Origin of the sequence: Cellulomonas sp. NPDC057328, from assembly GCF_042667215.1 — a bacterium.
GTDB lineage: Bacteria > Actinomycetota > Actinomycetes > Actinomycetales > Cellulomonadaceae > Cellulomonas.
The window spans coordinates 1-56,476 of the sequence record NZ_JBHUZW010000007.1 but is presented as its reverse complement, the minus strand read 5'-3'; the positions used below and the strand labels follow the sequence as shown (position 1 = coordinate 56,476).

Below are 56,476 nucleotides of genomic sequence, written 5' to 3'. Positions count from 1 at the left end.
GCACGGTGGTGTCGGCGCTGGCTGCCGCGGTGCCCGCGCGCACGGCGGCGCTCGTGCCGCCCGTCGAGGCGATGCGCAGCGACGTCGGCGCGCCCGAGCGCTCGCTGCGGCGGCGCGCGTGGGCGGGCGGGGCGCTCCTGGTGGTCGGGGTGGCAGCGGTGGCGACGGCGGCGGCGCGGCCGGCCCTCGACGCCGCGGAGGTGCTGCTGGGCGGAGGCGCGGCGGCGGTGCTCGCGGGCGTGCTCGTGGCGGCGCCGACGGTCGCGCGCGGCGCGCTGCGGGTGCTCGCGGCGCCCGCCGTGCGGCTCCTGCCGCCGATGGGGCGGCTCGCGCGCGGCAACGTCACGCGCAACCCGCGGCGCACGGCCGCGACCGCGGGGGCGCTGGTCATCGGCATGGCGCTCGTCGGGGCGGTGTCCGTCATCGCGGCGTCGGCGCAGGGCTCGCTCGCGCGCGTCGTCGAGAGCTCGACGTCCGCCGACCTGGTGCTGCGGTCCGCGACGGGCGTGATCCCGGCGGGCGCGATCGACGACGTGCGCGCGCTGCCCGCGGCGGGCGACGTCGCGGAGGTGGCGTTCACGCCGGCGGGCGTGTCCGCGGCGCCGGGGGACGCCGACGCGGCCGGCGACGGGAGCGCGGCGGGCGGTGCCGTGGTCGGGCTCGAGCCGGGCGTGCTCGGCGGTGCGGTGCTCGTCGACGTCGAGGAGGGCGACGTCGACGACCTCGACGACGCGTCCGCGGTCGTCAACACGCGCGTCGCGGACGGCGACTGGCACGTCGGCGACGACGTCACCGTGACGACGCCGACCGGCGCGCGGACGCTCACCGTCGCGGCGGTGATCGACACGCAGGTGCTCGGCACGCCGGTGGTCGTGACGCGGGACGTCCTCGACGCGCTGGCCACCGAGGTGCAGGTCGACACGGTGTTCCTCGAGGCGGCCGCCGGCACGGACGTCGCCGACCTGCGGACGGCCGTGGCGGACGCCGTCGCGCCGTACGTCGTCGTGTCGGTGCAGGACCGCGACGAGTTCGTCGACGCGATGGCGGCGCAGGTCGACCAGCTGCTCGTCATCCTCTACGCGCTGCTGGGGCTGTCGCTGGTCATCGCGGTGCTCGGCATCGTGAACACGCTGGCGCTGTCGGTCATCGAGCGCACGCGCGAGATCGGCCTGCTGCGCGCGGTCGGGCTGGGCCGGCTGCAGCTGGCCGGGACCGTCACGGTCGAGTCGGTGCTCACGGCGGTGTTCGGGACGCTCGTCGGCCTCGCGGTGGGCGTGGGGCTGGCATCGGTCATGCCGCGCGTCTACGCCGACGACGGCCTCGACCGGCTCGTCCTGCCGTGGAGGCAGCTGCTCGCGATGGTCGGCCTCGCGGCGGTCGTCGGCGTGCTGGCCGCGGTGTGGCCGGCGGCGCGCGCGTCACGCCTGCGGGTCCTCGACGCGATCGCGTCGGAGTAGCGCGCCGCCCTCCCCGTGGCGCGCCCGGCGGTCGCGCCCGACACGTCGGGCGCTCAGGGCGTCGGGTGCGCCGGCCACGTCCGGCGCGCTCGTCGCGCGCACCGCGCTGGCCGCGGTGGCCGCGGTGGCCGCCGTGGCCGCGGTGGCCGCCGTGGCCGCGGTGGCCGCGGTGGCCGCGTGCTGACCGTGCGCGCGCCGGAGCGGCGTGTCGGCGCGGGAGGAGACACGTTCCTGCGGGCGTACGCCCGGCGTACGCACGCGGTGCGTACGCCCGCGGGAAGGATCTCTCCTCCGTGCCGACACGCCGTGCTCGCCGGCCCGGGGCGCGCAGCTCGCCACCGCGGGGCGGCGGCCGTCCCCGGGCCGGCCGACTCCGGCACGGCTACCGGTGCGGGGCTCGACCGGTCGGACCGTCGGTCAGGGCTTGTCCGGGGCGACGCCGCGGACGGCGTCCGAGGGGAACCGGCGGTGGGAGGCCGCGAGCTTGGCGCGCGCCGCCGCACCCAGGTCGACGTCCAGGACGTCCGCGAGCCGGACGAGGTAGACGAGGACGTCGGCCATCTCCTCGGCGGCGCGCGTGCGGCGGTCCGCGGCGGAGAACCGGTCGACGGCCTCGGCGGCCGGCACCCACTGGAACAGCTCGGCGAGCTCCCCGACCTCGCCGACGAGCGCGAGCAGCAGCGACTTCGGGTCGTGGAACTGCTCCCAGTCGCGCTCGGCGCTGAACTCCCGCACGGCCCGCGTCAGCGCGGCGATCTCCGGCTCGTCCATCCCGGCATCCTGGCACCCGGCGCCGGCGGCCGCGGCGGCGTCACGCCGAGACGAGATGCTCCGGGCAGGGCTCGTAGTGGTCGGGCGCGACGGTGAGGTCGGCGCGGCCGCCGGTGAGCGAGCGCAGGTCCAGCACGTACCGGGCGAGCTCCGCCTCGGGCACCGTCGCCTCGACGACGACCTCGCCGTCGGCGCCCGTCGCGGTGTCGGTGATGCGGCCGCGGCGCGACGACAGGTCGCTCATCACGTCGCCCTGCACGGCCGACGGCACGGTGACGCGCACGCGGCTGACCGGCTCGAGCACCACCGTCCCCGCGGCGGCGAGCGCCTCCTTCAGCCCGATCGACGCCGCCGTGCGGAACGCCATGTCGGAGGAGTCCACCGAGTGCGCCTTGCCGTCGACGACCTCGACGCGTACGTCCACCACCGGGAACCCGTGCGGACCGCCCGCCGCCGCGGCCTCCCGCACGCCCCGCTCGACCGCCGGCAGGTACCCGCGCGGGACCGCCCCGCCGACGACCTTGTCGACCACCTCGACGCCCGACCCCGCGGGCAGCGACGAGACCCGCAGCCGCACGACCGCGAACTGCCCGTGCCCGCCCGACTGCTTCTTCACCTTGCCCTCGACCTCGACCGTGCGCGCGACCGTCTCCCGGTACCCGACCGGCACGGGCGCCGTCGTCACGTGCACCCCGAACACGCGCGCGAGCCGCTCCAGCGCGACCGTCAGGTGCGTGTCCCCCAGGCCGCGCAGCACCGTCCGGTCGCCGGCCCGGTCGACCGCGAGCGTCGGGTCCTCCGCGACGAGCCGGGCCAGCGCGGCGGAGAGCCGGTCGTCGTCGGACTGCGTCACCGGCTCCAGCACCAGCCCGTACACCGCCGGCCGCGCCGGCAGGGGACGCGCGGCGAGCCGCGCCCCCGGGCTGCCCTTCGCCGCCAGCAGCGAGCCGGTGGGCGTGCCGGTCAGCTTCGCGACCGCGACGACCTCCCCCGCGACCGCCGCCTGAACCGGCAGGTGCTCCTTGCCGCGCAGGCGGAACAGGCCCGGCACGCGCTCCTCCGCCCGCGTCGCCGCGTTGACCAACCGGTCGCCCGGCCGCAGCGTGCCCGACAGCACCCGCAGCAGCGTCACCTGCCCGACGAACGGGTCCGCGACCGTGCGGAACGCGTGCGCGAGCGCCGGCCCGTCCGGGTCCATCGCCACCTCGACCGCGGTGGCGTCGGCGAGCACCGTGACGCGGCGGTCCGCCGGACCCGGGCCCAGCTCGCACAGCAGGTCGGCCAGCCGGTCGACGCCCACGCCGGTCACCCCCGAGACGACGAGCACGGGGAACGCCTCGCCGTCGCGCACCTCGTGCGCGAGCGTCCGCTCGAGCTCGTCCACCGTCGGCTCCTCGCCGCCGAGGTACCGCTCGAGCTGCTCGTCGTCGTGCGCGACGATCTCCTCGGTGACCTCCTCGTGCAGGCGGTGCTCCTCCTCCGCCAGGCCCGACGGCAGCGGCTCGACGTGGTGGTGCCCGTCCGGCTCGTACGCGTACCCGTCCTCGGTCAGCACGTCCGCGACGCCCGCGAACGCCGACTCCTCGCCCAGCGGCAGCTCGAGCGGCACGAACCCGTCGCCGAACGTGGCGCGCAGGTCGTCGAGGACGTGCCGGAAGTCGGCGCGCGCCTTGTCCTCCTTCGTCACGACGACCATCCGCGGCACGCCCGCCGCCGCGGCGGCACGCCACGCGCGGACCGTCCCGGCCTGCACGCCGTCGACCGCGCTCACCACGACGAGTGCGAGGTCCGCCGCTGCCAGCGCCGCGTCGACGCACCCGGCGAAGTCGAGCGACCCCGGCGCGTCGAGGAGCGTCACGTCGTACGTGGCACCGCCGCCGCACGTCCACCGGAACGGCGCGACGCCGAGCGCGAGGGACGCGCCGCGCGCGACCTCCTCGGGCTCGTGGTCGCACACCGTGCTGCCGTCCTCGACGCGTCCCGGGCGCGCGAGCACCCCGGCGCGGTGCAGGAGGGCCTCGGTGAGCGTCGTCTTGCCCGTACCTGCGGCGCCGACCAGCGCCACGGTGCGGATCCTGGGTCTGGTCGCCGCGTCCATGCGGGCCTCCCACGCTGGAGGGACTGGTCCGGTCAGCGTAGGACGACGGGCCCGGACGCGACAGGACCGCCGGTCCCTGGGGTGGGGCCGGCGGTCCTGTGCCGCGCGGTTGCTGCGGGTGCTGGGGTGGCGGTCAGCCGACGCCGACGATGTCGACGACGAAGACGAGCGTCGAGTTCGGCGGGATCGTGTCGCCCGAGCCGGCCTCGCCGTAGCCCTTGTCCGGCGGCACGACCAGCATGACCTGGCTGCCGACGTTCTGGCCGACGAGGCCCTCGTTCCAGCCGGCGATGACCTGGCCCTGGCCGACGTTCGCGACGGGGAAGAGCTGGCCGCGGGTCCACGAGGAGTCGAACGGCGTGCCGTCCCACAGCCAGCCGCTGTAGTGGACGAACACCGTCTGGCCGGCCTCGACGGCCGGGCCGTCGCCCTGGATGAGCGGCTGCACGGTCAGGCCGGCGGGGGCGTCGCCGGACGCCGGCTCGAGCGACGGCTCGCCGTTCTCGGCGAGCGTGACCGTGGGCAGCCCCTCGACGGCGGGCACGTCGGTGCCCTGCGCGCGCGGCGCCACCGCGCCGATGACCTCGGCGACGGCGACGGTCGAGCCACCCTCGGCGGGGCTGGCGAACGCGAACCGGAGGCCCACCTTGCCGCCGACCAGCAGGTCGACGAGCGCCGGCGGCAGCATGTCGGGGCTGACCATGAGCTTCTCGGGCGTGCCGCCGTAGGTGGTCGAGACCTCGGAGCCGTCGCTGCCGTTGACCCACACCGTGTTCATGTCGATGAGGTCGCCCTCGCCGATCTCCGCGCCGGTGCCCTCGTCGACGAGGCGCGCGACGGGCGCGGACACCTCGAACGGCGTGCTCGGCAGGCCGACGGTCGGCTTCGCGCCGAGGTCGCCCTCGACGGTGACGCCCTCGAGCGCAGCGACGTCCTCGGCGCTGGCCGTGGGCTCCGCGGCAGCCGAGGCCGTGTCGGTGGGGGCGGGGGTGGTGGCGTCGTCGCCGGCCTCGCCGGAGCAGGCGGCCAGGCCCACGCCCAGCGTCAGGGCGAGAGCGGCCGCGGCGATCCGGCGCGCGGCAGGTCGAGCGGTGGTCGTGCGGCGCACGGGGTCCTCCGTCACTTCGGGTCCCGCCCGATGAGGCGGCGGACGCGGAGACGCTACGCGACGAACCTGGACGTATGCCGAGAGGTCCGATCCCGAAACGCTTCAGCGCGCGGGCGTCCCCCCGCCGGGGCCGCCCGCGCGCCGGGCGTCAGAGCAGGCGGCGCGAGTCCGGGCGGACCACCCGCAGCCAGCGGTAGCCGTACCCGTCGAGCTCGATCTCGACGCGGCCCTTCTCGTCCAGCGCGTGCTGGTCGTCGACGAGCAGGTCGACGAGCCGGTAGTGCTCGTCGGCGTCGTCGAGCTGCAGGGGGACCGTCACGGCGTGCGGGCCGAGGTTGTGCACCGCGACCATCGACGCCTCCTGCCACGTGCAGCGGTGCGCGAGCACCGACGCGTGCGGCTGCTCGAGGACCTCGCCGCGCTCGGACCAGCCGAGCTCCGGGCACTCGCGGTAGCGCCGCGCGAGCAGCTGCACGAACGACAGGAGCGAGTCCGGGTCGCGGCGCTGCGCGGAGACGTTGACGTGCTCGGGCGCGAACGCGCCCTCGACGACCGGCCCGGAGAGCTTCGACGGCGCGGCGCACGAGAAGCCGCCGTTCTTGCCCGACGTCCACTGCATCGGCGTGCGTACGGCGAGGCGGCCGTCGGCGGCGAGGTTCTCGCCCATGCCGATCTCCTCGCCGTAGAACAGCACGGGCGTGCCGGGCAGCGTGAAGAGCAGGGAGTACACCATCCGGACGCGGCGCGGGTCGCCGTCGAGCATCGAGGGCAGCCGGCGGCGCAGGCCGCGCCCGTACAGCTGCATGTCCTCGTCCGGCCCGAAGGCGTCGAACACCTCCTGGCGCTCGTCGTCGGACAGCTTGTCGAGCGTGAGCTCGTCGTGGTTGCGCACGAACGTCGCCCACTGCGCGTCGTGCGGGATGGTCGGCCGGGCCTCGAGCGCGGCGGCCAGCACGCCGGCGTCCTGCCGCGCGAGCGCCAGGTACATCTGCTGCATGAGGACGAAGTCGAACTGGAGGTTCAGCTCCTCGCCCTCGTGCTCGCCGTCGCCGTCCTGGTCGCCGAAGAACAGCACCTGCTGGTCGTACGGCAGGTTGACCTCCCCCATGAGCACCGCGTCGCCGACCCGGCGCGTGAGGAACGCGCGCAGCTGCTTGAGGAACTGGTGCGGGTGCTCGACCTCGTCCCGGGGGTCGTCGGCGGCGTTCGCGAGGAAGAACGGCACGGCGTCGACCCGGAACCCCGACATGCCCACCTCGGCCCAGTACCCGACGACCTTGGCGATCGCGTCGCGGACCTGCGGGTTGGCCGTGTTGAGGTCCGGCTGGTGCTTGTAGAACCGGTGCCGGTACCAGGCCTGCGCCTGCTCGTCCCACGTCCAGATGCCGTCCTCCTGGTCGGGGAAGACGACCTGATCGGTCGTGTCCGGCGGCGGGTCGGTGCGCCAGACGTAGAAGTCGCGGTACGGGCTGTCCGGCGAGCGGCGCGCCGAGCGGAACCACGGGTGCCGGTCGGACGTGTGGTTGACGACGAGGTCGGCGATGACGCGGATGCCGCGGTCGCGCGCGGTCCGGATGAGCTCGACGACGTCGCCCGCGTCGCCGAGCCGCTCGTCGACGCCGTAGTAGTCGCTGATGTCGTAGCCGTCGTCCTTGTCGGCCGTCGGGTAGAACGGCATGAGCCACAGGCACGTCACGCCGAGCTCGGCGAGGTGGTCGATGCGCTGGACCAGGCCGGGCAGGTCGCCGATGCCGTCGTCGTTCCAGTCCATGTACGTCTCGACGTCGAGGCAGTAGACGACCGCGTTCTTCCACCACAGGTCGCCGGTGTCGCGGATCCTCATGCGCGCACCTGCTTCAGGACGGGCAGCAGGTGCTCGGCCGCGAGGTCGACGAACGCCTCCAGCGACGACGGCGCGGGCGTGACCGTGGCCGTCGCGTGCGGGTGCTTCTCGTCGGAGACGACGACGTCGGTCGCCACCTGGTGCAGGTAGACGGCGTCGAACCCGATCTCCGCGAGCGCGGCGACGCGGTCGGCCATGCGCGCCGGCTCGTGGTCGACGACGACGGCCTCGTGGACCTTCTCGTCGGGCAGGTCCTTCGCCGCGGCGTCGAACTCCTCGGGCGTCGCGATGTCCCACGCGAGCGGCGGCCCGACCGCGTTGCCGGCCCACTGCGAGCGCGCGAGGTGGAACGCCTGGTCGGCCGTCGGCGCGTACGCCACGTGCACCTGCAGCGAGATCTCGCCGCGCCCGCCCGCGGACCGGTACGCGTCGACGATCGCGCGCAGCTTCTCCGGCGGCTGGTTCACGGTCACGAGCCCGTCGGCCCATCGCGCGTGCCGGGCGGCGGTCTCGGGCGAGACGGCCGGGCCGATGAGCAGCGGCTTGACGTCGGGCAGCGTCCAGAGCTTCGCGCGGTCGACCGTGACGAGCCCGTCGTGCGTCACCTCCTCGCCGTCGAGGAGCGCGCGGATGACCTCGACGCACTCCACGAGGCGCGCGTCCCGCACGTCCTTCTCGGGCCACGGGTCGCCGGTGATGTGCTCGTTCATGTTCTGGCCGGAGCCGAGCGCCACCCAGAACCGGCCCGGGTACATCGCCGACAGCGTCGCCGCCGCCTGCGCGATGATCGCCGGGTGGTACCGCTGGCCGGGCGCGTTGACCACGCCGAACGGCAGCCGCGTCGACGCGAGCGCCGACCCCAGCCACGTCCAGGCGAAGCCCGAGTGGCCCTGCGCGGCCGACCACGGTGCCCAGTGGTCGGAGCACATCGCGGCGTCGAAGCCGCGCTGCTCCGCCAGCTGCGTCGCCGCGAGCAGCGCCGAGGGATGGACCTGCTCGTGTGAGTTGTGGAGTCCGACGCGCACCATGGGCCCCTTTCCTACCGGTCGGACGGGTGTCCCGCCTCCGGAGCCGGTGCGGGTGGGGACGCCGTCGCGCACTGGTGGGGCTGTGGTCGGGTGGCGTTCGGCGCCGCGTCACCGGGTGCCCCGCGCCGCCCGCACGCGTCGCCCGCGCGGGGGACCCGGACCCGCGCGGGAAGCAGCGGGCGCCCGCGCCGGTTGGGGCGGTCGTCGGGACGTCCGCCCGGCGCCGCACGCAGGAGGAGCTGTCATGTCGATCGTCGTCACCGGAGCCACCGGTCACCTGGGCCGTCTCGTCGTGGAGGGCCTGCTCGACGCGGGCGTCGCACCCGCCGACGTCGTCGCGGGCGGGCGCGCCACCGAGCGGCTCGACGACCTCGCGGACCGGGGCGTGCGCGTCGTGACGCTCGACTACGACCGGCCGGAGACGCTCGCCGACGCGTTCACCGGCGCCGACCGGGTCCTGCTCGTCTCCGGCAGCGACCCGGGCCGGCGGCTCGCGCAGCACCGCGCCGTCGTCGACGCCGTCGTGGCGGCGGGCGTGGGGCACGTCGTCTACACGTCGGCGCCGCACGCGGACAGGACGTCCCTCGTCCTGGCGCCGGACCACAGGGCGACCGAGGAGATGCTCGCGGCGTCCGGCCTGCCCGTGACCGTGCTGCGCAACAACTGGTACACGGAGAACTACGTCGCGACGCTGCAGCAGGCCGCGCAGACCGGCGAGATCGTGGCGTCGGTCGGCGACGGGCGGGTCGCGTCGGCCACGCGCGCCGACCTGGCCGCGGGCGCCGTCGCCGTCCTGACGGGCAGCGGCCACGAGGGCCGCACCTACGAGCTCACGGGCGACGTCGCGTGGGACTTCGACGAGCTCGCCGCCGTCGCGACCGAGCTGCTCGGCCGGCCCGTGACGTACCGCCGGGTCGACGCCGCCGAGCACACGGCGATCCTCACGGGAGCGGGGCTCGACGAGGGCACCGCCGGGTTCGTCGTCGCGCTCGACGGCAACATCGCGGCGGGCGAGCTCGCCGACGCGACCGACCACCTGCGCACCCTGCTCGGCCGTCCGACGACGTCGCTCGCCGACGGCCTGCGCGCGGCGCTGGCCTGACCCCGGCCGGCGTCACCCGAGCAGGTCGCGCGCCAGCACCCCCGCCTGGAGGCGCGACCGGACGCCCAGCTTCCCGAGCACGTGGCTGACGTGCGACTTCACGGTGGTCGGCGACACGGCGAGCCGCTCGGCGAGCTGGGCGTTCGACAGCCCCTCGCCGAGGCCGGCGAGCACGTCCCGCTCGCGCGCGGTGAGGGCGGCGAGGCGCGGGTCGTCGGCGGTGGCGGGCCCGGCGTCGTCGGCCGGCGGCCCGCCCAGGGGAACCCGCCCGGCCACCGCGTCGAGCAGCCGGCGCGTCACCTCGGGCGCGAGGACGCCCTCGCCGGCGGCCACGCGCCGCACCGCGTCGACGAGCTCGGCCGCGCCCACGGACTTGAGCAGGAACCCGGCGGCACCGGCGCGCACCATGCCGACGACGTACTCGTCGAGGTCGAACGTCGTCAGGGCGACGACCTCGGCGAGGCCGTCGCGCACGATCGCCTCGGTGGCGGTGATGCCGTCCGTGCCGGGCATCCGGACGTCCATGAGCACGACGTCCGGGCGCAGCGCGCGCGCCTGCCGCACCGCCACGTCGCCGTCCCCGGCCTCGCCGACGACCTCCACGTCGCCCGACTGCTCGAGCATGAGGCGCAGGCCCGCGCGGATGGCGCCGTGGTCGTCGGCGAGGAGCACGCGCACGCGGCTCACGCCGGCACCGCCGCCGGGTCGAGGGGCAGCGCGACGCGGACGACCCACGCGTCGGTCTCGGGACCGGCGGTCGCGGTGCCGCCGAGCGTCGCGGCGCGCTCGCGCATCGTCGTCAGGCCGGTCGACGACGACGGCACCGGGTGCGGCGGCGCGGCGGTGGTCATGGCGTTGCGGACCTCCAGGTGCAGCGTGCGGTCGTCGGCGCGGACCGTGAGGGTCGGGCGGCCCGTGCCGTGCTTGTGCGCGTTCGTGACGGCCTCCTGGACGATCCGGTAGGCGGTCTGCCCCACGGCCGCGGACACGGTCGGCAGCGCCGCCGGGTCGACGTCGACGTCGAGCGCGGCGACCCGGTCGAGGCCGGGCGGCGCCGGGACGTCGTCGGCGTCGGCGCCCGCGCGCAGCACGAGGATCATCGCGCGCATCTCCGTGAGCGCGTCGAGGGCCGCCGCCCGGACGGCCCGCAGCGCGGCGCGGTCGCGGGCCTCGTCCGGGGTGCCCGCGAGCGCGGCCTCGGCGTGGATGGCGACGGCGGACAGGTGGCCCGCGACGGCGTCGTGCAGGTCGCGCGCCATGCGCGTGCGCTCGTCCTGCACCGCGGACGCCCGGTCGAGGGCGGCGATGCGGGCGGCGTCGTCCGCGTGCGCCGCGGCCAGGTCGGCCCGCTCGCGCTCCAGGTCGGCGCGCTGGCGCTCGAGGTCCGCCCGCTGCGCCTCCGAGCGCGCGAGCTCCTCGGTGCGCCGCACGTCGCCGCCCCACCAGAACGGCGTGAGGAACAGGGCGACGACCGCCAGCACCACCTGGACGACGTCCCGCGCCGACCAGCCGGCCACGACGGCGGTCACGGCGGCCGCGACGATCCCCCCGACGACGACGCCCTGCGCCGCCCGGCGCGCCCGCGCGCTCGCGTGCACGGCGACCGCGAACAGCGCGTCGAACAGCACGAGGTACATGCCGAGCGCACCGCCGAGCAGCGTGTCGGCCGCCGCGAGCACCACGACCGCCAGCAGCACCGCGACGGGCCGGCGGCGCTTGGCGACGAGCAGCAGCACCGCGACGAGCAGCAGCGCCGCCTGCCACCACCGCGGCGCGGGCACGTCGACGACCGCCGACGTCGGCCCCACGCCGCCGACGTCCAGCGCCAGCAGGACCAGCCCGAGCAGCAGCAGGCCCAGCGCGTCGACGCGGTCGGTCGTCCCCGACGCGCGCGCGACCCGCCACCGGCCGGTGGCGGTGGCCGCGTGGCGGCGCAGGGCGGTGAGCACCCGCCCATCCCAGCAGACGTCCACGGGCGGCCCCTCGTCCGAAGGGAGGACGCCAGGCTCCTGCGGACGGCCGGTGCTGCGCCGCCGGGACGGTCCGTCCGCCCGACGCGTCCGCTCCTGCCGGCGCGCGACGGTGGGGCCATGACGGCGATCGACTGGGTCCTCGACCACCCCGTGGCCGCGCTCGTGCTGGCGTGCGAGGTGGCGTTCTGGGTGTTCCTCGCGGCGGCGGTGGCCGCCCGGTACGTGCTGCGCCGCCGGCGCCTGTCCACGGTGCTGCTGCTGTGCGAGCCGGCGATCGAGGTCGTGCTGCTCGTCGCGACCGTCGGCGACCTGCTCGCCGGAGCGGAGCCCTCCTGGTCGCACGGGCTCGCGGCGGTGTACCTCGGGTACACGGTGGCGTTCGGGCGGTGGACGGTCGAGAAGGTCGACGGCTGGGTGGCGTGGCGATTCTTCGACGGGCCGCGTCCGCCGGTGCCGCCGAAGCGCGGGCGCGCCGCGCTGCGCCACGAGTGGGACCTGTGGCTGCGGGTGGTGCTCGCGTGGGCCGTCGCGTGCGCCGTCCTCGGCGTGCTCGCGCTCATCGCGTCGGCGCCGGAGCAGCGCGCGGTGCTCGCCGGGTGGGCCGGGCGCGCGACGCTCGTCATGGTGCTGTGGTGCGTGTTCGGCCCGGTCTGGCAGCTGTTCTCCGACGGCGGTGCGTCGGACGGGGACGAGCCGGTGCGGGACGAGCCGGTGCGGGACGACGCCCGGCCGGACGCCGCGCGCGACGACGTCCGGCCGGGTCCCGTCACCTGACGTACGGCCAGCCGGCGGCGTCCCAGCCGAGCAGGTTGATGCCGAGGCGGGCGTCCCCCGCGTCGGTGTACCAGTGGTAGAAGAGGACGTCCCCGTCGGTGTCCCGCAGGGTCGCGCTGTGCCCGGGGCCGTTGACCGACCCGCGGCCGGCGAGGATCTCGGTCCCGCCGCCGCTCGTCATGCGCGTGCCGGCGCGGTCGACGTACGGCCCGGTGATGCTCGACGAGCGGCCCACCGCGATCCGGTAGGTGCTGTCGGCGCCCTGGCAGCAGCGGTCGAACGACACGAACAGGTAGTACCAGCCGTCCCGGTACAGGATGTCCGGCGCCTCGATGCCGGCGCTGCGGGTGGCGAGGGAGTGGAGCGCGGTGCCCCGACGCAGGCCGGTCGCCGGGTCGATCTCGATCATCTTGATGCCGGTCCAGAACGAGCCGTAGCTCATCCACAGCCGGCCCTGCGCGTCGGTGACGAGGTCGGAGTCGATCGCGTTGTGGTCGCTGGCCTCCGTGGTGCTGACGACGAGCCCGCGGTGCGTCCACGTGCCGGCGTTGCCGGAGGGGCTGGTCGCCAGGTAGATGCCCGAGTTGCGGCTGCCGAACGACGACGCCGAGTAGTACAGCCAGTACTGCCCGTCGCGGTACGAGAGGTCGGGCGCCCACAGGTCGCCGGTGGTGTGCGCGGACGTCCACGGCGTGCCGCTCGGGAACGCGGCGCCCGCGTCGGTCCACGCCGTGCGGTCGCGGGACGTCTTGAGCGGGATGCCGCGGCCCGTCGTCGCGACGAGGTACGAGCCGTCCGGGCGCTTGACGACCGTGGGGTCGTGCGCCCACGTCGCGCCCGTGACGACGCCGGGGCCGGGGTAGGCCGCGGGCGGCGTGCCGCCGTCGCCCCCGCCGGCGGTGCCGCCGGTCCAGCGCTGGTTGTCGCGGCCGTTGCAGGTCCACAGCGCGACGGCCGTGCCGTTGGCGGTGCGCCCGTTGCTGACGTCGACGCACAGGCCGGACTGCTGGTGCACGAGGCTGCCGTTCGCCCCGCGCGCGAAGCGCTGGTTGGCGCCGCCGGTGCAGGTCCACGAGATGAGTGCCGTGCCGGGGGCGGTGCCCCAGTTGAGCGCGTCGAGGCAGCGGCTGCCGGTGAACGTGCGCAGCTCGCCGGCGGCCGTCAGCTCCCAGCCCTGCCCGGCGACGCCGTTGCAGTCCCAGATCTGGATCGCGGCGCCGGGGTTCGCGTCGTTGCCCGCCACGTCGAGGCAGCGCCCCGACTGCGCGGACACGAGCGGCGCGGGTGCGGCCTGCGCGGGCGGTGCCGACGCCGTGCCGACGAGGCCCGCGACGAGGGCGGCCGCCGCGGCCAGGACGAGGGCGCGCGGCCGCGTGCGTGGGGCGCGCGCGGACGTGCGGTGGGTGGGAGGTCGACGCATCACGGGTACCGCCTTCGCTACCGGGGACGGGATGTGAGCGCCAACATGGCCGCCGCGACGCGCTTCTACAACGTTGTGAAGCGATTCGCCGCCGCTGCGACACGACCACCCGCCCGCCGACCCGGCCGTTGCGCAGCACCCTCGGCCACGACCGCTGCACGACGACCGGGTCGGCACCGGCCACCGTCCCGACACCGCCAGCGGTGGCGCCCGCACGACGACCCTCCGCCGAACCGGCGGTCGCGCAGCACCACCGGCCCCGATCCCTGCGCAACGACCGGGTCGGCACCCGGTCGCGGCATCGCCACCGACCACGACCTCGCCGAACCGGCGGTTGCGCAGCACCGGCAGCCCCGTGTCCTGCAGGACGACCGGGTCGTTGCGCAGCACCACCGGCCACGACCTCTGCACACCCGCCGGGTCGGCACCGAGGACGCGGTGGGACACCGGACACGGGACGTCGGACGACGTCGCGTCGAAGCGGTCGTCGTGCAGCACCAGGCGACGTGGTTGATGCACGGCGGCCGGGTCGGCGGTCGACGGGGTGCAGCGACGGCCGCGATGCGGCTCGCCGGCCGGCGGGTGGGCGCGGTGGCGCCGTCGGCGTGGCGTCAGGTCCGTGGTGCGCCCGGGAGCGGCGTGCGCGGTGCGGACGTCAGCTCGACGTCGCGGTCCGCGCCGACGAGGTCGGCGACCGTCGCACCCTCCGCCTCGAGGGCGTCCTGCTCGCCGGGCGTGAGGGGGCGCAGGGGACGCACCAGCAACCGGCCCTCGACGATCTCCCACGTCGCGGCGACGACGCCGTCGACCAGCACCGTCGCCCGGACCATCGACCACCCCGGCATGACGTCGCGGCGGACCGCCTCGGGGAGGATGCGGGTCCGGTCGCGGTGGCCGAGGACGGCGTCGTCGAACATCGGCAGGAACCGCACGGGGGCCGGGGCGTCCTCGTCGGCGAGCGGTGCGTCGGGCAGGTCGAGCAGCTCGCGGCCGTCGGGGCCGCGGTAGGTGCGCAGCCCGGCGCGCATGCCGTCCACGGCCGGGCGCAGCCGGGTCAGGCCGCACCACGTCTGCAGGTCCATGACGTCCGCCGGCCCGAACGCCGCGAGGTAGCGGCGCACGAGCGCGGGCACGTCCGGCGCGCCGACCGGCTCCCCGAGCCACACGTCGGCGGCGGTGACGGCGATGGACCGTCGGCTCCACCACGAGCCGAACGCCGACGTCGCAGGGTCGTGCGCGACGGGCGTCAGCGCCTCGACGGCCGCCGCCATCACCGCCCCCTTGCGGCCCGGGAACCGCTCGACGAGCGCCGCACCGAGGTCCCGCCGCCGCACCGTCCGGTCGCCGAGCACCTCGCGCGCGGCCGCGACGAGGACCGCCGGGTCGAGGTCGCCGACGTGCTCGGCGTAGTACACGGACCGCACGAGCCGGTCGAGCACCGGCTGCACTGTCGGCCGCAGCCAGCCGTGGTCGGCCGCGGACACCAGGTGCTGCGTGCCCCGCAGCAGCGGTCCGCGCACCAGCGCCCGCGACGCGACGGCCGCGTCGAGGTCCGCGGTCCGGAAGCCGGACACCCGCGCCGCCATGCCCACGTGCACCCAGTTGGGCTCCTGCGCCTGCACCGCGACGCGCCGCTCGACGGCCGCGACCACGCCGGCGTCGGACCGCACGTCGAGCTGCTGGCGGTGCAGCAGCGTGCGGTTGAGCCGGCGCAGCGACAAGGTCGACATGCTGCGACGCTAGACCGGGATGCGGTCAGGACCCGTCCGCTTCTCGGCTCGGTGGCGTCGGCCCGGTCGGGGTCGCGGTGGACGACGGCGCACGGGATGACGAAGCAGTGGACGACGAAGCAGTGGACGACGGAGCAGTCGACGACGAAGCGGCGGACGCCGGCGCACGCCCCGCCGTGCCGAGCAGCGCCGCCCGCGGCAGACGCCGGTCGACGAGCACGAGCAGCAGTTCCAGCACCGCGAACGCCGCGCCGTACAGCAGGACGTTGAGCGCCAGCCCGCCCCACCCGAGCGCCGCGAGGTCGACGAACCCGTACGGGTAGCCGAGGTCGGGCCGCACGAGCCCACGCACGGTCGAGAAGGCGCAGTAGACGAGCAGCGCCACGACCCAGTACGCGGCGGCGCGCCACCGCAGCCGCCGGTGCGCGTCGAGCACCACGAAGTCGACGAGCGCGAGGACCGGCGTCACCTCGTGCTCGATCTGCCCGCCGGTGAGCCCGAACGCGACCACCGGGGCGTCGGGCGCCTCGGGCGCGAGGACGAGCCACGACACCAGCCCGGTGATGAGCAGGAACAGCGTCACGCCACCCTTGAGCACCGCCGGCGGCTGCCCGCGCATGCGCGCGGACGCGACGGCCGCCCAGATCATCACCACCGCGAACGACAGGTTCGAGATGTTGGTGAAGTAGACGAGCGCGCCGAGGTCGCCGTCGCGCCAGATCGACCGCGTGCCGGCCAGCGCGAGGGTCGCCGCGGCGAGGCGGAGCAGGACGACGAGTGCGTCGGTCGCGCGCACGGACGCCACCTCCGGGGATCAGGGCCGGGCGAGGTCCCGGCTGGGTACCGGCGCGCACACCGTGCCACGCGTCGGCGGCGGCGCGCACCGTCGGGCCGGCTCCTGTGGGCGCCGAGCCGACCACCGCCACCCACCACCGCCCGCCCGACCACAGCCCCCGACCACCACCCCACGCGACCACAGCCCGGCCCCGCACCGCCGGTTCCCCAGGGCACCCCGTCCCGACGGGCGCCGGCCGCCGCCGCGGCTACTGTCGACGGCACGCGAACGCTCGACGACGAGGACGTCCCCATGACGCAGTCCACCCCCGCACCCGTCCGGTTCGGCGTGATCGGCTCCGGCTGGCGCGCCGAGTTCTTCGTGCGCATGGCCCGGCTGATGCCGGAGCGCTTCACGTGCACGGGCGTCGTGACGCGGACGGCCGAGCGCGGCGCGGAGGTCGAGGCGCGGTGGGGCGTGCCGACGGTGCGGACCGTCGAGGAGCTCGTCACCGGCGCCGTCCCCGGGGCCGGTCCGGCGCCGGACCGGCCCGAGCTCGTCGTGACCGCGACGCCGTGGCCCGTGACTCCGGAGGTCGTGCGGGAGCTCGTCGAGGCGTCGGTGCCCGTGCTCGCGGAGACGCCCCCGGCACCGGACGTCGACGGCCTGCGCAGCCTCTGGTCGGACGTCGGTGCGAGCGGCCTCGTCCAGGTCGCGGAGCACAGCCCGTTCATGCCCGCGCACCAGGCCCGGCAGCGGCTCGTCGACGACGGGCTCATCGGCACGCCGACGAGCGTGCAGGTCTCCTCGACGCACCTGTACCACGCCGTCGGGCTGGCGCGGAGGCTGCTGGGCGCGGGCCGCGGCGCCACCACCGTGCACGCGCGCGCGTTCACCGCGCCGCTCGTCGACCCGATCAGCCGGCACGGGTGGACGGACGCCACCGAGCCGGCCCCGGCCCGCACCCTCCTCGCGACGATCGACCTCGGCGACGGCCGGCACGTCCTCTACGACTTCACCGACAACCAGTGGCACAACCCGCTGCGGTCCAACCGCATCGTGGTCCGCGGGTCGCTCGGCGAGGTGGTCGGCGACGACGTGACGCGCTGGCTCGACCCCCGCACCGTGCTGACGTCGCGGATCGCGCGTCGCCAGTCCGGCATCGAGCAGGACCTCGACGGCTTCGACCTCGAGCACCTGTCCCTCGAGGGGCGCGTGCTCTACCGCAACCCGTTCACGGGCGCCCGGCTCGCGGACGACGACGTCGCCGTGGCGCACCTCCTGGACCTCACCGGCGCGTGGGTGCGCGGCGACGCGCCCCCTCCGTACCCGCTCGCCGACGGCATCCAGGACCACCTGCTGGGCCTCGCGATGGAGGAGTCCGCGCGCACGGGCGAGCCGGTGACGACGGACGCGGAGGCCTGGGCGGACGCCTGAGCCCGGCCGCCCCGCCTCCGGATGCCGGATCGCGACGCTCGCGTCACGCTCGTGCCATGACGCGATTCGGGTACACCCTCATGACCGAGCAGTCCGGGCCGCGCGAGCTGGTCCGGTACGCGCAGGCGGCCGACCGGCTCGGGTTCGACTTCGCCGTGTCGTCCGACCACTACTTCCCGTGGCTGGAGGAGCAGGGGCACGCGTCGTACGCGTGGACCATGCTCGGCGCGGTCGCGCAGGCGACGCAGCGCATCGACCTCATGACGTACGTGACCTGCCCGACCATCCGGTACCACCCGGCGGTCGTGGCGCAGAAGGCGGCGACGCTCGCGATCCTGTCCGAGAACCGTTTCACGCTCGGCGTCGGCGCGGGCGAGAACCTCAACGAGCACGTCGTCGGCGAGCGATGGCCGGCCGTCGGCGAGCGGCACGACCTGCTCGAGGAGGCGCTGGAGATCATCCACGAGCTGCTGACCGGCGAGCGCGTCACGTACGAGGGCGTCCACTTCCGCGTCGACTCCGCGAAGCTGTGGGACCTGCCCGACGAGCCGCTCGAGATCGGCGCCGCGGTCTCCGGTACCCAGTCCGTCTCGCGGTTCAGCGGCCTGGCCGACCACCTCATCGCGGTCGAGCCGGACGCCGACCTCGTCGAGCGGTGGGACGCCGCCCGTGCCGAGGACGGCCTCGCGGACACGCCGTCGCGCAAGATCGGCCAGATCCCGATCTCGTGGGACCCCGACCCGGAGCGCGCCAAGCAGCGCGCGCACGAGCAGTTCCGCTGGTTCGGCGGCGGCTGGAAGGTCAACGCCGACCTGCCGACCACCGAGTCGTTCGACGCGGCCAGCCAGTTCATCCGCCCCGACGACGTCGCCGAGCAGATCCCGTGCGGGCCGGACCTGGACGCGATCGTCGAGGCCGTGTCGGCGTACTGGGAGGCCGGGTTCACCGACATCGCGGTGGTCCAGGTCGGCGACGAGGGCCAGGAGCGGTTCCTCGACGAGGCGGCCGAGCCGCTGCTGGCGAAGCTCCGCGACGCGGCGCCGTCCGCCTGACGCACCCGACGTCCCACGGCACGTGCCGGCGGTCGCCCGGGCCCGGTCAGACCGCCGGCACGTCCATGTGGTGGCGTCCCACCGGCAGCATGAGCGGCCGGCCCGAGAGCGGGTCGGTGATGATCCGGCTGTCGAGGCCGAACGTCGCGCGCACGACGTCCTCGCTGAGCACCTCGACCGGGGTGCCGGCGGCGTGCACGCGCCCGCCGGCGATGGCCACGAGGTGGTCGGCGTAGCGCGCGGCGAGGTTGAGGTCGTGCAGCACCATGACCACCGTCGTGCCGCGCGCGCGGTTGAGGTCCGTGAGCAGGTCGAGCACCTCGACCTGGTGGCTGACGTCGAGGAAGGTCGTGGGCTCGTCGAGCAGCAGGAGGTCTGTCTGCTGCGCCAGGACCATCGCGATCCACACACGCTGGCGCTGGCCGCCGGAGAGCTCGTCGACGGGCCGGTCGGCGAGGTCCGCCGTGCCGGTCGCCTCGAGCGCGGCCGCGACGGCGCGGTCGTCCTCGCGGCTCCACCGCGAGAGCACCCGCTGGTGCGGGTGGCGTCCCCGCCCGACGAGGTCGGCGACCGTGATGCCCTCCGGCGCGATCGGCGACTGCGGCAGCAGGCCGAGCGTGCGGGCGAGCTCCTTGGCGGGCGTGCGGTGCACCTCCTTGCCGTCGAGCAGCACCTGCCCGCCGCGCGGGGCGAGCAGGCGCGACATCGACCGCAGCAGCGTCGACTTGCCGCAGGCGTTCGCGCCGACGATGGCGGTGACGCGGCCGGGCGGGACGGTGAGGTCGAGGTCGTCGATGACGGTGCGGTCGCGGTAGCCGAGGGTGAGCGCCGCGGCCTGCAGCGTGTGGGACGTGGTCACAGGGAGCCTCCCGCGCGGTTGGTGCGCGCGATCAGGTAGACGAGGTAGGGGGCGCCGAGCACGCCGGTGACGACGCCGACGGGGTAGCGGGTGCCGAACGCGAACTGCCCGACGAGGTCCGCGACGAGCACGAGCAGCGCGCCGACGGGCGCCGCGGGGACGAGCAGCGACCCGCGCGGGCCAAGGATGCGTGACGCGATGGGCCCGGACAGGAAGGCGACGAAGGCGACGGGCCCGGCGGCGGCCGTGGCGAACGCGATGAGCGCGACCGCGGAGCCGATGAGCAGCACGCGCGTCCGCTCGACCCGCACGCCGAGCGCCGACGCGGTGTCGTCGCCGAGCTGGAGCTGACCGAGGTTGCGCGACTGCCCCAGCAGCACGGGGCCGAGCACGAGCAGCGCGACGAGCACGGGGACGACCTCGCGCCAGCCGGCGCCGTTGAGGCTGCCGCTGAGCCAGCGCAGCGCCTCCTGCAGCTCCCACCGCGGCGCCTTGCTCAGCACGTAGCTCGTGACGCTCTCGAGCATCGCGGCGACGCCGATGCCGATGAGCACGAGCCGCGTGCCGAGCACGCCCTGCCGGAACGACAGCACGTAGATGAGCAGCGCGACCCCGAGGCCCGCCGTGATGGCGAACACCGACACCTGCGCGCCGCTGAGCTGGAGGAACACGATGCCGAAGGCGGCGGCCGCGCTCGCCCCCGTGCTGATGCCGATGAGGTCGGGGCTCGCGAGCGGGTTGCGCAGCATCGTCTGGAACGTGACGCCGCCCAGGCCGAAGCACGCGCCCGCGGCGACCGCGAGCACGGCGCGCGGCAGGCGCAGGCGCCCGACGGTGAACGACGCGCCGGGCACGTCCTCACCGAGCAGCACGCGCAGCACGTCGGCCGGCGGGTGGAACGTCCGCCCGACCACGAGCGACGTCGCGAGCAGCACGACGACGAGCACCGCCAGCACGGCGATGGTGCGCCGGCGCGCCGCCGTGCGCCGGCGGCGGGACGCCACGACGGCGGCCTCGACGTCGGAGGCGGCGTCGCGGGCGGTACCGGTCGTCAGGGCCGCGGTCACAGCTCGCGCACCTTCGACCGGCGGACGACGAGGATGAAGAACGGCGCGCCGACCAGCGCGGTGATGATGCCGACGTCGAGCTCCTCGGGCCGCGCGACGACGCGCCCCACGACGTCGGACACGGTGACGAGCGCGGCCCCCGTCAGCGCCGAGAACGGCAGCAGCCAGCGGTGGTCGACGCCGACGAGGAGCCGGCACAGGTGCGGCACGACGAGACCGACGAAGCCGATGGGCCCCGCCACCGCCGTCGCCGCCCCGGCGAGCACCACCGCGCCGGTCGACGCGACGAGCCGGGCGACGACCACGCGCTCGCCGAGCCCCGCGGCGAGCTCGTCGCCGAGGGCGAGGGAGTTCAGCGACCGGGCCGCGAGCAGGCACACGGCCGCGCCGACACCGAGGAACGGCAGCACGACCCCGATCCGCCCGAGGTCGGCGCCGCCCACGCCGCCGATCTGCCACGACCGCACGCTGTCGGCGATGTCGCCGCGCGGCAGCACGACGGCGCTGATGAAGGAGACGAGCGCGGCGGACGTCGCGGCGCCCGCGAGCGCGAGCTTGAGCGGCGTCGCGCCGCCGCGGCCGAGCGACCCGACGACGTAGACGAACACCGCGGAGACGGCGGCGCCGGCGATCGCGACCCAGATCTGCGACGTCGCCGTCCACAGCCCGAACCACGCGATGCCCACGACGACGGCCAGCGACGCGCCCATCGTCACGCCGAGGATGCCCGGGTCGGCGAGCGGGTTGCGCGTGACGCCCTGCATGACCGCGCCGGACAGGCCGAGCGCGGCGCCGACCAGCACCGCGAGCAGCGTGCGCGGGATGCGCTTCGCGACGGCGGCCTGGCTCACGTTCTCGACGGACCCGCCGAGCGCCGCGGTGATGTCGGCCCACGCGACCTCGCGCGAGCCGGTCGTCACGGACGCCGCCACCAGCAGCGCGAGCACGGCGAGGACCGCGACCAGCCAGAGCAGGCGCACCCGCGCCGGCCGTCGCAGCGTGGCGACGACCGGCGCGGTGGGTGCGGCCGCGGTCACTCGGCCGGGACGGCGTCCGCGAGCATCGTCACGTAGTCGTCCAGGACCCACGAGATGGCCAGCGGCGTCGGGTTCGCGGCGGTGCCCAGCGGGCCGCTGCCGTCCAGGGAGACGATCGCGTCGTTCGCGACGGCGGGCATCTGCGACAGCAGCGGGTCCGCCTTGAGCACGTCGACGAGCTCCGCGTCACCGTACGTGACGATGAGCCGGACGTCGTCGAACATGTCGAGCTGCTCGGCGCTGACGCTGCCCGAGAACTCGCCCGAGGCGGAGGCCTCCTCGACCGCGGCCGGCGTGGCCAGGCCGAGGTCCTCGAAGAACGCGGCGCGCGAGTCGTTCGCCGTGTAGAAGTTCACGGTGCTCAGGTCGCTCGTGTCGACGTGGGTGAGGAACATCGTCGGCACGCCCTCGAGGCCCGGGTGCGCCGCGACCGTCTCGGCGATCTCGCCCTCGAGCTCCTCGACGAGCGCCTCGCCCTCGGCCGCCATGCCCATGCCGGCCGCGTTGACGAGGATCAGGTCGCGCCACGACGTCGCCCACGCGGACTCCGGGTAGGCGACGACCGGCGCGATCTCGCTGAGGATGTCGTAGTCCTCCTGCGTCAGGCCGGAGTACGCGGCCAGGATGACGTCCGGCTGCGTGTCCGCGACGGCCTCGAAGTCGATGCCGTCGGTCTCGTCGAAGAGCACCGGCGCCTCGCCGCCGAGCTCCTCGAGCTTCTCCTCGACCCACGGCAGCAGGCCGTCGCCGTCGTCGTCGCCGAAGTTCGCGGCCGCCATGCCGACGGGCACGACGCCGAGCGCGAGCGGGACCTCGTGGTTCGCCCAGTTGACGGTGGCGACGCGCTCGGGCTTCTCCTCGATCGTCGTCTCGCCGAACGCGTGCTCGATGACGACGGGGAAGTCCGCCGTCGCCCCGGCGGTGGCCGCGGGGCTGGTGCCGGCGGTCGAGTCGGCCGCGCTGCTGCACGCGGAGAGGGCCAGGACGACCGATCCGACCGCGGCGAGCGCGGACAGGCGACGGGTGCTCATGCGACAGGGCTCGCTTTCGGGGGATGACGGAGGGGGCCCGACCGTCGCGGTTGCTTAGGTGAGGCTTACCTGTGGAACCGTAGCAGCCGTCCCGAGGTGGTCGGTCCCGCGTCCCGACGGGCGTGGGGCCCCGCAGGGACGGACCGCGCGCGAGTTCGGCCGTCCGCAACGCGGCGTGCGGGCCGCCCGGCCGCCGCCGCTGCGGGCCCCGGCAGACCGTCGCCGCCCGTTATCGCAACCCTCCGCGGACGCCTACGGTGCCGGTGCACCGGCGCGGCCCGGGACCACCGCGGTCCCGGGCCCGTCCGCGTGCCCACCCGTCGTCGTCCCCGGAGCACCATGAGCACGCCCGCGTCCCCCGACCGTCCCGCAGCGCCGAGCGGCGCCCGCCCGACGCCCGCGCAGCTGCACCGCTGGCGCCGCAACCTCGCCAACGAGCGCGCCGAGGCGGCCGTCTACCGCGACCTCGCCGTGCGTCGCACCGGCGAGGAGCGCGACATCCTGCTGGCCCTCGGCGAGGCGGAGCGGCGGCACGAGTCGCACTGGCTCGAGCTGCTCGGCGACGACGTCGGACGTCCGCTGCGCGGCGACTGGCGCAGCCGCGTGCTCGGGTGGCTGGCCCGGCGGTTCGGGTCGGTGTTCGTGCTCGCGCTCGCGCAGCGCGCCGAGGCCCGGTCGACGTACGAGCGCGACGCCGAGGCGACGCCCCGCATGGCCGCCGACGAGCAGATCCACGAGGAGGTCGTCCGCGGCCTCGCCATGCGGGGCCGCCAGCAGATCAGCGGCACGTTCCGCGCCGCGGTGTTCGGCGCCAACGACGGCCTCGTGTCGAACCTCGCGCTGGTCCTGGGCATCGGCGCGTCCGGCGTCGCGGCCGGCACCGTGCTGCTCACCGGGCTCGCGGGCCTCCTGGCGGGCGCGCTGTCGATGGGCGCCGGCGAGTACGTGTCGGTGCGCTCGCAGCGCGAGCTGCTGGAGGCGTCCCGGCCCGACGCCGACGCCGCCGCCGCGCTCCTGCACCTCGACGTCGACGCGAACGAGCTCGCGCTCGTCTACCGGGCGCGGGGCATGTCCGCCGCCGAGGCGCAGGCGCGCGCGGACGTCGTGCTGGCGTCGCTCGCGCAGTGGGAGGCGCGGCAGCAGGTGACGAACTCGCTGCTGCGCACGACGACGACGCTGCCGGGCGGCACGCCGGCGCCGGTGGACGACGACGCGGCCGGGGACGGGGCGGGTGGCGCGACGACGGACGGGGCGGGTGGCGCGGCCGCGGGCGCCGAGCCGGTGCGCGAGCGGGACGAGCACGAGTCGGTCGGCACCGCGTGGGGCGCGGCGGTCGCGAGCTTCTGCTTCTTCGCGTCCGGCGCCGCCGTGCCCGTGCTGCCGTACCTGCTGGGCGCGGAGGGCTGGACGGCCGTCGCGTGGTCCGCGGGCCTCGTCGGGCTGGCGCTGCTCGGGACGGGGTCCGTCGTGGGCCTGCTCTCGGGCGCGTCGCCGCTGCGGCGGGCGCTGCGGCAGCTCGCGATCGGGTTCGGCGCGGCGGCGGCGACGTACGTGCTGGGCCTGGCGTTCGGCACGGGCGCGGTCGGCTGACGCCGGCCGGGAGCGGGTGCGCGGCGGGCGCGTGCCGGCACGCGCGTGTGTGCAGCGTTCGTCGCGCCAGGAGGCACGAACGCTGCACACGCGACCTCGGGAGGGGTGACGCGTGTCGGTGGTCGGCGGGAGCATGGCCGTACCGCCGCCGACGTCGGGTCGGCGACCCCAGGGTGGGAGCGCGCGATGGAGTTCAGGCTCGAGCTCGTCATGGTGCCGGTCAGCGACGTGGACCGCGCGAAGGCCTTCTACGCCGACCACGTCGGCTTCGTGGTGGACCACGACGTCCGCGTCAGCGACGACCTGCGGTTCGTCCAGCTGACGCCCCCGGGCTCGGCGTGCTCGATCGCGATCGGCGAGGGCATCACGGACGCGCCGCCCGGGTCGGTGACGGGGCTCCAGGTCGTCGTCGACGACGCGGACGCCGCCCGGGAGCACCTCGTCGCGCACGGCGTCGACGCGCCGGAGGTGCAGGACCTCGCGTGGGGACGCTTCACCGGCTTCCGCGACCCCGACGGCAACGAGTGGGCGGTCCAGCAGCTCCCGGCCCGGCAGGGTCAGCAGTAAGGCGTGCTACCGCGTGCCACACCTTGCTACCGTGGAGACATGACGGCACAGCCGGAGATCAGCCAGCGCGACCTGCGTCTGCGCTCGAAGGAAATCATGGACGCTGTCGAAGGCGGCCAGGCCTTCGTCGTCACGCGCGACGGGCACCGCATCGGCGAGCTCGTCCCGCTGCGCCGGAGGCGGCAGTTCGTCCCACGGTCGGAGTTCGCCGCCCTGTCGCGCACGGCGCCGGAGGTCGACCTCGAGCGCTTCCGCGCCGACCAGGACGCGACGCTGACCGACGACGGCGTCGACCCCTATGCCCGGTGAGGTCAGCCGCGGGCTGCTCGACACGAACGTCCTGATCCTGCGCCGGTGGATCGACGTCACGCTGCTGCCCCAGGAGGTCGCGGTTTCCGCCGTCACGCTGGCCGAGCTGTCGGCGGGCGTGCACCTCGTCACCGGCGACGACGAGGAGGCCCGAGCCGAGCGCGCGCGACGCACGGACGTGCTGCAGCGCGCCGAGAGCGAGTTCGACCCACTGCCCTTCGACGCCGAGGCCGCCCGCCTCTACGGCCGGCTGGCGGCAGCCGTCCACGGCGTCGGGCGGACGCCGCGTCGTCGTGTCGCGGACCTCATGATCGCCGCGACCGCGGCGGCCCACGGCCTCTCGGTGTGGACGACGAACCCCGACGACTTCGCCGGTCTGGGCGATGTCGTGGGGGTCGTCGCGATCGACCGGCCACGCGCCGCACCCTGACCGTCCGTGTGGCGTGACGCACTCGCGCCTTGCCAACTCAGGTAAGCCTGACCTTATGCTGCAGCCGTGACCGCGACGAGCACCGCCACGGCGAGCGACCTGACGACGACCGAGACCGTCGAGGCGACGCCGTCGGCGGCGACCCTCGAGGCCGTCGAGGTCTCCCCGTTCCGCATGTTCCACGTGCGGGTCGCGCGGCTGCAGCGCATGTGCCCGAGCCTGCTGCGCGTGACGTTCACGGGCGACACGCTGGACAAGTTCGCCGACAACGGCTTCGACCAGCGCATCAAGTTCTTCCTGCCCATCGAGACGGCCGGCTACGAGGGCCTGCTCGACCTCGGCGAGTCCGCCGACTGGTACGGCCGCTGGCGTGGGCTGCCTGAGGACGAGCGCCACCCGATCCGCACCTACACGGCGCGCGGCGTCCGGCAGCCGGCGCGCGAGCTCGACGTCGACGTCGTGCTGCACGGCGACACCGGCCCGGCGTCGCGCTGGGCGTCGACCGCGGAGGTGGGCGACGAGCTCGTCGTCCTCGGCCCGAACGCCGACTGGGCCGGCCCGCACGGCGGCGTCGACTTCGTGCCCCCGGCCCGCACGGACCGCCTGCTCATCGCGGGCGACGAGACGGCCCTGCCGGCCATCGCGGGCATCGTCGAGCGGCTGCCCCGCGACGCGCGCGGCGAGGTGCTCATCGAGATGCCGTGGTCCGACGACCGCCTCGACCTGCACGGCCCCGAGGGCGTGACGGTCCGCTGGTACGGCCGCGACGGCCGCCACCACGGCGAGCTGCTCGTCCCCGCCGTCCAGGCCGCGTGCGCCCGCCTCCTGCCCGGCCAGGCGCCCGTGCCGGACGTCGAGCTCGAGGACGTCGACGTCGACCACGGCATGCTGTGGGAGGTCCCGGTCGACTACACGACCGGCGCCCCGCTCGCCGCCGAGGCGCACCTGTACGCGTGGCTCGCCGGCGAGGCGGGCATGATCAAGACGCTGCGCCGTCACCTCGTGCGCGAGTGCGGCGTCGACCGCAAGGCCGTCGCGTTCATGGGCTACTGGCGCGAGGGGCGCTGCGAGGGCGCCTGAGCCGTCCGGGTGCGCGGTCGCGCAGCCGGGATGCCGACCCTTCCCGTCCCTGCCAGCATCCGGGCATGGACAGACGAGGTGGTGCGGCGGCCGTCGCACTGGCGCTGACGTCGGCGTTCGCGACCGCCTGCAGCGGCCCGCCGGCGTCGTCAGCCCCCGTGGCCGCGGCCGAGGCGTTCTACGCGGCCGTCGCGGCGGGTGACGGCGAGGCGGCGTGCGCGCTCCTGCTGCCGGACGCGGCCGAGGCGGCCGCCGACGACGCGGACGCACCCTGCGCGGAGGCGCTGACGTCCGGGCGGGCCGGCGACGAGCTCGCGTCCCGCGCCGGCGGCCGCGGCGACCCGACGGTGCACGTCGCCGGGCGGCAGGCGCAGGTGCTCCTCGCGTCGGACACGGTGTTCCTCGCGCGGTCGGGCGACGGGTGGGTCGTCACCGCCGCCGGGTGCGACGCCGTGCCCGACCGCCCGTACGACTGCGAGGTGGCGGCATGAGGTCGCAACGCATCCTGTTCACGCTGACGCTCGTCGCCGTCTACGGGACGCTCGTCGTGGCGGCCGTGCTCGCGGCGGTGCGCCGGTGAGCGCGCGGCGCGTGCTGAAGGAGAACGGGCTCGCGCTGTTCTTCGCGGCGATCCTCCTCCTGTCGCTGGTCGGGCAGGCGTTCACCGGCGTCGCGTTCTTCAACGAGGAGCAGCGCGCCGCGGGCCTGGACCCCGTGCCGCTCGGGGACTACCTGTTCTCGTCGGCGTTCGCTGTGGACGTCACGGAGAACTGGCAGTCGGAGTTCCTGCAGTTCCTGCTGTTCATCGCCGCGACGGTGTGGCTCGTGCAGAAGGGCTCGCCCGAGTCGAAGCCGCTCGACGACGCCGGCCGGGAGACCGACGAGGAGCAGAACGTCGCCGAGCACGCGACGCCGGACTCGCCGGCGTGGGCGCGCGTGCGTGGCTGGCGGCTCGGCGTCTACTCGCACTCCCTCACGCTGGTGATGGGGTCGATCTTCCTGCTGTCGTGGCTCGTCCAGTCCATGACGGGGGCCGTCGCCTACTCCGAGGAGCAGATGCGCGACCTGCAGGACCCTGTGCCGTGGACCGAGTACCTCGGCGAGCCCGACTTCTGGAACCGCACGCTGCAGAACTGGCAGTCCGAGTTCCTGGCGGTGCTGTGCATGGTGCTGCTCGCGGTGTTCCTGCGCGAGCGCGGGTCGCCGGAGTCGAAGCCGGTGGGGGCGTCGCACGCGGCGACGGGCGTCGAGGGCTGACGGGCTCGGGTGCCATCGGGGCGGACGCACCCGCGGGCCGCCTCAGCGGTAGAAGCCCTCCCGCAGGTTCACCCCGTGCTCAAGCCACACCTTGAGCGCGGCGAGCATGCCCGTCCAGCCCTCGCAGTTGCCGAACGCCGCGCGCGCGCCGTCGGGCGTGGGGCGCCACGACGACTCCGTGATTGTGACGAGCGTGCGGGCGCCGTCGTCGACCGGCTCGAACGTGAGCTCCGTCCGCGTCGTGCCGCGGTCGCCCGCGGTGGCCTGGCCGTCCCACTCGATCACGAGCCGCCGCGGCGGGTCCGCCTCGACGACGGTGACGGGGAACGCGCCGGGGAAGTCGGCGAAGTCCCAGGTGACGTCGGCGCCGGGCTCCAGCCGGCCGCGCGCGCCGCCGGTGGTGAAGTAGCGCGAGAGCTGCGCGGGGTCGACGACGGCCTCGTACACCTCGGCGCAGGGGCGCGCGATGCGTCCCGACACGGTGAAGGACAGCGCGGTGAGCGTCTCGTCGTTAGACATGTTGTATTCTTACAACATGTCGACGCCGCCCGACAAGGGGTCCGCCGAGGACGACGACCGCGTCTTCAAGGCCCTCGCCGCACCGGTCCGCCGGCGCATGCTGGACGCCCTCAAGGAGTCACCCCGCACCACCGGCGAGCTGTGCGGCCTGTTCCCCGAGCTCGACCGCACGACCGCGCTGCAGCACCTGCGCGTGCTCGAGCAGGCGGAGCTCGTCACCGGGCGCAAGGTCGGACGGGAGCGGCACCTGGCGCTCGCGCCGCTGCCCATCAAGCGCATCCACGACCGCTGGATCAGCGACTACGCACGCGCCGCGGTCGACCTGCTGGACCGGCTCGACCGCGGCTGACGTCGGCGGGTCACCGCCGGTCCGACCGGGGCGGTTAGAAGACCGTGCGCCGCACGCGCTCCGGGTGCAGGACCAGCCGGACGTAGTCCTCGGCGAGCAGGCCCTCGAGGTCACGTGCCCGCACCGGGTCGTCCAGGTCCCAGTACCGGGCGGCGAGGCGCGCGGCGAGCTCGTGCGCGCCGTCGGTCTCGATCGTCACGGGCCCGGACACGGCCACCCAGTGCTCGCGCTCCCCCACCGGCGCCGCGACGACCATCGACGCGCGCGGGTCGGCGCGCAGGTGCCGCACCTTGAGGGCGTCCGGACCGGTGAAGAGCTGCACGGTGTGGTCGTCCGCGAACTCGAACCACACGGGCCGCGGCTGCGGCGGGACCGGGCCGGACGCGACGGTGAAGAACCCGTGCAGCGGCCGGCGCAGCAGCGCGCGGTCCTCGTCGGTCAGGGTGCTCTCGGTGCTCATCGCGCCTCCTCGCTCGGACCGGCCGGACGTCCGCTGCAACGACGCAGACCCGCCCCGTCATCCCACGCCGCCGTCCCGCGAGACCGTCGTCCCGGGGACGTGAGGTCCCGCGCACGACGGTCTCAGCGGACGGCTACCGCGTGCAGGAAGTCCGTCACCGCCGTCAGGTACGTCGCGCGGGGGGTGTCGGCCGACAGGGCCAGGTCGTGGACGCCGTCCTCGACGACCACCTCGCGCACGTCCCGGCCGAGCCCCGGTGCCAGCGCCGCGATCGTCGCGACATCCAGCACCGTGTCCACCGTGTCGAGGTCGTCGCCCTCCGCCAGGTCCGCGCCGGACCGCGCCGAGCGCGCCACCAGCACCGGCACGGCGATGTCGAGCCCGCGCGCCACGCGCCGCTGCCCCGAGCGCACCGCCGCGAGCCACCCCGCGCGCACGGGCACGCCGTCGGGACGCTTGAGCTCGGTGTCGAACTCCCACCGCTCGCGCATCCGCCCGGCGTACCGCGACGGCCCCGACGAGACGACGCGCAGCGGCGCCGACCGTGCCAGCGGCCGCAGCGCCTGGTCCTGCAGCGGCGTCACCCACGACCGCTCCACCGACAGGAACGGGCTGTTCAGCACGACCGCGTCGGCACCGCCGCGCACCCGGTGCGCGTGCGCCCACAGCGCGGCGACGAGCCCGCCGGTCGAGTGGCCGTGCACCACCACGGGCACCCCCGGCCACGCGGTGCGCGCCGCGGCGACGGTGCGCCCCAGGTCCGACGCCTGCTCGCGCAGGTCGCCCTGGTAGTGCGGCACGTCGCCGGGGCGCAGGGACCGGCCGGCGCGGCGGGCGTCGACGGCGAGGAACGCCCACCCCGCGTCGCACAGCGCGGCGGCCAGGTGCGTCTCGAAGTAGTAGTCGTTGTAGCCGTGCAGGTGCACGACGACGCCGCGGGGCGCGGGGGGCTGGTCGGCCGGGCGCACGAGGGTGAGCACGGGTGCGGCACCGCCGGCGCGGACGGCCGGCCACGACGGCCCGGAGTCTGGCCACCAACCCGGCAGCGTGCGGACCTCGTGACCGGCGAGCAGCGGGTCGGGGACCCACCCGGCCGCGTCGTCCGCCGTCCTCGACCGGCCCGCGCCGCCGTCCGTCGCCTCCGTCACGCGTCCATCGTCGCCGGGGCCACGTCGCGCCGCCCGTCGACGCCGAGCCCGCGCGGGAAGCGCACCGGCACGAACAGCAGGAGCCCGAGCAGGAGCACCGCGACGATGCCGAGGATGCCCCAGTACTGCTCGCCGCCGCCGATCAGGATCGCGGTCGAGAACGCCGCCGGCGCGAGGAACGTCGCGACGCGCCCGGTCGTCGCGTACAGGCCGAACACCTCCGTCTCGCGGCCCGGCTCGGCGAGCCGGGCGAGCAGCGCGCGCGACGCCGACTGCGCCGGCCCGACGCACGCGGACAGCACGAGCCCGCCCGCCCAGAACGCCGACGCGCCCACGTCGTGCAGCAGGAAGACGACGGTCCCGGCGACGACGAGCACCACGAGCGACCACGTCACGACGCGCCGCGGGCCGTACCGGTCGTCCAGCCAGCCGGCGGCGACGGTCGCGGCGCCGGCGACGACGTTCGCGGCGATGGCGAACACGATGACGTCGGCGGCCGAGAAGCCGAACGTGCCCGCCGCCAGCACGCCGCCGAACGTGAACACGCCCGCGAGCCCGTCCCGGAACACCGCGCTCGCGACGAGGAACCGCAGCGTCGAGCGCCGGTCCCGCCGCAGCGCGGCGACGTGCCGGCCGACGGTCGCGTAGGCCCCGACGACGCTCACCCGCGCCGGCGCGCCCGGCCGCCGGTGGTCCGGCACCGCGACGAGCACCGGCACGGCGAACACGAGGAACCAGGCACCCGCGACGAGCATCGACACCCGCACGTCGAGGCCGCCCTCCGACGTCACGCCGAACAGGCCGACGTCGGGCTGGATGAAGCCGAAGTAGAGCACGAGCAGCAGCACGATGCCGCCGACGTACCCCGCGCCCCACCCGATGCCGCTGATGCGGCCGATCGTCCGCGGGCCGCTGATCTGCAGCAGCAGCGCGTTGTACGCGACGGACGCGATCTCGGCGGCGATGGTCCCGACGGCCAGCAGCGTCACACCGAGGCGCACCGCGTCGTCCATGCCGCCCTCGGCGGGCTGCACGAACCACAGCGCGAGGATGCTGAGACCGACGACCGCCGACATGGCGCCGAGCAGCGGCCGCCGCCGCCCGCCCGCGTCGGCGAGCGTCCCGAGCGCGGGCGCGGTCAGCGCGACGAGCACGCCGGCGGCGGCGAGGCCCCAGCCGAGCCACTGGCTGTGCAGCGCCGTCGCGGCCGTCTCGTCCGCACCGGGTTCCACGAACGTCGTCCCGGTCAGGTAGACGGTGAAGACGAACGTCGTCACCACCGCGTTGAAGGCGGCCGACCCCCAGTCCCACGCGGCCCACGCGGCCACCTGCCGGCGGACGACGGGTGGCTCGGCGACGGGTGCGCCGGCGGGGACCTCAGCGGTGGGGTGCGCCATGGCGGGAGCGTAGGCCCCGGCGCCCACGGCGGCGTGGCGGCCGGGTGAACGCGGCACGGACGCCTGTCCAGCACCCGACGGCGGCGCGCGCCGCCGGGTGAAGTTCTGCCCGGTTCGTGGCGTTCCGCCCGGTCGCGCGGCCACGATGGCGCCACGACGTCGACGCGGGGGGCGCCATGCGACGGAGCAGGACGACGAGGGCCGCGGTGGTGGCGGCGGTGGCCGCAGCGGCCGCCGTGGGGACGGTCGCACCAGGCGCGGTCGCACCGGCCGCAGCCGCGGCGCCGCCCGCGGCGTGGACGTGCGGGCCGGACGACTGGCTCGACGGGGTCACCGTGCCCGGTGACGTGGTGGTCGAGGGCGACGGCTGCTGGCTCCTCGAGGCGCACGTGCTCGGCGACGTGCGCGTCGCCGACGGCGCGGTCGCCCGCGTGACGGCGACACGGGTCGACGGGGACGTCGTCGTGGGCGCCGGGGCGGAGGCGGACCTCGACGACGTGGTCGTCGCCGGAGGTGTGCAGCTCGACCGTGCCGCCGACGTGCGCATCGTCGGCGAGGTCGGCCGCAGCGTCCGCGGCAAGACGGACCGGGCTCTGCTCAGCGGCACGGTGCGCGGCGCGATCAACATCGCGGTGCCGCAGGCGGTGCGCACGCGCGGGCTCACCCTGTGGCGGGCGGACGTCGGCGGCTGGGTCAACGTGCACGGCGGCGCCACGCACGTCGCCGACGTGACGCTGCGGCGCGGGCTCACGCTGTCGTGGGTGTGGTCGTCGGTCGTGTCCGAGGCGGACGTCGCGGCGGACCTCACGGTGCGGCGCGCGCACCAGCGCGTCGACGTCGGGCACCTGCGCTGGACCGGCGGCGGCTGGGTCGACGGGCCGCCGGCGCGACGGACGACGGTCGGCGGCGACCTGCTCGTGCAGGACAACGCCTCGCGCGTGGTCGTCGGCGCGACGGACGTGGCCGGCGACGTCGACTGCACGGGCGGCGCCGTGACGCCGCGACTGACCGACGTGACCATCGGCGGCGCCCGCACCGGCCGGTGCGCGGGCTGACACGACGACACGGGCCGGCGGAGGACGCCGGCGGACATGACGACGAGCGGGGGCGACGTGGACATGCGTGGACGACGTGCGGTCGGGGTGCTGGGCACCGCGGCGGCGATCCTGGGAGCGGCGGCCGTGCCCGCCGGCGCGTCCGACCCGGGCGTGTTCGTCTGCAACGCCGAGACGTGGCAGGAGTTCCGCACCCGCACGACCTACCCGGGCGACGTCCTCCTCGACGGGTGCGGGCTGTCGGGCGTCCACGTGCAGGGCGACGTGCACGTGACGGCGCCGCCGCCGGAGTTCGGCGGTGACTGGCCCGAGCTGTCGGACGTGCGCGTCGACGGCGACGTGGTCGTCCGCGACGCGATCGTGGAGCTCACCGACGTCACGGTCGGCGGCGACGTGCTGCTGGTGAGCGCCAACGAGGTCGTCCTCACCGGCCGGGTGGACGGGCGCGTGCGCGGGACGACCGGGACGCTCTGGTCGGCGGCGGACGTCGGCGGCATCGACGTGCGGTTCGGGCTGCACGACCGGGGCCGGGACTTCCTGCCGGGCGCGGCGCTGGACGACGAGGACGGCGGGCTGCAGCTGCGGGAGGCGCACGTGCGCGGGGCGGTCACGACCCGCGGCGGCGCGGTGACCCTCGCGGAGACGGTCGTCGACGGGCCGCTCACGTCGTCGTCGCCGACGGGCATGGTGCTGGCCGAGACCGCCGTGGGCGGCGCCGTCACCGTGCGCGACGCGTACGGACGGGTGGTGCTGGGCGGCCTGCGCCGGTCCGACGGCCCCTGGCACTGGATCGACGACGGGCAGCAGCGGCAGAGCAGCTACGGCTCGCTCACGCTCGAGCGCAACCTGGGCCGCGTCGAGGTCGAGCACGCGGACGTCGCGGGCGACCTGGCCTGCGTCGGCAACGCCCTCCCCGTGCTGGTCGACCCGGCGACGACGACGGTGGGCGGTGCGCGCACGGGCCAGTGCACGTGACGCCCGGCCGATGACGACCCGCCGGTGACCCCGTCCGGCGCCGACCCGGCAGGGTCCGGCCGGTCAGGTCACCCGTCGGTGCCGCCCGCGACCAGCTCCACCTCCCCCGCCGGGATCGTGCCGGCCGGGAACCAGACGGTGACGCGCGCGCGTCCCGGCGCGGCGACGGGGGCGACGGTGGCGGTGACGGAGGTGCCGTCGGCGGCGACGCGCACGTCCGCGGCCTCGACACCGCCCACGGTGACGCCCGTCGCGCCGTGCAGCCTGCTGCCCGTGACGGTGATCGTGCCGCCGGACGTCGGCAGCGTGGCGGGCGCGAGGCCCGTGACCGCCGTCCCGGTGCCGTCCGGGACGTACGTGTAGGCACCCGGCAGCACGACGTCCTGGCCGGGCAGGACGACGACGAGGTCGACCGTGGCACCGGGCGGGCCGAGCGGCGCCTCGACGCGCACCGACGAGCCGTCGACGGCCACGTCGAGCACCACCGCGGACGTGCCGCCGAAGGTCACGTCGGTGACGCCGGCCAGGCCCGTGCCCGTCAGGGTCACGTAGGTGCCACCGGCCGCCGGACCCGTGGTGGGCGTGACGCCGCGGACCGCCCCCTCGCCCCCACTCCCGCCGCCGCCGTCGTCGTACGTGTACGCGTCGGCGAGGGTCGCGTCGGAGCCGTCGAGCAGGACGGTGACGTCGACGACGCCCGGCGCGTGCGCGGGCGTGCGCAGCTCCACCGTCGTGCCGTCCGGGTCGGCGCGGTCGACCGCGACGACCGTCCCGCCGACGTCGACGCCCGTCGCCGTCGCGAGGCCCGAGCCGGTGATCGTGACGACGTCGCCGCCGGCCGTGCCGCCGGTCGCGGGGGTGAGCGCGTCGACGCGGGGCGGGACGTACGCGAGGACGCCCGCGTCGAGCTCGCCGTCGGGCAGGACGAGGACGACGGGCGCGCCGCCCTCGCCCTCGACGGCCGGGGCCACGAAGGACACGCGCGTGTCGGTGACGGCGAGGTCGGACACCGGCAGCCCGCCGACCGTCACGTCGAGCACGCCGCCGAGGCCCGCGCCGTCCACGGCGACGGGACCGCCGGACGTCGGGAGGGTGTCGGGCGCGATGCCGTGGACGACGACCCCCGGACCGTCGCCGACGTAGGTGAACGTGGCCGGCGCCGGGTCCCGGCCGGGGAGCGCCACCGTCACGTCGACGGTCCCGGGTTCGCGCGCCGGCGGGACGACCGACAGCGCCGCCGGACCCATCCGGCGCAGGCCCGTGGCGCGGACGCCGTCGAAGCGCACGGCGGAGGCGGTGCCCACCCGCGGACCCGTGAGCAGCACGCGGACGCCGCCGGCAGCCGGCCCCTCGGCGGGGTGCAGCGCCACCGTCGAGGCACCCCCGCGGTCCACGACCGCCGCGCGCGCGACGGCCGCCGGCCCGGCCGGGAGCGCCGCGTCGGCCCTCTCGCCGTACCCCACCACGGCGCCGAGCGCCAGCAGCGCCACGACCACGTGCACCGCGACCGCCCGCCCCGGTCCGCGCCGCGCACGTCCCCCCACCTGCGACATGGAGCCCCCCGCCCCGGGACGCGCCCGGCCGACCGACCGGTGACCCGTCCCTCCCGCATCACACCTCGCGCCACCGCCCCCGCGCGACCCCCCGGGGCGTCCGGATCGTCCCGTTCGGGCGATGTTCACCCGCCCCACCGGTCGACGGTGCGGCGGTCAGCGGCGCCGGCTGTCAGCGGCGCCGGCGGAACAGCAGCCCCGCGACGACGCGCGCGACGACGAGCAGCGCCACCCACCAGGCGACGGCGACGGCCGCCGACGAGCCGACGGGCGCCCCGAGCAGCAGCGCCCGCAGCGCGTCCGCGGTGGGCGTCACGGGGTTGAGCCCCGCGACGGTCGCGAGCACGCCCGGCATGGTGCCGACCGGGACGAACGCGCTCGACAGGTACGGCAGGAAGAGGATGACGAACGTGAAACCGCTGGCCGCCTCGGGCCCGGACGCGACGAGCCCGATCGCCACCGCCACCCAGGTGAGCGCGAGCACGTAGACCACGAGGACGCCCAGCGCGGCGGCCCAGTCCCCGGCGGACGCGGCCGGGTCGAACCCGACGAGCAGCGCGACGGCGACCACGAGCGCGGTGGACACCGCGTTGCGCGCGAGGCTCGCCACGACATGCCCGGTGAGGACCGCCCCGGCCGGCACCGGCATGCTGCGGAAGCGGTCGACGATGCCGTTCGTCATGTCGCTCGCGACGTCCACGGCGGTCGTCGCGGCGCCGTACCCGGCGGTGAGCAGCACGATCGCCGGCACGACGAAGTCGACGTACGCCATGCCGGTGCTGATCGCGCCGCCGAAGACGTAGACGAACATCAGCAGCAGCACGACCGGCAGCAGCACCGCGAGCAGCAGCGTGTCGAGCTGGCGCGTGGAGCGGCGCAGGCTCCGGCCGACCAGCGCGAGCGTGTCGCGCACGGCGTCGCGCACGCCCGGCGGCGGCGGGACGGGGCGCGGGGTGAGGTCGAGGACGGTCATCGGGACTCCTGGTGGGACGGGCGGGACGCGGCGGGCGTGGCCGAGGCCGCGTGCGGGGTGGACGGCGCCGCGCCGGACGCGGCGAGCGCGGGTGAGCGGTCGCCGGCCGGCCGCAGGAGGCCGGCGTCGTGCCCGGTCAGGGCGAGGAAGGCGTCGTCGAGCGTGGGCGTGCGCACCTGCCAGTGCTCGACCGCGAGGCCGCGGTGCTCCACGTCACCGAGGACCCGTCGCACGTCGGCGACCGTGCCGTCGGTGGCCAGCCGCTCGGTGGTGCCGTCCGCGAGCGCGAGCTCGACGTGCGCCGGTCCGACGGCGGCCTTGAGCTGCGCGGCGGTGCCCTCCGCGACGACGACGCCGCGGTCGACGACCGCCACCCGGTGCGCCAGCGCATCGGCCTCCTCCAGGTACTGCGTCGTGAGCAGGACCGTCCCGCCCGCCGTGACGACGGATCGGACCACGTCCCAGAGCGCCGCGCGGCTGCGGGGGTCCAGTCCTGTGGTGGGCTCGTCCAGGACGAGGACCTGGGGTCGGCTCAGCAGGCTGACGGCCAGGTCGAGCCGACGCCGCATGCCACCGGAGTAGGTCCGCACCGTGCGCCGCGCCGCGTCGGTGAGGTCGAAGAGCGCGAGCATCTCGTCGACGCGCGGGCGTGCCTGCTGCCGCGGGAGGTGCGCCAGGCGGGCCGCGAGCCGCAGGTTCTCCTCACCCGTGAGCAGCTCGTCGACGGCGGCGTACTGGCCGGTGAGGCTCAGGGCGGCGCGGACGCGGGCCGGCTCGCGGCGCACGTCGAACCCGGCGACGCGCGCCGTGCCGCCGTCCGGCGCGACGAGCGTCGACAGGATCCGCACCGCCGTCGTCTTCCCCGCGCCGTTGGGCCCCAGCAGGGCGAGGACCTGGCCCCGCCGGGCGGTCAGGTCGACGCCGTCGAGCACGGTCCGGCCGCCGTAGGCCTTGCGCAGGCCGCGGACCTCGATGACGGGCTCGTCCATCGGGCACCTCCTTCTGTGTACGTCGCAAACTGTGTGTGTATGTCATACACACTTGTAGGATCGGGCGTCAATGGACGACCACCTCCCGTCCCCGTCGACGACGGCGGACGAGCAGCGCCGCGACGACGCGCCCGCGGCCGCCGACGCCGCGCGCGAGGCGGCCCGCGCGCGGCGCGACGCCGAGCAGGCGGCGCGGGCGGAGGCCCTCGCGGCACGTCGTGCGGCGCACTCCCCGGACCGCGCCACCGCGCCCGACCTCAGCGACGTCCCGCCGGACGTCGCAGTGCTCTGGCGCACCCCCGCCCCCGCGCGCCGTGGCCCGCGCCCGGGCCTGTCGCTCGCGCAGATCGCCGACGCCGGCATCGCGCTCGCCGACGCGGAGGGCCTCGACGCGGTCTCCATGGCGCGCGTGGCGGAGTCGCTGGGCTTCACGACGATGTCGCTCTACCGGTACGTGACGAGCAAGGACCAGGTCCTCATGCTCATGGCCGACCGCGCCGCCGGGCAGCCGCCGCACGTCGGCCCGGAGGTCGGCGGCTGGCGCGCGCGCACCGAGCTGCTGCTCGAGCTCCAGCGCCCCGTCCTCGCCGCGCACCCGTGGCTCGCACGGACGACGAGCACGCTGTTCGCGGTCGGGCCGAACCGGCTCGCGTGGATGGACGCGATGCTGGCGTGCCTGGAGGACACGCGGCTCTCCGAGGCGGAGAAGCTCCACGTGGTGGGCGTGCTGTCGGCCCACCAGCTCGACTGGGCACGCCTGATCGAGGCCTACGCGGCACGCGAGCGGACGGCCGGCGAGGGCGACGGCGCCGACCCCGACGCGGTCATCGCGCGTTTCGTCGACCCGGTCGCGCACCCCGCGCTCGCGCGCGCGGTGGCGGGCGGCGCGCTCGACCCGGCCGCCGCGCCACCCGGGGCCGAGGGGACGGGGCTCGACTTCGGCACGCGCGTGATCCTCGACGGGATCGCGGAGCTGGTCCGGCAGCGCGCGGAGCAGTGACCCGGACCGTCGTCGACCCGACCCCAGCCCGGGCGCAAGGACGGCAGGCCCACACCGCCCGGCCGGCAGGCGCCGCGATGTCGCCGGTGGCGAGCACACTCGCCGCATGACCGAGACGCCCGCGCCCCCCGACCCCGTCCTGCCGCCGGCAGGCGACGCCCTCCCCCTCGTCGCCGGCCGCTGCTTCGGCGACGGCGACCCGCTCTACGCCGCGTACCACGACGACGAGTGGGGCGTGCCGGTGCACGACGAGCACGCGCTCTTCGAGCGCCTCGCGCTCGAGGCGTTCCAGTCCGGCCTCGCGTGGATCACGATCCTGCGCAAGCGGCCCGCGTTCCGGACCGCGTTCGCGGGGTTCGACCCGGAGGTGGTCGCGCGGTTCGGCGAGGACGACGTCGCGCGCCTGCTCGCGGACGCCGCGATCGTGCGCAACCGCGCCAAGATCGAGGCGACGGTCGCGAACGCCCGCGCGCTGCTCGCGCTGCACGAGGCCGGCCGCACCGTCGACGAGGTCCTCTGGTCGCACGCCCCGGAAGCGCCGCGCGAACGCCCGGCGACGTGGGTCGACGTGCCGGGCCGCACCGCGGAGTCGGCGGCCCTGGCGCGGGAGCTGCGGGGTCTCGGCTTCCGGTTCGTCGGCCCCACCACGGCGTACGCGGCGATGCAGGCGTGCGGCGTCGTCGACGACCACCTCGCCACGTGCCCGGTCGTGTCACGACGCTGACGCACGACCGTGCGGGCGAACCGGTCAGCGCCGGACGGAACGGACGGCGTCCGGGGTCCCGGATGCTCCGCTGGGGTGACACGCGGTCCGGACACCTGTCCAGGACCCGGGAGCGCACTAAGGTGCCGCGCATGGTGGAGCAGCGCGACGGCGACGGACGGCACGACGCCGTGCGTGCCGCCCAGGACGCCTGGGAGTCCTCCGCCGCCCCCGACCCGAGCGTCCTCGCCGCGGTCCAGGACGGCCTGCTGTCCGTGCCGGCGGGGTCTCCGAGCGCGTGGTTCGGCGTGCCGCGCCAGCGCCGGTCCCGCGAGCAGCAGCCGTCGCAGTCGCTGCACCGCCGCGAGCGCTGAGGCGCCGTACCGTCCCGGCGGCACGCCCGGTCGTGACCGCTGCACGGCCCGGATCGCCGCCCGGCCCTCGCCGGTGCGCGTCCTGATCGCTGCACGGGACCGCTCGTCTCACTGACCGGGCGCCTCTGTCCGCCATCCGGGCACGCTCGCTACGCTCACCTCGACCATCCAGAGCGGCCGAGAGACCTGGCTCAGCGACGCCGCAGCAACCCCCCTCCTCGTCGAGGGTGTGGGTGCTTCCGCCAGGAACGATGGAGTGACGATGAGCGTGCTCACCCACGTCGCCGACCCCTCGGACGGCGTCGCGCCGCCCGCGGGCGGCGGCCTGCCCCGTCCCGGACGCCGCGCCGGGACCGGGCGATGACCGCCGTGACCGACACCCGTGCGCCCGCCGCGACGGTCGAGGTGCCGACGCGCCCCGCGCGCCGGCACAGCGCACCGGCCGCCGCGCTGGACCGCCCGACGGTGTCGTTCGAGCTGTTCCCGCCGCGCGACCTCGACGCCGCGCCGCGCCTGTGGGGCACGGTGCGCGAGCTCGAGTCGGCGGAGCCGGACTTCGTGTCGGTCACCTACGGCGCGTCGGGACGCACCCGGCAGACCACGCGTGCGCTCGTCACGCGGCTGCTGCGCGAGACGAGCCTCAACCCGATCGCGCACCTGACCTGCGTCGGGACCTCGCGCGCGGAGGTCGAGGCGATCGTCGAGGAGTTCCTCGACGAGGGCGTGCGCTCGTTCCTGGCGCTGCGCGGCGACCCGCCGGCCGGGCAGGCGGACTGGCAGCCGCACCCGGACGGCGTCGACACGGCCGCCGGGCTGGTCGAGCTGCTGCGCGAGATCGAGCGCCGGCGCTGCGCCGGCAGCCCGGCCCAGGCGGTCCGCGCCCGGGTGCGTCCGCTGTCCGTCGCGGTCGCGGCGTTCCCGCGCGGCAACCACGCGACCGGCGGCACGCGCGAGCAGGACGTGCAGGCGCTGCTCGCCAAGCAGCAGGCGGGCGCGGACTTCGCGATCACGCAGGTCTTCTTCGACGCGGAGGCGTACCTCGGCCTGGTCGCCGAGGCGCGCCGCGCCGGCGTCAGCATCCCGATCGTGCCCGGCATCATCCCGACGACCGACCCGGCGCGACTGCTGCGGGTGCAGGAGCTCACGGGCGTGCCCGTGCCGCCGTCGCTGCTCGACCTGCTCGGCTCCGTCGACGACCCCGTCGAGCGCCACCGGCGCGGCATCCGCGCGAGCGTCGACCTCGTCAACGGCGTGCTCGACGGCGGCGCGCCCGGCGTGCACGTCTACACGTTCAACCGGCACGAGGCGGCGCTCGACCTGCTCGAGGGCGCCGACCTGCGCGGGGGCCGCACCGCACCCGCCACCGCGGCGACCGCCGCACCCACGACGTCCACCGAGCCCGTCGGCGACCCCGCCGCCGTGCCCACCACGACACCCCGAGGTATCCCGTCATGAGCGACACCGTCCCCACGACCGCCGCCCCGGCGTTCCCCGCCGGCTCCGTCCTCGGCTACCCCCGCATCGGACCGCGCCGCGAGCTCAAGAAGGCGCTCGAGGCGTTCTGGGCCGGGCGCACGTCCGCCGACGAGGTCGAGGCCGTCGCCGCCGACCTGCGCCGCCGCACCCGCACGCGCCTCGCCGAGCTCGGCCTCGCGACCGACGCCCCGGCGATCCCGAGCGCGTTCTCGTTCTACGACCACGTGCTCGACGCCGCCGCGCTCGTCGGCGCCGTGCCGGAGCGCTTCGCCGACCTGCAGGACGCGGACGGCCGTCTCGACCTGGCCGGCTACTCCACGGTCGCGCGCGGCCGCGGCGACGACCTGCCGCTCGAGATGACGAAGTGGTTCGACACGAACTACCACTACCTCGTCCCGGAGATCGGCCCGGGCACCACGTTCCGCTACGCGAGCGACCGCCCGGTGACCGAGTTCGCCGAGGGCCTCGCGGACGGCGTGCTCACGCGCCCGGTCGTCGTCGGCCCGGTCACGTTCCTCGCGCTGGCCAAGCCGACCGAGGACGCGCCCGCCGGCTTCCACCCGCTGGACCGCCTCGACGACCTGCTGCCCGTGTACGCGCGCCTGCTCACCGAGCTCGCGGCCGCCGGCGCGACGTGGGTCCAGCTCGACGAGCCCGCGCTCGTGTCGGACTCGATCGGCGTGCCCGCCGAGACGCTGTACGAGGCGACCACCCGTGCCTACCGCGCCCTCGCGACCGAGCTCGCGCGCCCCGAGCGCCCCGCGATCCTGGTGGCCGCGCCCTACGGCGACCTCGGCCCGGCGCTGCCGGTGCTCGCGGCGACCGACGTGGACGGCGTCGTGCTCGACCTCGTGCGCGGCGAGGCGCCGACCGTCGTCGCCCCCGGCCTGTCGACGAAGGTCGTCGTCGGCGGCGTCGTCGACGGCCACAACATCTGGCGCGCCGACCTCGACGCGAAGCTCGCCGTGCTCGAGCAGCTGGAGACGCTCGCCGCGCGCGCCGTCACGGTGGGCACGTCGACGTCCCTCTTCCACGTCCCGCACACCGTCGAGGACGAGCCGGCGCTCGACCGCACGCTCGCGTCGTGGCTCGCGTTCGCCGACGAGAAGGTGCGCGAGGTCGCCGTGCTCGCGGAGGGCCTCACGGAGGGCCGCGAGGCCGTGCACGAGCAGCTGCTCGCGGCGTCCGACGCCGTGCGCAGCCGCGCCGCGGCCCCCGGCGTCGTCCGGCCCGAGGTGCGCGAGCGCGCGGCCGGGCTCACCGACGAGCAGTTCCGCCGCGGCCCGTTCGCCGAGCGCAAGACCGCGCAGGCGGAGCGCCTGCAGCTCCCCGCGCTGCCGACCACGACGATCGGCTCGTTCCCGCAGACGCCGGAGATCCGCAAGGCCCGGGCCGCGTTCGGGAAGGGCGAGCTCACCGCGGAGCAGTACGAGGACGAGATGAAGGCGGAGATCCGCCGCGTCGTCGAGCTGCAGGAGCAGATCGGCCTCGACGTGCTCGTGCACGGCGAGCCGGAGCGCAACGACATGGTCCAGTACTTCGCGGAGAACCTCGACGGGTTCGCCGTCACCCAGAACGGCTGGGTCCAGTCGTACGGCTCCCGCTGCACGCGCCCGTCCATCCTCTGGGGCGACGTGTCGCGCCCCGCACCCATCACGGTCGGCTGGTCCACGTACACGCAGTCGCTGACCGAGAAGCCGGTCAAGGGCATGCTCACGGGCCCGGTGACGATCCTCGCGTGGTCGTTCGTCCGCGACGACCAGCCGCTGGGCGACACCGCGAACCAGGTCGCCCTCGCCCTGCGCGACGAGATCGCCGACCTCGAGGCCGCGGGCATCGGCATCGTCCAGGTCGACGAGCCCGCGCTGCGCGAGCTGCTCCCGCTGCGCGAGAAGGACCACGCCGCGTACCTCGACTGGTCGGTGCGCTCGTTCCGCCTGGCGACGGCCGGCGTGCGCCCCGAGACCCAGATCCACACGCACCTGTGCTACTCGGAGTTCGGCGAGATCATGGACGCCATCGACGGCCTCGACGCCGACGTGACGAGCATCGAGGCGGCCCGCTCGAAGATGGAGATCCTCGGCGACATCGCCGCCGCGGGCTACCCGCGCGCCGTCGGCCCGGGTGTCTACGACATCCACTCGCCGCGCGTGCCGGGCGAGGCCGAGGTGACGGAGCTGCTCACGGCGGCGGTCCGGACCATCGACGTCGACCAGCTCTGGGTGAACCCCGACTGCGGCCTCAAGACCCGCCGCTACGAGGAGGTCACCCCCTCGCTCGAGCACCTCGTCGCCGCGACCCGCACGGTCCGCGCGACGCTCTGACGGACCGGGCCGGCGTCCGCTCGCGCCGGCCCGCACCGCCCGCGGCGCGCCCACCGCCGCGGACCACGACGGCGCCCGTCCCTCGCACGAGGGGCGAGCGCCGTCGTCCCGGGGCGCGGTGGACGCCGTCACGCCGGCACGACCACCTCGCTGCCGTCCACCACGGCCGTCGCGGCTACCTCGTACGCCCGCGGTGTGAGCGCCAGGTACGTCAGCCCGCGCTCGCTCGCGCGGTGCTCGACGACGTCGTACCCGCGCGGCACGGCGTCGGTGCCGAACAGGCGCCGCCCGTGCCCCACGGTCACGGGCGCGATCAGCAGCCGGTACTCGTCCACGAGCCCCGCCTCGTGCAGGGACGCCGCCAGCCGGGCGCACCCGTGCACCTGCAGCTCGCCGCCCTCACGCGCCTTCAGCGCGGTCACGGCCTCGACCAGGTCGCCCTCGACCCGCCGGGAGCCGGTCCACTCCTCGCCGCCCAGCTCGGTGGACGTGACGACGTGCTTCGGCAGCGTGTTGAGCGCCACCGACGCCGGGTCGCCGTCGGTCACCTGCGGCCAGTACGCGCGCATCAGCTCGAAGGTCGTGCGCCCGAACAGCAGCTCGGTCGTCCGCGCGAACCACCCGCCGACCACCTCGCCGAACACCGGGTCGTCGGCGAACGGGATGACCCAGCCCCCGGCGGTGAACCCGTCGCTCGTGTCCTCGTCGGGTGCTCCCGGCCCCTGCACCACGCCGTCGAGCGTCATGAACTCGTGCACCGTCAGCCGCATCGCGCGCCTCCCGTCGTCGTCCTCGTGCCCCTACCGACCCCCGGCACGGGTCGTACTCATCGGGGCCGGCGTCCCCGGGGCCGCAGGGCCCGAGCACCGTCGGTACGGGACGTGCGGCCGACCTCGTCGTCGGTGCACGGCCTTTCGGGGCCCGCGCCGGGCCGGGCGGCTACCGTCTCGGACATGGCCGCCCCGTTCGACGTCCCCCTCGACGAGCTGCGCACGCGCCGGTCCTCCAAGTGGGCCACCTACCCGCCGGACGTGCTGCCGGCGTTCGTGGCCGAGATGGACGTCCGGCTGCCCGAGGCGGTGGTCCGTGCCGTCACGGACGCGCTGAGCAGCGGCGACACGGGGTACGAGGTCGGCAACGGCTACGCCGAGGCGTTCGCGGGCTTCGCCTCGGAGCGGTACGGGTGGGACGTGCCGGTGGCGGCGTGCCGACCGGTGCCCGACGTCATGCTCGGCATCGTCGAGGTGGTCCGCGTGCTCACCGCGCCGGGCGACGGCGTCGTCATCAACCCGCCCGTGTACCCCCCGTTCCGCGAGTTCCTCGCCCACGCCGGCCGGCGCGTCGTCGACGCGCCGCTGGGCGCGGACGGCCGCCTCGACCTCGAGACCCTCGACCGGGCCTTCGCCGGGGCGACGGCGTACCTGTTGTGCCACCCGCACAACCCCACCGGCACCCTGCACACGCGGGACGAGCTGGCGGCCGTCGGCGAGCTCGCCGCGCGGCACGGGGTGCGCGTCGTCGCGGACGAGATCCACGCACCGCTCGTCGTCGGGGACGCCCCCTTCGTGCCGACGACCACGGTGATCCCCGACGCGGTGGCGCTGCACTCGGCGTCCAAGGGCTTCCACCTGGCCGGCCTGAAAGCCGCGGTCGCGGTGCCCGGGCCCGGCGCGACGGCCGACCTCGCCCGCGTGCCCGAGATCGTCGGCCACGCCGTGAGCCACGTCGGCTCCGTCGCGCACCAGGCGGCGTTCCGCGCGGGCGGGCCCTGGCTGGACGAGGTGCTGCCCGTGCTGCGGGAGAACCTCGCGACGGTGGAGCGGACGCTCGCCGACCGTCTGCCGTCGGCGCGCTGGCGCGTGCCCGAGGCGACGTACTTCGCCTGGCTCGACCTGCGCGACACCGCGGCGGTCCGCGCGAGCGGCACGGAACCGGTCCGCCTCCTGCGGGAGGAGGGCCGCCTGGCGACGCAGCCCGGCCCGACGTTCGGCTCGGGCGGCGAGGGACGCGTCCGCCTCAACCTCGCCTGCTCACCGACCACCCTGACCGAGGTCCTCGACCGCCTCACGAGCACCCTCGGCTGACCCGGAGCCGCGCACGCGACGCGCGCGGTGGCCGCGCGGCCCGCACGGCCGCACCCGGCGGGCACGGCGTCCGGCGCGACGCGACGGGACGGGACGGCGGCCTCCCGTCAGGTTCGCGTCGCGGTGGTGCCCCGCCCGCGCCGGCGCAGGCCCCGGTGCAGCAGGACCCCGGCACCGGCCGCCGCGACCGCCGCACCGACGGGCAGGAGCCAGGCCGGTGCGGCGTCGGCGCGGGCGCCGGGGGGAACGGTCGCACCTCCGCCCGCCATCGCGCTCCGCGGGTCGGTCGGCGGCGCCTGCACGGCGGGGGCCCGGGCGGCATCGCCGTGGCGCGCCTCGAGCTGCTCCTGGAACTGCTCGACCGGCACCCGGGACGCGATCTCGGCCCGGCTGCTCTCCGACAGCGGCGCGATCCCCTGCGGCACGTGGAGGAAGTACGCGTCGAGAGGTGCGTCGAACACCACGGTGGCGTCGTCGGGCAGGGCCTGCAGCGCGGCGGCCAGCGACGCGTCGTCGTCGAAGAACGCGAGGCCGACCCGCCCGCGGTCGCGGAAGGCGCTGACGACGCCGACCGGTTCCCCGCCCCGCGTCAGCGGTGCGACCCACTGCTCGAGCGCGGCCGTGGGCGCGGCGCCCGTCGTTCCGGCGATGAACTCCCGCGTCCAGGCGGTCAGCGCGACGGGCGTCCCGACCTGCACGCCGACGTACCCGATCACCGCCTCACGGTCGGTGGTGACCGCCCCTTCCTGGCTCTCCGCGATCAGGGCCGCAGCCTCGTCGGCGAACCACGTGACGGCGTCGGCAGGGACGACCGGCGGCTCGGCGGCCGACGGCGGGGCGACGAGCAGGGCCGTGGTGCCGGCGACGGCACCGGTCAGCACGGTACGGACGACGGCTCGTGCGGTGGTCGTCGTCCTCACCCCCGTGCCCTCGGTCCACCACGGCGGTCACGCCGGTGGGAGGAGTGTTCACCCGGGGGCGACGGCTCCACAAGGACGGTGGCCGCCGGCGCAGCGACGGCCCCGCTCCGGGCGGGAGCGGGGCCGTCGTGGGGGACCGTCGGGGACCGTCGGGTGCGGCCGTCGTGTCAGGCGGTCGCGTCCGCCGGCTGGGCCTCGACGTGGCCGGCCTCGATGGACGTCGGCCGGGCGCCGTGCTGCACCTCGATGCGGCGCGGCTTCGCCTCCTCCGCGACCGGGATCGTCAGGGTCAGCACGCCGTCGGCGTACGTCGCCGAGATGCGGTCGAGCGCGAGGCCGCGGCCCACGGTGAGCTGCCGGGCGTACGTGCCGGACGGGCGCTCCTTCGCGAGCCACTGCACGTCGTGCTCGGTGCGGCCGGACCGCTGCGCACGGACCGTCAGCGTGCGGTCCTCGACGTTGACGTCGATCGTGCCCGGGTCGGCGCCCGGCAGGTCGACGTGCAGCACGTAGTGGTCGCCGTCGCGGTACAGGTCCATCGGCATCGACGCCGACGCGCGGTCGGCCGCGAAGACCTGCGCGAGCACGCGGTCCATCTCCTGGAACGGGTCGAAACGAGTAGCCACGCCCCTCACCTCCTCGACGTGGGGCCTCGGACCTCCCGGGCCCCGGTGCGTCCCGGTGCCCTCCGGCACCGGTGGCTACAGGCAGATATCTAGCACTCTCGGGTCGAGAGTGCCAGCCCTCGCGACACGCTGTTCGCGCACGGAGAACGCCTCGCGCGGACGTCGGGGGACGCCCGCGCGCGGCCTGCGGGAGCGGGGTGGGGAGGTCGGACGGGACGGGTCAGGCGCTGCGGCCCATGCCGGGTCGCGCGTCCGTGCCGGCGCCCGGCCCCGAGCCCGGGAACGTCGCGACGAAGGCGCTCAGCCCCTCGACGATCCGCACGTCGGCGTCCAGCCACGGCACGTCGTGCCACTGGCCCTGCGGGAGCCAGCGGAGCTCGTCGTGCTCCACGAGCGGCTCGGGCTCGCCCTCGACGATCTCCGCGAACCACAGCCGCATGACGTACCGGTCGGACAGGCGCCAGGCGCCGTCGTCGGGCCCGAGGAGCTCGACGCCGAGGCCGACGCGGACGCCGAGCTCCTCGCGGAGCTCGCGGTGCAGCGCCTCCTCGGGCGACTCCCCGGGGTCGACCTTGCCCCCGGGGAACTCCCACCTGCCGGCGAGGCTGGCCGGCGTGGCACGGCGCGCCGCGAGGAGGAGGCGCGGGTCATCGAGGTCGTCGACGACGGCGGCGGCCACGACGAGGACGGGCGGCGTCATGCGGGCAGTCTGCCAGGCACGCGTCACGGCCGGGTCACGAACCGGGCCGGACGGGCCGCAGCCGCACGCGCCCCCGTCCGACGTCCGCTCACCCCCGGCGGACGTCGAGCGGGTCGTGGGACCGCACCCGGAGGGTGGTGCGTCAGCGGATGCCGTGCGCGACCGCCCAGGCGACGGCCTCGGCGCGCGTGGAGGCACCGATCTTGCGGTAGACGCTACGGACCTGCGACTTGACCGTGTTGCGCGTGACGAAGAGGCGGGTGGCGATCTCCTCGAGCGTCACGTCCTCGGCGAGCTCGGCCAGCACGACGCGCTCGCGCCGCGTGAGCGAGTGGCCGGTGAAGGTCGCCGCGGTCTCGCGGGTCTCCAGCATGCTCATGATGTCCTCCGGTGGGCGGCGGGGTCGGACCGTCCGACCCCGCGAGGGCTGCGTACCGGATGAGAGGGACGTGCGACGGTCCTATGACGGGACTTTCGCCACCAGTTCTCTCCGACCACCGACGGTTCCCCCCGCGGTGCCGATCGCTGCACCGAACAAGACGGTCCGGGACCCGCTCTGATACACGCAGGTCACGGTCCGTCGCCAGCACTGTGCGCCCGATCACCCGTTCGGGGCAAGCACCCGTCAGGTGGAGACCACCGATCGATCACCCGTCCGGAGCAGTCGGGTCCGATTCGTCTGGGAGGTCTCACCCACGGCCGCCCGCAGGTGGCGTCAGGGGTTGAGCGCGCCGTACTCCTCCGCGGACAGCAGCGGGCCGGTCTCCGCGACGTCGACCCGCAGCAGCCAGCCGGCGCCGTACGGGTCGGCGTTGACCACGGACGGGTCGTCGACGACGCCCTGGTTGACCTCGACGACGGTGCCCGTGACGGGCGAGTACAGCTCCGAGACGGACTTGGTCGACTCGATCTCGCCGATCACCGAGCCGGCGGTCACGGTGTCGCCGACGCCCGGCAGCTCCACGAACACGATGTCGCCGAGCGCCTCGGCGGCGACGGACGTGATGCCGACGGTCGCGGGCGACCGGTCGTCGATCCACTCGTGCTCGGCGGTGTACTGCAGCGTGACGGGCAGCTCGGCGGCCATGGGTGCTCCTGTCGGGGCGAGGTCGGGTGCGGGCGGTGCGGGTGGTGCGGGTGCGGCGGTGGTGCGGCGGTCGCGCGGGCGCGCGACGTCGTCACCGGGGACGACGGTAGAAGGGCAGCGGCACGACGCGCACGGGTTCGCGCCGACCGCGCACGTCGACGGCCAGCTCGGTGCCCTCGGCGGAGACCTCGGGCGTCACGTACGCCATCGCGACGGGGTGGCCGAGCGTCGGCGAGGGGGCGCCGGACGTGACGGTGCCGACGGCGGGTGCGTCGGTGGCCGTCGAGGCGTGCACCGCGTACCCGTGCCGCGCGGCACGGCGGCCGAGCCCCTGCAGCCCGACGAGCACCCGCGCCGGCGCGGAGGCGGCCCGGGCGGCCAGGGCGTCGCGGCCGACGAACGGCAGCGGCGTGCCGTCGGCGTCCACCTTGTCGAGCTTCACGACCCGCCCGAGGCCCGCGTCGTGCGGGGTGGTCGTGCGGTCGAGCTCGTTCCCGTACAGCGGCATGCCGGCCTCGAGCCGCAGCGAGTCGCGGGCGGACAGCCCCGCGGGGACGGTGCCGTACGGCTCGCCCGCGGTGAGCAGCGCGCGCCAGAGCGCCGGCGCCGCGTCGGCGGGCAGGAAGAACTCGAACCCGTCCTCGCCCGTGTAGCCGGTCCGCGCGACGAGCACGGGCACGTCGTCGAACCGCATCGGCAGGCACGCGTAGTACCTCAGCGTCTCCGGCGTGACGCCGGCCGGGGCGTCGGGGTCCGCGGCCAGGCCGGGCGTCGCGAGGACGACCTCGAGGGCGCGCGGCCCCTGGACGGCGACGAGCCCGGTGGCGGCCGACCGGTCGGCGACCTCGACGTCCAGCCCGGCCGCCCGCGCGCGCAGCTCGCCCAGCACGGTGACGTGGTTGGACGCGTTCGCGACGACGAGGTACTCCTGCTCGCCCGTCCGGTACACGACCAGGTCGTCGATCACGCCGCCGTCGGGCTGGACGACCATCGTGTACCGCGCGCCGAGCACGCGCAGCGACGACAGCGTCCCGACGAGCGCCAGGTCGAGGAACCGTCCGGCGTCCGGCCCGGTCACCGCGATCTCGCCCATGTGCGACAGGTCGAACAGGCCCGCGGCGGTGCGCACCGCCGTGTGCTCGGCCAGGTCGGACGTGTAGCGCAGCGGCATCTGCCACCCGGCGAACGACGTGAGCGCGGCGCCGAGGGCCACGTGCTCGTCGTGCAGCGGCGAGCGCAGCCCGCCGGTCTGCTCGCCCGTCGGCCCGCCCGTCTGCTCCGTCACGGCTGCCTCCGTCGTCCCGTCCGCCCCGCTCACGCCAGGTCCCCGTCCGCGAACGCCTCGACCGGCGGGCACGAGCACACGAGGTTGCGGTCGCCGCGCGCGCCGTCGATGCGCCGCACCGGCACCCAGTACTTGTCCGTCCGCAGGCTCGCGAGCGGGTAGGCGGCGGTCTCGCGGCCGTAGGTGTGGTCCCACGCGTCGGCCGTCACCGATGCGGCGGTGTGCGGTGCGTTCCGCAGCGGGCTGTCCGCGAGGGGCCAGCGGCCGTCCTCGACGGCGTCGATCTCGGCGCGGATCGCGACCATCGCGTCGACGAACCGGTCGAGCTCGGCGAGGTCCTCGCTCTCGGTCGGCTCGACCATGAGCGTGCCGGCCACGGGGAAGGACAGCGTCGGCGCGTGGAAGCCGTAGTCCATGAGCCGCTTGGCGACGTCCTCGGCGGTGACGCCGGTGGCCTTGGTGATCGGCCGCAGGTCGAGGATGCACTCGTGCGCGACGAGGCCGCCCGGGCCCGTGTAGAGCACCGGGTAGTGCGGGGCCAGGCGCGCGGCGACGTAGTTGGCCGTGAGGACGGCCGTCTCGGTGGCCGTCCGCAGGCCCTCGGCCCCCATGAGCGCGACGTACGCCCATGAGATCGGCAGGATCCCCGCCGAGCCCCACGGCGCCGCCGACACCGGCGCGACCGGCGCCGCGGCGCCCTCCCCGCCGGGCCGCGGGTCACCGGGCAGGAACGGCACGAGGTGCTGCGCGACCGCGACCGGCCCGACGCCGGGGCCACCGCCGCCGTGCGGGATGCAGAACGTCTTGTGCAGGTTGAGGTGCGACACGTCGCCGCCCAGCTCGCCGGGCCGCGCGAGGCCGACGAGTGCGTTGAGGTTCGCGCCGTCGATGTAGACCTGCCCGCCGGCGGCGTGCACGAGGTCGCACACCTCGCGGACGTGCTCCTCGTAGACGCCGTGCGTCGAGGGGTAGGTGATCATGATCGCCGCGACGCGCGGGCCGTGCTGCTCGAGCTTGGCGCGCAGGTCGGCGAGGTCGACCTCGCCGTCCTCGGCCGTCGCGACGACGACGACCTTGAGGCCCGCGAGCGCGGCCGACGCGGCGTTGGTGCCGTGCGCGGAGGCGGGGATGAGGCAGATGTCGCGGTGCTCGGCGCCGGGCGTGCGCCGGGCCTCGTGATACGCGTGGATCGCGAGCAGGCCGGCGAGCTCGCCCTGCGAGCCGGCGTTGGGCTGCACCGACACCGCGGCGTAGCCGGTGATCTCCGCCAGCCAGCGCTGCAGCTCGTCGACGAGGGCCGCGTAGCCGTCCGTCTGGTCGTGCGGCGCGAACGGGTGGATCGACGCGAACTCCGGCCAGGAGATCGGCTCCATCTCGACGGTCGCGTTGAGCTTCATCGTGCACGAGCCCAGCGGGATCATCGTGCGGTCGAGCGCGAGGTCCTTGTCGGACAGGCGACGCAGGTAGCGCAGCATCGCGGTCTCGGAGCGGTACCGGTGGAACACCGGGTGCGTCAGGTAGCCCGTCGTGCGCGTCAGGTGCGCGGGCAGGTCGGCGGGGCGCGCGCCGACGAACCCGAGGGAGTACCGGCCGGCGGCGTCCGGCTCGAGGGTCGTCGCGCCGCCCTCGGCGAAGGCGAGCGCGACGCGCAGCAGGTCCTGGTCGGTCGTCGTCTCGTCGCACGCGACCTGGACGTGGTCGGCGTCGGGCGCGTAGAGGTTGACGCCGCGGGCGGCGGCCGCGCGCACGACGTCGGCGGCGCGGCCCGGCACGACGGTGCGGACGGTGTCGAAGAACTCCGCGTGCGCGACGGTCACGCCGGCGGACGCGAGCACCTCGGCGAGCGTGACCGCGTGCCCGTGCACTCGGCGCGCGATCTCCCGCAGCCCGTCGGGACCGTGGAAGACGGCGTACATCGACGCGACGATGGCGAGCAGCGCCTGCGCGGTGCAGATGTTGCTCGTCGCCTTCTCGCGACGGATGTGCTGCTCGCGCGTCTGCAGCGCGAGGCGGTACGCGGGGGCGCCGTCGGCATCGACCGAGACGCCGACGAGCCGGCCGGGCAGCGTCCGCTCGAGGCCCTGGCGGACCGCCATGAACGCCGCGTGCGGGCCGCCGCCGAACAGGGGCACGCCGAACCGCTGCGCCGAGCCGACCGCGACGTCCGCGCCCAGCTCGCCCGGCGACGTCGCGAGCGTCAGCGCCAGCAGGTCGGCCGCGACCGTGACCAGCGCACCCCGCTCCTTCGCGGCCGCGACGACCGGGCGCACGTCGCGCAGCGCGCCCGACGCACCGACCTGCTGCACGACGACGCCCACGAGCGGGCCCTCGACCTCGGGCAGGCCGTCGGTGAGGTCCGCGACGACGACGGGCAGGCCGACCGCCGTCGCCCGGCCCCGCGTGACGGCGAGCGTCTGCGGGAAGAGGTCCGCGTCGAGCACGACCGTGCCGGTCGACGCCTTCGACGCGCGCCACATGAGCGCGACGGCCTCCGCGACGGCGGTGGCCTCGTCGAGCAGCGAGGCGTTCGCGACGTCGAGGCCGGTGAGGTCGGAGACGACGGTCTGGAAGTTCAGCAGCGCCTCGAGGCGGCCCTGCGCGATCTCCGGCTGGTACGGCGTGTACGCGGTGTACCAGGCGGGCGACTCGAGCACGTTGCGGCGGATCACCGGCGGCGTCACGGTGTCCGAGTAGCCCTGCCCGATCATCTGCGTCATCACGCGGTTGCGGCCCGCGAGCGCGCGCAGGTCCGCGAGCACCTGCTCCTCGGAGCGGGCCGGCGGCAGGTCGAGCGGGCGCTGCGTGCGGATCGTCGCCGGGACGGCCGCGTCGACGAGCGCGTCGAGGCTGTCGAAGCCCAGCGTGGCGAGCATGCGCGCCGTCTCGTCGCCCCGGGGGCCGATGTGGCGGTCCGCGAAGTCGCGGGCGGCGGGCGCGTGCGGCGGCGCGGGTTCGCCGGCGGGCGGGGTGGTGGCCAGGTGCTGCACGTCGAGGTCGGTCACTGCGGCTCCACGGGGGTGGGCCGGCGCGGACGCCGGCACGGGCAGGGGCCTCCCCGCTCTGTCATCCGCACACCCGTGGGGGCACGACCTGAGAGTTTTGCCGGTCCGCCATGAGCCCTCAGTCGCGGTGCTGAGGGGCTCCGGGGCGCGCCGGCTTGCACCGTCGGTGGGCGCCGGGGGTGCCGGCACCGCTTTCCAGAGTTGCCTGGCCACGGCGGTACGGGGGCCTGAGAGATTCCCGGGGAGGGCTTGCTCCTTCGGCGTCCCGCCTCGGCGCCCTGACGGGCGCCGGCGGGAGCTCTCCCGCCGCGGTTCGAGCAGCGTGTTCAGTTGTGGCTCGCTTCACGTCCAGCGTACGGCACGGTGCGCCCCCGGCCCCGACGCGAGCTCGCAGGGTTCATGCGAGGTCGCGGGAGCACGCGAGGTGGCGGGGAGCACGCGAGGTCGCGGGGATCATGCGAGGTCGCTGGTTCCAGCCCACGACCTGGTCGGCAACCCGCTACCTCGCCGGTGGCCCGTCGGTGGGGCGGGCGTGGTCAGGGTTGGTGGGGTCGCGGTCGGTGGGGCGGTGGCGCGGCCGGCATGCCGTGTGCGCCCAGGTCATCCCTTGACGCGAACCGCCCAGGACGACACGATTCGGTCGACCCACCTTCTACGTCGGTGTAGAAGGGCCGGACCTGCATCGACGCGGTGCGGGCACTCCCCGTCCCTCCGCTGCCGACATCCGAAGGGGCCGCTTCTACACCGGTGTAGGGCGGTGGGTGCACACGTGGACGCCGCCGGCGCCCACGTCCTTCCGGGGGAAGGGGCAGCGGTGCGACACCTCGACGTCGAGGCCGGCCGCCTGCGTCGCCGCTCCGGTCGGCGACACAGGAGGAATCGATGGGGATGACTCGCCAGGGGCCAGCGCGCCCACGTGCAGGACAGCCCGGTGCAGGACGGCGCGGTGCAGGGCAAGGCCGTGCAGGGCATCGCCGCGCGGCGGCGGTGACGACCGGGGCCGCACTCGTGCTGGGTGCGGTGGTGGTGGTGCCGCCCGCGACGGCGGCCGACGAGCGGCCGGCGGCGGACCCGTGGGTCTCGACGATCCCGGAGGGGTACCACCGCTTCACGGCGCCGCAGGCGGCGGTAGAGGAGATCCTCGGCTCGCGCCCGCAGGGGCTCGAGCTGCGGGGCAACATCGGCCCGAGCGGCACGTGGTCCGACCTCGCGATGGACCCGAGCGGCTCCGACTACCAGACGACGGTCGGCCCGCTCGAGCCCGGCCTGTACTACTACACGTACACGGCGACGTGGCCGGACCGGACCAAGAAGTCGTTCCGGCAGCCGGACACCCCTGTCGCGGTCACGTCGCACCCGGAGTGGAGCACGCTGTTCGTGCCCGGGCCGTCGGTGCAGTGGATGGCCGACCTGCCCGCCGGCGGCGACGTGCGCGAGCTCACCTACGACAGCCCGGTGACCGACGACGCGCGCACCTCGCTGGTGTGGACGCCCCCGGGCTACGACGCGGACCGCGCCGAGCCGTACCCGGTGCTGTACCTGCTCGCCGACGGCGACCAGTCGGCGCGCGAGTGGTCCGAGCTGGGCCGCGTGCCGCAGGTGCTCGACAACCTCGCCGCGGAGGGCCGGCTCGAGCCGATGGTCGTCGTCATGGCGGAGGTGGGCGGGTCCGACGCGCGCGCCGAGCTGCTCGACGGCGTCGTCGCGGCGACGCAGGACGCGTACCGCGTGTCCGACCAGGCGGACGGCCAGGCCGTGGCCGGCATCGGGGACGGCGGCTACCAGGCGCTCAACGTGCTGCGCACCGACCCCGGCGTGTTCGGGTCCGTCGGGTCGTTCTCGGGCCGCCTGCGCGGGTCGATCAGCGGCTCGGTCGCGCGCGCGATCAACGACGGCACGGACCTGCTGCGCGTCTACGTCGGCAACGTCCTCGACCCGGCGTACGACCAGAACGAGGCGCTGCTGCGCACGCTCGAGGCGGCCGGCGTCGAGCACCAGTTCGACGGCGTCGACCCCGACTCGGGCGGCACGTGGGACACGTGGCGCGAGGGGCTGCGGGACTTCGCGTCCCGCGTGTTCCGCGACGGCGTCGACGGCGGCCCGCGCGCGGGGCACCTGCCGCTCGACCGCCCGTCCACGCCGCCGCCCGCGGGGTCGATCACGACGCCGCACGTCGACGAGAACGGCATCGTGACGTTCGAGACGGGGACGCAGTGGGCCGACGCGAAGGACGTCACCGTGTGGGGCAACTGGGCGCCCAACGGCGCGTGGTTCCGCGTGCCGATGACGAAGGTCGGCGACCGCTGGCGCCTGTCGATGGGCCCGCTCGACGGCTTCTACTACTACCGGTACGTCGTCGACGGCGTGGACCAGAAGGACCCCGCGGACACGGTGAACACGCTGACCGGCGTGAGCCCGCTGTTCGTGCCGGGCGAGACGGACCGGATGCTCGGTGACGTGCCCGCCGGCCGGGGCGGCGACCTGTCGGTGCTGACGTACGCCAGCGCCGTCGCCGGTGAGGAGCGCTCGGCCTACGTCTGGACGCCGCCGGGCTACGACGCGGAGCGCGCCGAGCCCTACCCCGTGCTGTACCTCAACCACGGCGGCGGGCAGAGCTGGGGCGACTGGGTCGAGGTCGGCCGCGCCAAGCAGATCCTCGACAACTACTCCGTGGACGGCACGATCGTCCCGATGGTCGTCGTCATGGGCAACGGCAACGTGCCCGACTTCCCGGCGGAGCTGCTCGAGAACATGGCGCCGGCGGCGCGCGCCGAGTACAACATCGCGTCCGACGCTGCCGGCCAGGGCATCGCCGGCCTGTCGATGGGTGCGATGAACACGCTGAACACGTGGCTGACCCGCCCGGGGCAGTTCGGGTGGATGGCCGCGTTCTCCGGCGGGCTGTTCTTCAACACCCCGGAGTTCGACCCCGCCGCGGTCAACGCCGAGACGCGCCTGGCGCGCGTCTACACCGGTGACGTCACCGACTTCACCTACCAGCACACGATGAACCTGCTCGACCTGCTGGAGGCGAACGGGATCGAGCACGAGTTCGCGGGGGTCACGCTCGGCCCGCACGGGTTCGACACGTGGCAGCGCAACCTCATCGACCTGCTGCCGCGCCTGTTCCGGCCCGAGACCGGGGCGGGCATCCCGCTGCGGGCCGTCGTGCCCGAGGGCGAGCAGGGCGTGCTCGCGCTGTCCGTCGCGGACCACGGCGACGGCGTGACGCTGGGCGCGGCCGGGAACGCGGGCGACCGCCTGCGGTTCACGGGCGCGCTGCCCGCCGTGACGGTGACCGACTCGCGGTCGGTCGCGCAGGCCGGGGCGAGCGGCTGGGCGGTGAGCGGGCAGGCGTACGCGTTCACGTCCGGCACGCGCCTGCTCGACGCGCAGCACCTGGGGTGGCGCCCGCGCGTGGAGACCCCGCGCGCCGGCGTCACGGCAGGTGCGGGGCGTGCGACCGCGCTCGGCGGCGGCGAGGGCCTGGCCGTGCCGGGCCGGCTCGCGTCCGCCACGCCCGAGGGACGGTTCGGCTCGGCGACGCTCGGGGCCGACCTCGTCCTCGAGCTGCCGGTCGACACCGCACCCGGCACGTACGAGGGCACGCTGACCCTCTCCCTGTTCCCCGTCGACTGACGACGGGGACCGACCGCCGGCGCGCGGCGGGGCACCCACCGGG

Annotated in this window: 51 protein-coding genes and 2 riboswitches (1 of these 53 cut by a window edge); of the genes, 22 read left to right on the top strand and 29 right to left on the bottom strand. The window is 75.8% G+C overall.

Going from position 1 to position 56,476, the window contains the following annotated elements:
- A protein-coding gene (locus tag ACFUMH_RS02735; protein WP_378200007.1) for an ABC transporter permease crosses the window boundary here: on the top strand, nt 1-1,457 show its 3' portion. The gene continues 1,099 nt to the left of window position 1, outside the view; the window shows 1,457 of its 2,556 coding nt (coding positions 1,100-2,556); its start codon lies off the left edge, out of view; it ends in the stop codon at nt 1,455-1,457.
- Nucleotides 1,458-1,874: 417 nt separating this feature from the next.
- Here the strand turns inward: ACFUMH_RS02735 and ACFUMH_RS02730 are convergent, their stop codons facing one another.
- From ACFUMH_RS02730 to ACFUMH_RS02710, 5 genes are all read right to left on the bottom strand, one after another.
- Nucleotides 1,875-2,228, bottom strand: a complete 354-nt coding sequence (locus ACFUMH_RS02730) for a nucleotide pyrophosphohydrolase (RefSeq protein WP_378200004.1) — start codon at nt 2,226-2,228, stop codon at nt 1,875-1,877.
- A gap of 40 nt (nt 2,229-2,268) precedes the next feature.
- Entirely contained in the window at nt 2,269-4,326 is a 2,058-nt protein-coding gene (locus ACFUMH_RS02725) for an elongation factor G (RefSeq protein ID WP_378200001.1), read from the bottom strand.
- Nucleotides 4,327-4,459: 133 nt separating this feature from the next.
- A complete protein-coding gene (locus ACFUMH_RS02720; protein ID WP_378199998.1) occupies nt 4,460-5,434 on the bottom strand; it encodes an FKBP-type peptidyl-prolyl cis-trans isomerase in 975 nt (324 codons plus the stop codon).
- A 148-nt stretch (nt 5,435-5,582) separates the two neighbouring features.
- Nucleotides 5,583-7,277 carry an alpha-amylase family protein gene (locus ACFUMH_RS02715; RefSeq protein WP_378199995.1) on the bottom strand — a complete coding sequence of 565 codons (1,695 nt, stop codon included), beginning with the start codon at nt 7,275-7,277 and terminating at the stop codon, nt 5,583-5,585.
- A complete protein-coding gene (locus tag ACFUMH_RS02710) occupies nt 7,274-8,305 on the bottom strand; it encodes a TIGR03885 family FMN-dependent LLM class oxidoreductase (protein WP_378199992.1) in 1,032 nt (343 codons plus the stop codon). The genes ACFUMH_RS02715 and ACFUMH_RS02710 overlap by 4 nt, the downstream gene beginning before the upstream one ends.
- A 244-nt stretch (nt 8,306-8,549) precedes the next feature.
- Between ACFUMH_RS02710 and ACFUMH_RS02705 the strand changes: the two genes are divergently transcribed.
- Nucleotides 8,550-9,407 (top strand): SDR family oxidoreductase, encoded by an 858-nt coding sequence (locus ACFUMH_RS02705; RefSeq protein ID WP_378199989.1) that lies wholly within the window; start codon nt 8,550-8,552, stop codon nt 9,405-9,407.
- Nucleotides 9,408-9,419: 12 nt separating this feature from the next.
- Here the strand turns inward: ACFUMH_RS02705 and ACFUMH_RS02700 are convergent, their stop codons facing one another.
- Entirely contained in the window at nt 9,420-10,031 is a 612-nt protein-coding gene (locus ACFUMH_RS02700) for a response regulator (RefSeq protein WP_378200041.1), read from the bottom strand.
- Between the two features lie 59 nt (nt 10,032-10,090).
- Nucleotides 10,091-11,356, bottom strand: coding sequence for a sensor histidine kinase (locus tag ACFUMH_RS02695; protein WP_378199986.1), 1,266 nt, complete (start codon nt 11,354-11,356; stop codon nt 10,091-10,093).
- Nucleotides 11,357-11,497: 141 nt separating this feature from the next.
- On the opposite strand from ACFUMH_RS02695, the gene ACFUMH_RS02690 reads away from it, so the two are divergent.
- On the top strand, nt 11,498-12,154 hold the full coding sequence (locus ACFUMH_RS02690) for a hypothetical protein (RefSeq protein WP_378199983.1): 657 nt from the start codon (nt 11,498-11,500) through the stop codon (nt 12,152-12,154).
- Here the strand turns inward: ACFUMH_RS02690 and ACFUMH_RS02685 are convergent.
- From ACFUMH_RS02685 to ACFUMH_RS02675, 3 genes are all read right to left on the bottom strand, one after another.
- The gene (locus ACFUMH_RS02685) at nt 12,147-13,574 is read right to left on the bottom strand and encodes a family 43 glycosylhydrolase (RefSeq protein WP_378199980.1); all 1,428 of its coding nucleotides are present in this window, start codon (nt 13,572-13,574) and stop codon (nt 12,147-12,149) included. The genes ACFUMH_RS02690 and ACFUMH_RS02685 overlap by 8 nt on opposite strands.
- Before the next feature lie 611 nt (nt 13,575-14,185).
- Entirely contained in the window at nt 14,186-15,304 is a 1,119-nt protein-coding gene (locus ACFUMH_RS02680) for a winged helix DNA-binding domain-containing protein (protein WP_378199977.1), read from the bottom strand.
- Nucleotides 15,305-15,329: 25 nt separating this feature from the next.
- Entirely contained in the window at nt 15,330-16,100 is a 771-nt protein-coding gene (locus ACFUMH_RS02675) for a Pr6Pr family membrane protein (protein WP_378199974.1), read from the bottom strand.
- Nucleotides 16,101-16,391: 291 nt separating this feature from the next.
- On the opposite strand from ACFUMH_RS02675, the gene ACFUMH_RS02670 reads away from it, so the two are divergent.
- Nucleotides 16,392-17,516 (top strand): Gfo/Idh/MocA family protein, encoded by a 1,125-nt coding sequence (locus ACFUMH_RS02670; protein WP_378199971.1) that lies wholly within the window; start codon nt 16,392-16,394, stop codon nt 17,514-17,516.
- Nucleotides 17,517-17,572: 56 nt separating this feature from the next.
- Complete coding sequence (locus ACFUMH_RS02665) at nt 17,573-18,568, top strand: TIGR03557 family F420-dependent LLM class oxidoreductase (RefSeq protein WP_378199968.1); 996 nt, start codon at nt 17,573-17,575, stop codon at nt 18,566-18,568.
- 46 nt (nt 18,569-18,614) lie between these two features.
- Here the strand turns inward: ACFUMH_RS02665 and ACFUMH_RS02660 are convergent, their stop codons facing one another.
- The 4 genes from ACFUMH_RS02660 to ACFUMH_RS02645 are packed head-to-tail and all read right to left on the bottom strand — an operon-like array spanning nt 18,615 to nt 22,562.
- The gene (locus tag ACFUMH_RS02660) at nt 18,615-19,427 is read right to left on the bottom strand and encodes an ABC transporter ATP-binding protein (RefSeq protein WP_378199965.1); all 813 of its coding nucleotides are present in this window, start codon (nt 19,425-19,427) and stop codon (nt 18,615-18,617) included.
- Complete coding sequence (locus tag ACFUMH_RS02655; RefSeq protein ID WP_378199962.1) at nt 19,424-20,494, bottom strand: FecCD family ABC transporter permease; 1,071 nt, start codon at nt 20,492-20,494, stop codon at nt 19,424-19,426. Before ACFUMH_RS02655 ends, ACFUMH_RS02660 begins: the two co-directional genes overlap by 4 nt.
- Nucleotides 20,491-21,531, bottom strand: a complete 1,041-nt coding sequence (locus tag ACFUMH_RS02650) for a FecCD family ABC transporter permease (RefSeq protein ID WP_378199959.1) — start codon at nt 21,529-21,531, stop codon at nt 20,491-20,493. The genes ACFUMH_RS02655 and ACFUMH_RS02650 overlap by 4 nt, the downstream gene beginning before the upstream one ends.
- Nucleotides 21,528-22,562, bottom strand: a complete 1,035-nt coding sequence (locus tag ACFUMH_RS02645; protein WP_378199956.1) for an iron-siderophore ABC transporter substrate-binding protein — start codon at nt 22,560-22,562, stop codon at nt 21,528-21,530. Before ACFUMH_RS02645 ends, ACFUMH_RS02650 begins: the two co-directional genes overlap by 4 nt.
- Before the next feature lie 339 nt (nt 22,563-22,901).
- Between ACFUMH_RS02645 and ACFUMH_RS02640 the strand changes: the two genes are divergently transcribed.
- The 7 genes from ACFUMH_RS02640 to ACFUMH_RS02610 all read left to right on the top strand — a co-directional run bounded on the left by ACFUMH_RS02640 (nt 22,902) and on the right by ACFUMH_RS02610 (nt 27,795).
- Nucleotides 22,902-24,152, top strand: coding sequence for a VIT1/CCC1 family protein (locus ACFUMH_RS02640; RefSeq protein WP_378199953.1), 1,251 nt, complete (start codon nt 22,902-22,904; stop codon nt 24,150-24,152).
- 186 nt (nt 24,153-24,338) lie between these two features.
- A complete protein-coding gene (locus tag ACFUMH_RS02635) occupies nt 24,339-24,719 on the top strand; it encodes a glyoxalase superfamily protein (protein ID WP_378199951.1) in 381 nt (126 codons plus the stop codon).
- A 39-nt stretch (nt 24,720-24,758) separates the two neighbouring features.
- Nucleotides 24,759-25,028 (top strand): type II toxin-antitoxin system Phd/YefM family antitoxin, encoded by a 270-nt coding sequence (locus ACFUMH_RS02630; RefSeq protein ID WP_378199948.1) that lies wholly within the window; start codon nt 24,759-24,761, stop codon nt 25,026-25,028.
- On the top strand, nt 25,018-25,458 hold the full coding sequence (locus tag ACFUMH_RS02625; RefSeq protein WP_378199945.1) for a type II toxin-antitoxin system VapC family toxin: 441 nt from the start codon (nt 25,018-25,020) through the stop codon (nt 25,456-25,458). Before ACFUMH_RS02630 ends, ACFUMH_RS02625 begins: the two co-directional genes overlap by 11 nt.
- Before the next feature lie 99 nt (nt 25,459-25,557).
- On the top strand, nt 25,558-26,538 hold the full coding sequence (locus ACFUMH_RS02620) for a siderophore-interacting protein (protein ID WP_378200038.1): 981 nt from the start codon (nt 25,558-25,560) through the stop codon (nt 26,536-26,538).
- 65 nt (nt 26,539-26,603) lie between these two features.
- Complete coding sequence (locus ACFUMH_RS02615; protein WP_378199943.1) at nt 26,604-27,029, top strand: hypothetical protein; 426 nt, start codon at nt 26,604-26,606, stop codon at nt 27,027-27,029.
- An 85-nt stretch (nt 27,030-27,114) separates the two neighbouring features.
- Complete coding sequence (locus ACFUMH_RS02610; RefSeq protein WP_378199940.1) at nt 27,115-27,795, top strand: DUF6766 family protein; 681 nt, start codon at nt 27,115-27,117, stop codon at nt 27,793-27,795.
- Between the two features lie 42 nt (nt 27,796-27,837).
- On the opposite strand, the gene ACFUMH_RS02605 is transcribed toward ACFUMH_RS02610, so the two are convergent.
- Complete coding sequence (locus ACFUMH_RS02605; protein ID WP_378199937.1) at nt 27,838-28,314, bottom strand: SRPBCC family protein; 477 nt, start codon at nt 28,312-28,314, stop codon at nt 27,838-27,840.
- On the opposite strand from ACFUMH_RS02605, the gene ACFUMH_RS02600 reads away from it, so the two are divergent.
- Nucleotides 28,292-28,663 carry an ArsR/SmtB family transcription factor gene (locus tag ACFUMH_RS02600; protein ID WP_378199934.1) on the top strand — a complete coding sequence of 124 codons (372 nt, stop codon included), beginning with the start codon at nt 28,292-28,294 and terminating at the stop codon, nt 28,661-28,663. The two genes, ACFUMH_RS02605 and ACFUMH_RS02600, sit on opposite strands and share 23 nt — an antisense overlap.
- A gap of 34 nt (nt 28,664-28,697) precedes the next feature.
- On the opposite strand, the gene ACFUMH_RS02595 is transcribed toward ACFUMH_RS02600, so the two are convergent.
- The 3 genes from ACFUMH_RS02595 to ACFUMH_RS02585 all read right to left on the bottom strand — a co-directional run bounded on the left by ACFUMH_RS02595 (nt 28,698) and on the right by ACFUMH_RS02585 (nt 31,668).
- Entirely contained in the window at nt 28,698-29,123 is a 426-nt protein-coding gene (locus ACFUMH_RS02595) for a pyridoxamine 5'-phosphate oxidase family protein (protein WP_378199931.1), read from the bottom strand.
- A 122-nt stretch (nt 29,124-29,245) separates the two neighbouring features.
- Entirely contained in the window at nt 29,246-30,271 is a 1,026-nt protein-coding gene (locus tag ACFUMH_RS02590) for an alpha/beta fold hydrolase (RefSeq protein WP_378199928.1), read from the bottom strand.
- A complete protein-coding gene (locus tag ACFUMH_RS02585; protein WP_378199925.1) occupies nt 30,268-31,668 on the bottom strand; it encodes an MFS transporter in 1,401 nt (466 codons plus the stop codon). The genes ACFUMH_RS02590 and ACFUMH_RS02585 overlap by 4 nt, the downstream gene beginning before the upstream one ends.
- A gap of 218 nt (nt 31,669-31,886) precedes the next feature.
- Between ACFUMH_RS02585 and ACFUMH_RS02580 the strand changes: the two genes are divergently transcribed.
- On the top strand, nt 31,887-32,723 hold the full coding sequence (locus tag ACFUMH_RS02580; RefSeq protein ID WP_378199922.1) for a hypothetical protein: 837 nt from the start codon (nt 31,887-31,889) through the stop codon (nt 32,721-32,723).
- Nucleotides 32,724-32,759: 36 nt separating this feature from the next.
- Complete coding sequence (locus tag ACFUMH_RS02575) at nt 32,760-33,698, top strand: hypothetical protein (RefSeq protein WP_378199919.1); 939 nt, start codon at nt 32,760-32,762, stop codon at nt 33,696-33,698.
- Between the two features lie 68 nt (nt 33,699-33,766).
- Here ACFUMH_RS02575 and ACFUMH_RS02570 read toward each other — a convergent pair whose 3' ends face one another.
- From ACFUMH_RS02570 to ACFUMH_RS02560, 3 genes are all read right to left on the bottom strand, one after another.
- Nucleotides 33,767-35,251, bottom strand: a complete 1,485-nt coding sequence (locus ACFUMH_RS02570; protein WP_378199915.1) for an IPT/TIG domain-containing protein — start codon at nt 35,249-35,251, stop codon at nt 33,767-33,769.
- 172 nt (nt 35,252-35,423) lie between these two features.
- Entirely contained in the window at nt 35,424-36,224 is an 801-nt protein-coding gene (locus ACFUMH_RS02565) for an ABC transporter permease (protein ID WP_378199911.1), read from the bottom strand.
- Nucleotides 36,221-37,213, bottom strand: coding sequence for an ATP-binding cassette domain-containing protein (locus tag ACFUMH_RS02560; protein WP_378199908.1), 993 nt, complete (start codon nt 37,211-37,213; stop codon nt 36,221-36,223). Before ACFUMH_RS02560 ends, ACFUMH_RS02565 begins: the two co-directional genes overlap by 4 nt.
- Nucleotides 37,214-37,283: 70 nt before the next feature.
- On the opposite strand from ACFUMH_RS02560, the gene ACFUMH_RS02555 reads away from it, so the two are divergent.
- The 5 genes from ACFUMH_RS02555 to metE all read left to right on the top strand — a co-directional run bounded on the left by ACFUMH_RS02555 (nt 37,284) and on the right by metE (nt 43,090).
- On the top strand, nt 37,284-38,213 hold the full coding sequence (locus ACFUMH_RS02555) for a TetR/AcrR family transcriptional regulator (protein ID WP_378199905.1): 930 nt from the start codon (nt 37,284-37,286) through the stop codon (nt 38,211-38,213).
- Between the two features lie 106 nt (nt 38,214-38,319).
- Nucleotides 38,320-38,937: a DNA-3-methyladenine glycosylase I gene (locus tag ACFUMH_RS02550; RefSeq protein ID WP_378199902.1), complete on the top strand. Its 618-nt coding sequence runs from the start codon at nt 38,320-38,322 to the stop codon at nt 38,935-38,937.
- 131 nt (nt 38,938-39,068) lie between these two features.
- Complete coding sequence (locus ACFUMH_RS02545; protein WP_378199900.1) at nt 39,069-39,290, top strand: hypothetical protein; 222 nt, start codon at nt 39,069-39,071, stop codon at nt 39,288-39,290.
- A gap of 161 nt (nt 39,291-39,451) precedes the next feature.
- Nucleotides 39,452-39,559: riboswitch (SAM riboswitch) on the top strand.
- A 91-nt stretch (nt 39,560-39,650) separates the two neighbouring features.
- Nucleotides 39,651-40,745, top strand: a complete 1,095-nt coding sequence (locus ACFUMH_RS02540) for a methylenetetrahydrofolate reductase (RefSeq protein ID WP_378199897.1) — start codon at nt 39,651-39,653, stop codon at nt 40,743-40,745.
- Nucleotides 40,742-43,090, top strand: coding sequence for a 5-methyltetrahydropteroyltriglutamate--homocysteine S-methyltransferase (metE, locus tag ACFUMH_RS02535; RefSeq protein ID WP_378199894.1), 2,349 nt, complete (start codon nt 40,742-40,744; stop codon nt 43,088-43,090). Before ACFUMH_RS02540 ends, metE begins: the two co-directional genes overlap by 4 nt.
- Nucleotides 43,091-43,218: 128 nt before the next feature.
- Here the strand turns inward: metE and ACFUMH_RS02530 are convergent, their stop codons facing one another.
- Nucleotides 43,219-43,860, bottom strand: a complete 642-nt coding sequence (locus ACFUMH_RS02530; protein ID WP_378199891.1) for a dihydrofolate reductase family protein — start codon at nt 43,858-43,860, stop codon at nt 43,219-43,221.
- A 183-nt stretch (nt 43,861-44,043) separates the two neighbouring features.
- Between ACFUMH_RS02530 and ACFUMH_RS02525 the strand changes: the two genes are divergently transcribed.
- Nucleotides 44,044-45,174, top strand: coding sequence for a MalY/PatB family protein (locus ACFUMH_RS02525; protein WP_378199888.1), 1,131 nt, complete (start codon nt 44,044-44,046; stop codon nt 45,172-45,174).
- Nucleotides 45,175-45,281: 107 nt separating this feature from the next.
- Here ACFUMH_RS02525 and ACFUMH_RS02520 read toward each other — a convergent pair whose 3' ends face one another.
- The 7 genes from ACFUMH_RS02520 to gcvP form a co-directional block, all read right to left on the bottom strand.
- On the bottom strand, nt 45,282-46,094 hold the full coding sequence (locus ACFUMH_RS02520) for a hypothetical protein (protein ID WP_378199885.1): 813 nt from the start codon (nt 46,092-46,094) through the stop codon (nt 45,282-45,284).
- Between the two features lie 167 nt (nt 46,095-46,261).
- The gene (locus ACFUMH_RS02515; protein WP_378199882.1) at nt 46,262-46,720 is read right to left on the bottom strand and encodes an Hsp20/alpha crystallin family protein; all 459 of its coding nucleotides are present in this window, start codon (nt 46,718-46,720) and stop codon (nt 46,262-46,264) included.
- A 220-nt stretch (nt 46,721-46,940) separates the two neighbouring features.
- Nucleotides 46,941-47,420, bottom strand: a complete 480-nt coding sequence (locus tag ACFUMH_RS02510; RefSeq protein ID WP_378199880.1) for a (deoxy)nucleoside triphosphate pyrophosphohydrolase — start codon at nt 47,418-47,420, stop codon at nt 46,941-46,943.
- 142 nt (nt 47,421-47,562) lie between these two features.
- Entirely contained in the window at nt 47,563-47,799 is a 237-nt protein-coding gene (locus tag ACFUMH_RS02505; protein ID WP_378199877.1) for a LuxR C-terminal-related transcriptional regulator, read from the bottom strand.
- Nucleotides 47,800-48,135: 336 nt separating this feature from the next.
- Nucleotides 48,136-48,507, bottom strand: coding sequence for a glycine cleavage system protein GcvH (gene gcvH, locus ACFUMH_RS02500; RefSeq protein ID WP_378199874.1), 372 nt, complete (start codon nt 48,505-48,507; stop codon nt 48,136-48,138).
- A gap of 91 nt (nt 48,508-48,598) precedes the next feature.
- The gene (gcvT, locus tag ACFUMH_RS02495) at nt 48,599-49,792 is read right to left on the bottom strand and encodes a glycine cleavage system aminomethyltransferase GcvT (protein ID WP_378199871.1); all 1,194 of its coding nucleotides are present in this window, start codon (nt 49,790-49,792) and stop codon (nt 48,599-48,601) included.
- Nucleotides 49,793-49,821: 29 nt separating this feature from the next.
- Nucleotides 49,822-52,794 carry an aminomethyl-transferring glycine dehydrogenase gene (gene gcvP, locus ACFUMH_RS02490; RefSeq protein ID WP_378199868.1) on the bottom strand — a complete coding sequence of 991 codons (2,973 nt, stop codon included), beginning with the start codon at nt 52,792-52,794 and terminating at the stop codon, nt 49,822-49,824.
- A gap of 205 nt (nt 52,795-52,999) precedes the next feature.
- A riboswitch (glycine riboswitch) is annotated at nt 53,000-53,110 on the bottom strand.
- 671 nt (nt 53,111-53,781) lie between these two features.
- Here gcvP and ACFUMH_RS02485 point away from each other — a divergent pair.
- Nucleotides 53,782-56,433 carry an alpha/beta hydrolase-fold protein gene (locus ACFUMH_RS02485; RefSeq protein ID WP_378199865.1) on the top strand — a complete coding sequence of 884 codons (2,652 nt, stop codon included), beginning with the start codon at nt 53,782-53,784 and terminating at the stop codon, nt 56,431-56,433.
- Nucleotides 56,434-56,476 lie beyond the last annotated feature (43 nt).

Coding starts and splice junctions, on each gene's coding strand:
- ACFUMH_RS02730 (WP_378200004.1), bottom strand. CDS start 2,228: ATGGACGAGCCGGAGATCGCCGCGCTGACGCGGGCCGTGCGGGAGTTC.
- ACFUMH_RS02725 (WP_378200001.1), bottom strand. CDS start 4,326: ATGGACGCGGCGACCAGACCCAGGATCCGCACCGTGGCGCTGGTCGGC.
- ACFUMH_RS02715 (WP_378199995.1), bottom strand. CDS start 7,277: ATGAGGATCCGCGACACCGGCGACCTGTGGTGGAAGAACGCGGTCGTC.
- ACFUMH_RS02710 (WP_378199992.1), bottom strand. CDS start 8,305: ATGGTGCGCGTCGGACTCCACAACTCACACGAGCAGGTCCATCCCTCG.
- ACFUMH_RS02705 (WP_378199989.1), top strand. CDS start 8,550: ATGTCGATCGTCGTCACCGGAGCCACCGGTCACCTGGGCCGTCTCGTC.
- ACFUMH_RS02700 (WP_378200041.1), bottom strand. CDS start 10,031: ATGCTCGAGCAGTCGGGCGACGTGGAGGTCGTCGGCGAGGCCGGGGAC.
- ACFUMH_RS02690 (WP_378199983.1), top strand. CDS start 11,498: ATGACGGCGATCGACTGGGTCCTCGACCACCCCGTGGCCGCGCTCGTG.
- ACFUMH_RS02685 (WP_378199980.1), bottom strand. CDS start 13,574: ATGCGTCGACCTCCCACCCACCGCACGTCCGCGCGCGCCCCACGCACG.
- ACFUMH_RS02680 (WP_378199977.1), bottom strand. CDS start 15,304: ATGTCGACCTTGTCGCTGCGCCGGCTCAACCGCACGCTGCTGCACCGC.
- ACFUMH_RS02670 (WP_378199971.1), top strand. CDS start 16,392: ATGACGCAGTCCACCCCCGCACCCGTCCGGTTCGGCGTGATCGGCTCC.
- ACFUMH_RS02665 (WP_378199968.1), top strand. CDS start 17,573: ATGACGCGATTCGGGTACACCCTCATGACCGAGCAGTCCGGGCCGCGC.
- ACFUMH_RS02645 (WP_378199956.1), bottom strand. CDS start 22,562: ATGAGCACCCGTCGCCTGTCCGCGCTCGCCGCGGTCGGATCGGTCGTC.
- ACFUMH_RS02640 (WP_378199953.1), top strand. CDS start 22,902: ATGAGCACGCCCGCGTCCCCCGACCGTCCCGCAGCGCCGAGCGGCGCC.
- ACFUMH_RS02635 (WP_378199951.1), top strand. CDS start 24,339: ATGGAGTTCAGGCTCGAGCTCGTCATGGTGCCGGTCAGCGACGTGGAC.
- ACFUMH_RS02630 (WP_378199948.1), top strand. CDS start 24,759: ATGACGGCACAGCCGGAGATCAGCCAGCGCGACCTGCGTCTGCGCTCG.
- ACFUMH_RS02625 (WP_378199945.1), top strand. CDS start 25,018: ATGCCCGGTGAGGTCAGCCGCGGGCTGCTCGACACGAACGTCCTGATC.
- ACFUMH_RS02615 (WP_378199943.1), top strand. CDS start 26,604: ATGGACAGACGAGGTGGTGCGGCGGCCGTCGCACTGGCGCTGACGTCG.
- ACFUMH_RS02605 (WP_378199937.1), bottom strand. CDS start 28,314: ATGTCTAACGACGAGACGCTCACCGCGCTGTCCTTCACCGTGTCGGGA.
- ACFUMH_RS02595 (WP_378199931.1), bottom strand. CDS start 29,123: ATGAGCACCGAGAGCACCCTGACCGACGAGGACCGCGCGCTGCTGCGC.
- ACFUMH_RS02585 (WP_378199925.1), bottom strand. CDS start 31,668: ATGGCGCACCCCACCGCTGAGGTCCCCGCCGGCGCACCCGTCGCCGAG.
- ACFUMH_RS02575 (WP_378199919.1), top strand. CDS start 32,760: ATGACGACGAGCGGGGGCGACGTGGACATGCGTGGACGACGTGCGGTC.
- ACFUMH_RS02570 (WP_378199915.1), bottom strand. CDS start 35,251: ATGTCGCAGGTGGGGGGACGTGCGCGGCGCGGACCGGGGCGGGCGGTC.
- ACFUMH_RS02565 (WP_378199911.1), bottom strand. CDS start 36,224: ATGACCGTCCTCGACCTCACCCCGCGCCCCGTCCCGCCGCCGCCGGGC.
- ACFUMH_RS02560 (WP_378199908.1), bottom strand. CDS start 37,213: ATGGACGAGCCCGTCATCGAGGTCCGCGGCCTGCGCAAGGCCTACGGC.
- ACFUMH_RS02555 (WP_378199905.1), top strand. CDS start 37,284: ATGGACGACCACCTCCCGTCCCCGTCGACGACGGCGGACGAGCAGCGC.
- ACFUMH_RS02550 (WP_378199902.1), top strand. CDS start 38,320: ATGACCGAGACGCCCGCGCCCCCCGACCCCGTCCTGCCGCCGGCAGGC.
- ACFUMH_RS02545 (WP_378199900.1), top strand. CDS start 39,069: ATGGTGGAGCAGCGCGACGGCGACGGACGGCACGACGCCGTGCGTGCC.
- ACFUMH_RS02540 (WP_378199897.1), top strand. CDS start 39,651: ATGACCGCCGTGACCGACACCCGTGCGCCCGCCGCGACGGTCGAGGTG.
- metE (WP_378199894.1), top strand. CDS start 40,742: ATGAGCGACACCGTCCCCACGACCGCCGCCCCGGCGTTCCCCGCCGGC.
- ACFUMH_RS02530 (WP_378199891.1), bottom strand. CDS start 43,860: ATGCGGCTGACGGTGCACGAGTTCATGACGCTCGACGGCGTGGTGCAG.
- ACFUMH_RS02525 (WP_378199888.1), top strand. CDS start 44,044: ATGGCCGCCCCGTTCGACGTCCCCCTCGACGAGCTGCGCACGCGCCGG.
- ACFUMH_RS02510 (WP_378199880.1), bottom strand. CDS start 47,420: ATGACGCCGCCCGTCCTCGTCGTGGCCGCCGCCGTCGTCGACGACCTC.
- ACFUMH_RS02505 (WP_378199877.1), bottom strand. CDS start 47,799: ATGAGCATGCTGGAGACCCGCGAGACCGCGGCGACCTTCACCGGCCAC.
- gcvH (WP_378199874.1), bottom strand. CDS start 48,507: ATGGCCGCCGAGCTGCCCGTCACGCTGCAGTACACCGCCGAGCACGAG.